The following is a 57,671-nucleotide window of genomic DNA, read 5'->3' on the forward strand; positions in this document are numbered from 1 at the left end:
AGCACCCAGAAAATTATAAAGACCTGGTTGTTCGTGTTGCAGGCTATAGTGCTCAATTTACTGTATTAGCTAAGGAAGTACAAGATGACATTATAAATCGTACTGAACATTCACTTTAAGCTTATTTAAACATAATAAGTAGGCCCAAATTTTATGCCTTATAAGTTTTATTCGAAAAAGTTTCACTTTATAAGGTTAAGGGAGATGTGCATGATGGATACAATTAATTATAGTATGGAAGGAACAGTATTTGATATACAGAGATTTTCTATACATGATGGCCCAGGAATTCGTACAATAGTTTTTTTAAAAGGATGTCCTTTATCATGCTTATGGTGTAGCAATCCTGAATCACAGAAAATTAAACCTGTCATAATGTATCAATCTGCGAATTGTATTCATTGTGGAAGATGTATTTCAGCCTGCAAAATAGGTGCAATTAGTGTTAATAATAAAGGTTTTATAAATAGAGAAATTTGCACAGCATGTGGTGAATGTAGCAATGTTTGTCCAACAAGCTCTTTAGTCTTAAAAGGTAAAAAGATGACTATTGAACAAGTTATAAAAGAACTTAAAAAAGATGCTATAAATTATAGACGATCTGGCGGTGGAATCACTTTATCAGGAGGGGAGCCACTAGTACAGTCAGATTTTTCAAAAGAACTTTTTAAGGCATGTAAAGCACAAGGCTGGCATACAGCCATAGAGACTACAGGTTATGCAAATGCAGAAACTATTGAGAAAGTATTCCCTTATATAGATTTGGTACTTATGGACATCAAGAGTACAAATCCTGAATTACACAAAAAATACACAGGTGTTTCCAATGAAATAATTCTTGAAAATGCAAAGAGAATTTCTGAAATATCTAAAATGGTAATTAGAGTACCGTTAATACCAGAGTTTAATTCTACGAAGCAAGATATTTTAGAAATATGCAAGTTTAGTAAAACGTTAAATAACATTGATACGATTCATTTGTTACCATACCATACTTATGGTGAAAATAAATATGAACTCCTTGGAAGAGATTATCTTATGAAAGACTCACGGTCATTAAAAGAAGATGAGATTGAAGTCTTAAAAAAGATTATTGAGGATCAGGGGATTAAATGTATTATTGGTGGTTAAAGATATAATTTTAGAATGGAGGAGTCAAAATGGATCAACAATTGATTGAAAAGGTAATGAAACAGGTTTCTAGCGAACTTGGAATATCTGTTAAAAATCAAAATAATGATTCTCAAAATATAAGCAAAAATACTAGTGGAGGAATAGGTGTTACTGAATTTGTAGGTACTGCAATAGGCGATACTATTGGACTAGTAATTGCAAGTGTAGATCCACTACTTACAGAAACTATGAAATTAGGAAAGTACCGTTCAATCGGTATCATAGGCGGAAGAACTGGAGCTGGACCTCAAATTATGGCTGTTGATGATGCTGTTAAAGCTACAAATACAGAAGTTATTTCTGTTGAATTACCTAGAGATACTAAAGGCGGAGCAGGTCATGGAAGTTTAATTTATATAGGAGCTGATGATGTTTCAGATGCTAGACGTGCAGTTGAAATTGCACTTTCAAGCCTAGATAAATATTTTGGAGATGTTTATGCAAATGATGCAGGACATTTAGAATTCCAATACACAGCTAGAGCGAGTTATTGTTTAGAAAAAGCTTTTGGAACACCACTAGGCAGAGCATTTGGAATGGTTTGTGCAGGACCAGCTGCAATTGGAACAGTTTTAGCTGATGTTGCTGTAAAAGCCGCTAATGTTGATGTTGTAGGTTACTGTTCACCAGGAAATGGAACAAGTTTCTCAAATGAGGTTATATTAACTTTCAGTGGTGATTCAGGAGCTGTAAGACAAGCTGTAAGAGCATCTATTGAAGTAGGTAAAAAATTACTAGGTGCGTTAGGTGATGAACCTAAATCAACTACAACACCTTATATTTAAGCAGATAAGTGAAAGTCCAAATCTGTGATTTGGTTGCTTAAACTTAGTTAACTCATAGATGAGTTAACCTCATTAAAAATTGATTTTGTGTGAATCGCTTACTCAGCGAACGTATGTGAGTTGAGTTTCCTTAAGAATAAGTGAAAGTCCAAATCTATGATTTGGTTTCTCGAACTTAGCTGATGACGCTAGGAATCAGCTTCCATAGAAAGATCTGAATATTCGAACTTTCTATGCAGGGTGGTATGATTTGATGATGGTCGATTACTCTGTGAGTCGAGTTTCCTTATCAATATAATATATTAAATTCAATATTTTCTATATAAAGTTAAATATAAAAAAACAAAAGTTTACCTAAAATTTAAGGAGGTATTTAATATGAATTCGGATGCATTAGGAATGGTTGAAACTAAAGGTTTAGTTGCTGCAATAGAAGCAGCAGATGCTATGGTTAAAGCGGCAAATGTTAATTTAATAGGATATGAAAAGATAGGTTCAGGTCTAGTAACAGTTATGGTTCGTGGTGATGTTGGTGCTGTAAAAGCAGCAACTGATGCAGGAGCAGCATCAGCTAGATTAGTTGGAGAAGTTGTTTCTATTCACGTTATTCCACGTCCTCATATGGACACTGAAAAGATTCTTCCTAAATTCGTATAACAAGATTTTAAATTATAATTAGATAGTTATGCAAAAAGAAAATATTACAGTAATTCTTTTTAGAGCCTAGGAGGGATAGCGTGGAAATAGATGAGAAAAGACTAAGAGAATTAGTGATTAAAGCTATACAATTGCTTCAATCCGAAAGCTCTATACAGAATTTATTTATTCCCCAAAAGAAATTGTATGTGATATTTACGGAAGAGTGGAATAACAAGTATTTATCTTTATTTCAAGAATTAGATAAGCGAAACGAATATGAAGTTTACGCAGTATTACCAGATGGAATATATAATGATTTTCACCTAAGTAATTTGAAAAAATTTAGTGTATGTAAATCCGTAATAAGTAGAAAGAATGTTGACTTTGATGAATCATCAGAATATCTCACGGTATTTCCAGTAGTTCCTAGAGAAATAATAGTTAAAACAGCATTATGTATTGATGATATTTTTGAAAGTAGATGGATTTTTAAAAGTATGGAAAAGGGTCAAAGAACTATTTTACTCAGTTCAGGACTTGAAAAATTTACTGGCAAAGAGCCACCTGGTTATATTAATAAGATATTAAATTATTACAAGACTTTGCTGGAATTTAATATTGAAATAACAAAGGATATTTTTCAAGTTGAAGAATATGAAAATAAATTTAGTGAAAATAGTTCCATGGTCTATGAAAGTACAGAATATAATGAGGTTCTAAATGAAAAAAGCAGCAAAAAAATAATTACCGCACAGGAAGTAGAATGCTATAAAAATGATATAAAATTATTCTTAAATTCAGGGGATATCATAACTGAGTTAGCTAAGGATAAGGCAAAAGATTTAAACATTCAAATTATTAGAAGAAGTTAGAGTATATTCAAAAGTATAGTTTAATATAATGAAGATTTTCATAGAATGCGAGATTACTCGTATTTTATGAAAATTATAAAAAGATTCACACATTAATAAAGATTAAAGTGAGGTGACAAGATGAAAGAAGCATTAGGTTTAGTTGAAACAATAGGTTTATCAACTGCTATTTTAGCGGCAGATGTTATGGCGAAAACGGCTAATGTTAATATAATTGACCTTGAAAATACTAAGGGATCCGGGTACATGACCATAAAAGTTTCAGGAGATGTTGGAGCTGTAACAGCTGCAGTTACAGCAGGAAGACAAGTTGCTATTGAAAACAACGCATTTGTTTCATCTAAAGTAATTCCAAGACCTTCTAATAATATAGAAAGCGCTTTTTGTCAGCCTAAAAAGGAAGAAGATACTTCTTCTATCACAGAGAATAATATAACTGAGGAAAGTAATGTAAGTGAAGAAAATAATATTATTGAGGGAAATAATACTGTTGAAAACAAAGAAAGTTTAGAAAATCCTGTAGTTGTATTAGAAGAGGTTTTAACTGAGAAAGTTGAAAAGCTAGAAGATAAACAGGAAGAAAACACGTCCCAAAGTGAAAAGGTAGTAGTTGAAAATAATGAAGATATCAATCGAGCTAAAGAAGATGGTATTCAACTTGAGCAATCTGATGCAGAAATTTCTCAATCTCAGTCAGAAGAAAAGAGAACTAGAAAAACTAGCAGTAGAAAAAAAGGAAAATAATAAATAGCACTTTTTAAGCTGCTAAAGGAAAGGACTGTGATTAATATGTATATGGCAAAAGTTGTAGGAAATGTTGTAGCTACGAGAAAAGATGATTCGTTAGTTGGGTATAAATTAATGATTGTAAAGAGAATCGATGTAAAAGAGAATTTCATTGGTAATGAGGAAGTTGCAGCAGATTATGTTGGCGCAGGTATAGGGGATTATGTATTACTCTGTAAGGGGTCAGCAGTACGTGTGGAAAAACAAAAGGTTGCTATTGATATGGCGATTATTGGAATCATAGATTCAATTGATGTCTAATATCATATGTAGTTATTTATTTATTCCATAATCAAGAGAGGAGGTTAACATGGATATAAAATATAAATTTTTCAACAAAGAAGAATTAAAAAGTGGTGTTTTTTCTTCAGTGAACGATGCAGTTTTAGCAGCTGTAGGTGCATACAACCAATATAACAAATTTACTTTAAATGAAAGACAAGAGATTATTGATTGTATTAAGGAAAAGCTTTTATCTAGGGTTGAGGAAATCGCTTATATGACGGTTGAAGAGACTGGAATGGGGAATGTGCCTGACAAAATTGAGAAGCTTATTCTAGCGATTAAAAAGACACCAGGAATAGAAGATTTAATTACTGAAGTGAGAACCGGAGATAATGGGATGACATTATATGAACTATCATCTTATGGTGTTATTTGCGCTATACATCCATGTACTAATCCATGTGCTACATTAATTAGTAATACAATTGGGATGCTGGCAGCAGGAAATGGAGTTGTTCATTGTCCACATCCAAGAGCAATAAAAGTGTCAAAATATGTTACTGAGATAATCAGTATTGCAATAAGAGAAAGATGTGGAATAGATAATTTAGTTGTAACTTTAAATGAAAATTCAATGACGTGCACTAATGAAATTATGACTCATCCAGATATTTCAATGGTGGTTACTACAGGTGGTAATAATGTCTTAAGACAAGCAATGGCATCAGGGAAAAAGGTTATTGGTGCAGGCCCAGGTAATCCTACAACTGTTGTTGATGAAACGGCTGATATTAAAAAAGCCGCAAGAGATATTGTAAGAGGAGCTTCTTTTGATAATAACATAATGTGTATTTCGGAGAAAAGCATAGTAGCTGTTTCAAGTATTGCTGATTTGCTAGTAGAAGAGCTTATTAAAAATGAGGTATATTACGTTGATAAAGATGAAGAGATGCTTAAACTTACAGTAGCTACATTAACAAGTGACATGGCATTAAATAAAACTCTTGAAGGTAAAAGTGCAAATGAGATTTTAAAGGCTGCAGGAATTGTATGCGAAAGAGATATTAAGCTTATTGTAGTTAATACCATAAAGCAGCATCCATTTGCAACAGTTGAAATGCTTATGCCACTTGTACCATTAATAAGAGTAAAGAATTTTGAAATAGCATTGGATACAGCACTTGAAATAGAACAAGGATTCAGGCACACAGCAACAATTCATTCTCAATCAATTGAAAGATTAAATGTAGCAGCAAAAGTAATGCAGACGGCAGTATTTGTTAAAAATGGTGCTTCACTCGTAGGAATTGGATGTAATGGTGAAGGTGATACCAGCTTTACAATTGCTACAATCACAGGAGAAGGTACTACTACAGCAAGGCATTTTGCAAGAAGAAGACGATGTTCCCTAACAAATGGTTTTTCAATTAGGTAGGAAAGGAGATGAAGTTTTGAAAAGTGTGTATATTAAAACAAAAATATATTCAGGAGAAAATTCTCTGAAGCGCCTAGAGAAATTTAAAAATACAGATATCTGTGTGGTATGTGATCAATTTCTTGTGAAAAACGGCAGCGTAAAAGGTCTATTGAGTTTTATTAATGACAGTAATAATGTTTCTGTTTTTGATGAGGTTATTCCAGACCCGCCACTAAATGTAATTGGAAAAGGTGTTGCTCTTATTAAGAAAAATAATCCTAGCATAGTTATTGCGTATGGTGGAGGCTCTGCTATAGATACAGCGAAGGGAATTATTTATTTCGCAAAACAGCAAAACTTTATTGATAAAGTTAATTTTATAGCAATTCCAACTACAAGTGGAACTGGATCTGAGGTAACGTCAGCGACAGTAGTTACTGATACTGAGACAAAAACAAAGCATATTATTTTTGATGATGTGATGCTGCCAGATGAAGCAATCTTAGATGCAAATCTAACAGTTTCTGTTCCAGCAGACATTACTGCAAACACAGGAATAGACGTTTTAACTCACGCAATAGAAGCATATGTTGCAAAAGATGCAAATGTATATTCAGATGCATTAGCTGAAAAAGCTGTTGAATTGGTCATTGAATCTTTAGTACAGTGCTATAAACAAGGTACTGACATCGCAGCAAGGAATAAAATGCATGAAGCATCTAATTTAGCAGGTATGGCTTTTAATATAGCGGGTCTTGGTATAAATCATAGCATTGCTCATCAATTAGGAGGTAGATTTCATATTCCGCATGGACTTGCCAATTCAATATTAGTAAATATTGTAATAGATTATAACTGTGAAGATCATGAGATTTTAAAGAAATACGCTAAATTAGTTTATAAAACTGGTATGGTGGAAAAAGCACAAAGTGATGAATTTGCAGTTGAAGTTTTAAAAACATATATTAAAACACTGACGAAGATTATGAACATGCCTCAAAACTTAAAAGAGTGTGGTGTAGATAAAAATGAATTTGACAATGTAAAATCAATTATAGCTGAAAATGCACTAAAGGATGGATGCACACAAGCAAATAGAAGAGATATTACAAAATTTGGTATGGAAAGACTGATTCAATTAGTGTACTAACCTAATCTTAGTATGATAGAATATATTTAGAAAAATATATTCTTGTGATGTATGAAGGAGTGGGTTAAATGCATGAATTCCATGATAGAACAAAAGGTGAAATCGTTGACAGCAATACGCAGATTGATGAGAATTTAATTAATAAATTTAATATAATCAATTTATTCGGCAAAGAAACATTAGAGGATATTCAAGAAAAGATATCTAGAGCAACAGGCCTTGCATTTGTTACTGTTGATTATAAAGGTGAACCAATTACCAAAATGACTTCTTTCACAGAATTTTGTAGCGAGATTAGAAAAAATAAGAAAGCAGAATGTGTCTGTAAGTCTTCCGATGCTTTTGGTGGAATTCAGGCAGCAGTTACGCAAAAGAATTGTGTATATTTTTGCCCTTGTGGATTACTTGAAATTGCAATACCTATAATCGTTAGAGGCCATTATCTAGGTGGATTTATTGGTGGACAAGTGAGATGCTTAGATGCACCTTCAGGAGTAAGTAAACTTGAAAACGTAATAAAACATTCCCAAAATTATAGGGAAGATAAGCATATGTTAAGTTTGTTTGAGTCTGTTCAATTATATGATTATGAAAAATTTATGAGTGTTGCGGAATTAATTTCTCTTATTATAAATCAATTGGGAGAGAAAGAAGCATATAGATTGATGCAAAAAAACTCATTAAAAAAGGAAGTTGAGGAATTAAATAATTCTAAAAAAGAACTTGAAATAGAAAATGCATTGAAAAAAAATGAACTTATAAATCTCAGAGCTCAATTAAACCCACATTTTTTAATCAATGTTTTGAATTCGATTTCTAATTTAGCAGCTATTGAAGATTCACCTAAGACAAATGAAATGATTGTAATGTTTGCAGATTATTTAAAGCAGAGTTTAGGTAGTCAAAAGAGCTATACAAATTTATCAGATGAATTCGAAAATATTGAAAAATATTTAAAGATTCAGAAAGTTAAGTACGGAGATTTGCTTCAATATTCAATTAACATGAATGAAAAAATGCATTATCAAAGAATCCCAAGCCATATTATTATGCCATTTGTGGAATATGCTGTTTTTTATGGAATTGCAACAAAGAATAATGGTGGAAAAGTAGCGGTAACTTCTTATTATGAAGGTAAGGATGTTGTTATATGTATTTATGACAATGGATCTGGATTTAGTGATGAGGCAATAGCTAAGAAATTCAAGATATATAAAGGTGGTTATGAGGGAGAATCTATTCAGATAAGCATTTCCAATGCAAGAGAAAAGCTCATAACATTATTTGGTGAAAAGTATGATACTTTTATTGAAAATACTGAAGGAGAAGGTACAAGGAGTATTATAAGATTTCCAATAAAATTCGAAGAAAGGAATGTCTAGATATGTATGGAGTATTAATTGCAGATGATGAACCACTAATGAGAGCATCTTTAAAGGTTATGATATCTAAAGTTGAAGGATTTGAGGTCTTATATTCTGTTGGTAGCGGTGAGCAGGCAGTTGAGATATGTAAAAATAATAAAATAGATATTGTTTTTATGGATATCATGATGCCGGGTGAATCAGGGATAGAATCTAGTAAAAAGATATACACCATTAATCCAAGTACCACTATTTTTATTGTATCATCTTATAACAGTTTTGATTTTGCAATTGAAGCCTTAAAAACTAAAGTTAAAGAGTATATATCAAAACCTGTATCCTTTTCTCAAATAGAAAAATTATTGAGCAATTATAAAGATGAGAATCAGAATGTTAAAAGTGAGATAGAAGGGAATAAGTATGACAGTCTACTTTTAATAATTAAAGAAAAAGATTACAAAAAAATGTATTATGAAATTCCTAAGATAATAGATGAGATGTGTTCTTCTAAAAATTCTGATACAAAGTTACTAAGAGAAGAATTTATGCAAATAGGAGAAAATCTTATTAATTCTGTCCAACTGCTAAACAAAAAGCCCAAAAAGCTTAATGAGATATTTCCGATGGAAGAACATTTAGGCAATGAGAAAAGATTTTTCGAATTTTGGTTATTCAAAGTTATGAATTATGTTTTTCAACAAAATAGCATAAAAAAGTATTCAATATTAAATGATGTGTTTAGTTATATTGAAAATAATATTGAAGAAGAGATTGGATTAAATGAGATAATTAATAATTGTTCAGTAAGCCAAGGCTATTTAAGTAGAATTTTTAAAAGGCAGTTTAACATAAGTGTTATGGAATATTTGCATATGAGAAAGATTAATATGGCGAAAAGATATTTTTGTTTTACTGATTTAAGTATTACGGACGTTGCATTTAAACTTGGATATAATGAGAGCAGTTATTTTAGCAAAGTGTTTAAGAAGTATGAAAATACAACGGTCTATAAATATAAAAAAATGTTGTAGAATCAGAAAATCAAGGTAGGTGGTAAAACATGAGCGAATATTTTGTTACATCAGAATCTGTAACTGAAGGACATCCTGATAAAATTTGCGATCAGATATCGGATGGAATCTTAGATGCATATTTAGCACAGGATAATAATTCAAGAGTTGCAGTAGAAACAATGGTCTCAAAGAATACAATTATGATAGCAGGAGAGGTTACTTCAAATGCAAAGGTAAATATTGTTGAGGTTGCAAGAGAGGTTGTAAAAAATATTGGTTATACGAAAGAAGAATATGGTTTTGATTATAAGAACTGCCTAGTGTTTACAAATATCAATAAACAGTCTCCAGATATTGCTTTAGGTGTTGACAAAATAGAAGAAAACAGGAAGATTACTAAAGCAATATTAGGAGCTGGTGATCAAGGAATTATGTACGGGTATGCCTTTAATGAGACTGATAATTATATGCCATTAACGTGTGATTTAGCCAATAAACTTACAATGAGGTTATCTAAACTTAGAAAAAGTGAAGGAATTCCTTGGATTCGTCCTGATGGTAAATCTCAGGTTACAATGAAATATGATAGTAATGGGAATCCAATTAACATTTCAAGCATAGTAATTTCAATTCAACATGATCCGGATATTGACTATGATTATATGAAAAATGTTATTGAATATGAGGTTATTCGTAATGTTATTGATAGCAAGTGGATTAAATATGATACGAAGATACATATTAATCCTACCGGAAGATTTGTTATAGGTGGTCCTGCAGGTGATACGGGTTTAACGGGACGAAAAATTATGGTAGATACTTATGGTGGAATTGGAAGACATGGTGGTGGAGCCTTTTCAGGAAAAGACCCCACAAAAGTAGATAGATCAGCAGCATATATGGCAAGGTATGTGGCAAAAAATATGGTTGCTGCAAAGCTGGCTGATAAGGTTGAATTATCCTTAAGCTATGTAATTGGAGAAGCTGAACCAGAAGCAATAACTATTAATACATTTGGAACTGAGAAAATAGATATTAAAGATATAAGAAAAATAATTAAAGAGACTTTTTCTTTTTCGGTTGCTAATATCTTAGAGCAACTTGATTTAAAGAAACCACAATTTTTTAATACAGCCGCCTATGGTCATTTTGGGCGTGAAAATAAAAATTTTAAATGGGAAAAAACCGATAAAATGGAACTTTTAAGAAAGAAGGCAATGCAATGTGTTTTGGAAAATTTTAAATAGTATTTAAGGAGTTTGATGTTATGAATATCTATGCATTAATAGCAGCATTTGGTGGAGGAGCTTTAGGAGCACTTCTTGGATCAATACCTGCTTTTATTTTAACGGGAATTTTAGCAGTTGTTGGAGGAATTTTAGGATTAGCAGGTATTGCTGAACCAACGGTTGGAAATATTACTTTTGGTTCTTTTTTAGGTCCTCATATTGCATTTGCAGCAGGAGTAGCGGCAGCAGCATTTGCTGGGAATAAAAGAAAAACATTGAGCAATGCAAACGATGTATTAACACCATTATATTCAATTAATGATTATACCGTAATACTCGTTGGAGGTTTATTCGGAGTTATAGGTTTTTTATGTCACTATGTTTATGGTGCAGTATTGAACTTTAAAACAGACCTTCCTGCTATTTCTGTTTTCACCGTTTTGATGATTTCGAGATTAGTATTTGGTAAGACAGGTCCGGTTGGTAAGTATACTGGGGCAGGCAAAAGAGATTGGCTTCCTGATACAAAAACATTAGTTAATCATATTGTGCTTGGATTAACAGTTGGAATTGTTGTAAGCGGCATTGCTATATCAATGGTTAATTCAGGTGTATCACCTAAAGTTATGTCTATGTATCCTATTGTTTGCTTTGGAATTAGTGCAACTTCATTGATTTTCTTGCAGACTGGTTTTGGAGTTCCGGTAACACATCATATCACTTTACCAGCTGCAGCGGCTACAGTTATGACAGGAAATATATTTATAGGTGTTTGCGTAGGAATTGCTTGTGCAATAGCCTGGTTAATTGCAGGAAAAGTTATTAACAGTTATTGTGATACGTATATAGACCCACCAGCCACGGTAATATTTATTTCAATGTTTATTATTAATGCGATGTTCATTTAGATTTATATGTTAAAAAATAAGGAGGAATTTATTATGAATAATGAAGCTTTAGGAATGGTTGAAACAAAAGGCTTAGTTAGTGCAATAGAAGCCGCTGATGCAATGACAAAGGCAGCAAATGTTATGCTGGTTGGATATGAAAAAATTGGATCAGGACTTGTAACTGTAATGGTTCGCGGGGATGTTGGAGCAGTAAAAGCGGCTGTAGATGCTGGAGTTGCAGCTGCAAGAAATGTTGGCGAAGTGATTTCGCAACATGTTATTCCAAGACCACATATTGATACAGAAAAGATATTACCAAAAACTTTATAGAGTTTTTATAGGATATCTAGAGAGTGAGTTGATAAAATGCATAGCGAAGATGTAGTAAAGTTAATTACTAAAATAGTTGTAGATAAAATCAAAGCATTAGAGAATTATAAAATTCCTATTGGCGTATCAAATAGGCATGTGCACCTAAGTCAAAAGGATTTAGATATTCTATATGGTCTAGGATATAGCTTAGCTAAAAAAATTGATTTGAAACAACCAGGACAATTTGCAGCTAATGAAACTGTAACTATTAGAGGTCCTAAAGGTGAATTTGAAAATGTCCGTATTTTAGGCCCTATAAGAAGTGAAAGTCAGGTTGAAGTTTCAATGACAGATAGTTTTAGGTTGGGGGTAAAACCTCCAATTAAAGAATCAGGACAACTAGAAAATACTCCAGGACTTGAAATTATAGGACCTAAAGGGAGTGTGAAAATTCCAAACGGAACAATCATTGCTTTAAGACATATTCATATGACACCTGAATATGCTGAGAAAATGGGAGTGAAAGATAAGGAAATTGTTGAAGTGGAAACTATGGGCGAAAGACATGGTATCTTAGGTAATGTTTTAATAAGGGTTTCTGATAAGTCTTCTCTTGAAATGCATGTGGATGTTGATGAAGCTAATGCTTGTGCTTTAAAAAATGATGACTTTGTTATCCTGCATAGGAAGTAAGCAGTTAGTTACAAATTAATTATGATAGGAGAGATAAGAATGTTAATAAATAGTGACATATTAACAGAATTCTCCAATTTGATTGCTGAAAATAGAAGTAATTCATTTGAAGGAGAGCTTAAAACGGGAGTAGACCTAGGAACGGCCAATATTGTTGTATCAGTTGTAGATTCTAATAATAATCCTATTGCAGGAGCTACTTACCCTTCTACTGTTGTTAAAGATGGAATTGTAGTAGATTTTGTAGGCGCTATAAATATAGTTAAAAGTTTAAAAGCTGAGGTTGAAGAAATAATTGGTAGAGAGCTTCTAACAGCAGCAACTGCTATACCACCAGGAATTATTTCCGGTAATGTAAAGTGTATATCCAATGTTGTAGAAGCAGCAGGATTTGAAGTTATAAATGTTGTGGATGAGCCAACAGCGGCAGCTAGGGTGATAGACATTAAGGACGGTGCAGTTGTTGATGTTGGAGGTGGAACAACAGGAATTAGTATATTGAAGGATGGACAAGTAATTTTTACTGCTGATGAAGCAACTGGGGGTACACATATGACACTTGTACTTGCAGGATATTATGGAATATCAATTAAGGAAGCAGAAGAATTAAAGAAAGATCCTAAGAAAGACAAAGATATATTTCCAATTATTAAACCTGTAGTTGAAAAGATGGCATCAATAGTAAAGAGATATTTAAATGGTTATGATGTATCAGAAATTTATGTTGTTGGAGGGGCTTCATCCTTTGAGGAATTTAACGATGTTTTTGAAAAAGAAATAGGTATTAAAACCATAAAGTTTAATGAACCTTTATTAGTAACGCCTTTAGGCATTGCAATGAACTGTAATAGAGGATGAAAATTTTAAAAAGAGGTGTATATTAATGGATGTAGATGTAGTTTTAGTTGAAAAACTAGTTAGACAAGCAATAGAGGAAGTGAAAAATAAAAACTTATTAAATTTGGATAAATTTGATTCTTTAAAAAATTACGGTATTTTTGAAACTATGGATGCGGCAGTTGAAGCGTCACATATAGCACAAAAACAATTATTAAATTCTTCTATGAACGATAGACAAAAATATGTGAATACTATAAAGGCTGCCATTTTGAAAAAGGAAAATTTAGAATTGATTTCAAGAATGTCTGTTGAAGAAACAGAGATTGGTAAATATGAACATAAATTAATTAAAAATAGAATAGCGGCTGAAAAGACACCAGGTATAGAAGATTTAAATACTGAGGCAATGACAGGAGATAATGGACTTACTTTGGTTGAATATTGTCCATTTGGAGTAATTGGTGCTATTACTCCTACTACAAACCCTACTGAAACTATCATTTGTAATTCTATTTCTATGATTGCGGGCGGGAATACAGTAGTGTTTAGTCCACATCCAAGAGCAAAAAATGTTTCAATAAAATTAGTGACTATGTTAAATAAAGCATTAGAAGTGGCAGGGGCTCCTGATAATCTTATAGCAACAGTTAATGAACCTTCTATTGAAAATACAAATATTATGATGGAACATCCAAAGATCAGAATGCTCGTAGCAACTGGTGGGCCAGCCATTGTTAAAAAGGTTATGTCTACAGGAAAAAAAGCTATTGGAGCGGGGGCAGGAAATCCTCCCGTTGTTGTTGATGAAACTGCTGATATAGAAAAAGCTGCTATTGATATTGTTAATGGATGCAGCTTTGATAATAATGTTCCATGTATAGCTGAAAAAGAAGTCTTTGCGGTTGATCAAATATGTGATTATTTAATACATTACATGAAACTGAATGGAGCTTATGAAATTAAAGATAGAGAATTGATTCAAAAACTTTTAGATTTAGTTACAAATGAAAATGGTGGACCTAAGGTTTCTTTTGTAGGAAAGAGTGCACCACATATTTTAAATAAGCTTGGTATTTCAGTAGATGAGAATATTAAAGTAATCATAATGGAAGTAGATAAAAATCATCATTTCGTTTTGGAAGAAATGATGATGCCTATTCTACCTATTGTAAGAACAAAAGATGTAGATGAGGCTATTGAATGTGCTTACGTTGCTGAGCATGGAAATAGACATACAGCTATAATGCATTCAAAGAATGTTGACAAGCTTACTAAAATGGCAAGACTTTTAGAAACAACTATTTTTGTCAAAAATGCACCATCTTATGCTGGAATAGGCGTTGGTGGGGAAGGAACTACAACATTTACTATTGCAGGCCCTACTGGTGAAGGTTTAACAACAGCAAGGTCTTTCTGCAGAAAACGTAGGTGTGTTATGGTAGATGCATTTAATATAAGATAATGTAGTCAGTATGATAGTATATTTCCCTTTATACTTTGTCACTATGTTTACCTAATAGGGTACTATTGGAAAACATACTTCATTGTTTAATGGGAAATATTTATCATATTATGGAATTAATATTTTCTCTCATATATCTTAAAGAAAAAATTTGCAATAAAGAGAAGATGTGTTTAGGCGGTACTTTTTCAATGAAATAGAATTGGAGTAGAGAAGTTATGGAAAAAAGCTTTATTGATTTAATAAAAGATGCTGGAATAATTGGAGCCGGTGGAGCTGGTTTTCCAACACATGTGAAATTAAATGCAAAAGTCAAAACTGTAATAGTAAATGGTGCAGAATGTGAACCATTGCTAAAGGTAGACCAACAATTGATGGATAAGAAAGCAGATGAAATTCTCTATGCTTTAGACAAGGTTGTTGATGAAACCGAAAGTGAGGTAGGGATAATTGCATTAAAAGGGAAATATAAAGGTGCAATAAGTACATTAAATTCAAAAATTAAGAATTATCCTAAATTACAGCTGTTTATGTTGGAAAATTTTTATCCTGCCGGAGATGAACAAGTTCTTGTATATGAAGTTACAAATAAGATTGTACCAGAGGGTGGAATTCCTTTAAATGTAGGAGTTATAGTAATTAATGTGGAAACCTTATTAAATGTATACAATGCAATTAATGGTATTCCTGTTACTGAAAAATATTTAACTATTACTGGTGAGGTAAGAAATCCAATAACAGTTAAAGTGCCTATAGGAATTTCGATTGAGGAAGCAATTGAAATTGCAGGTGGAAGTTCTATAAAAGATTTTTGCGTTATAGATGGCGGACCAATGATGGGAAAGATAGTAGAAGATACTCAAGGTCCAATCAAAAAAAATACGAAAGGGCTAATAGTGCTCGAAAAGGAACATAAAATAGTGCAATCTAAATTAAAGAGTATACAATCTACCATAAGAGATGCAAGAATAGCGTGCTGTCAGTGTTCTTTATGTACGGAAGTCTGTCCGAGACATTTGCTAGGGCACAAAATTGAACCGTCTAAAATAATGAGAATTGCTAGTTATGGTAAGACTTGTAGTACAGAAATCTCACCTACAAATACTTTTCTTTGCAGCGAATGTGCTCTTTGTGAACAAGCGTGTATTATGGGACTACAACCTTGGAAATTAAATAGATTCTTTAAAGGGGAATTAAGTAAAAATGGTATAAGAAATCCTCATAATAGGAAACCAGAAAAGGCGGATGAATTTAGAAGGTATAGAAAATTTCCTGTTGAGAGATTAAAGCAAAGGCTTGACATAAATAAATATAATTCAGATTCACTTTTAGAAGAGAAAGAATACGATTTTCAAAAAGTCACAATATTAAGATCACAACATATAGGAGTAAAAGCTGAACCTATAGTTAAAGTTGGAGATAAAGTTCAAAAAGGTGATTTGATAGGAAAAATTTCAGATGGGAAGCTAGGAGCTAAGATCCATGCAAGCATAGATGGAATTATAAAAGAAATAACAGATGAAAGTATAGTTATAGTTAAATAATATATGTATTATTAAATCTATGAAAGGGGAAGAGGCAGCAATGAGAAGGTCTATTGGATTACTTGAATATAAAAGCATTGCAAAGGGAATGGAAGCATGTGATGAAATGCTTAAATCTTCAAATGTCGAGTTAGTTTTAGCTTCACCAGTATGTCCTGGGAAATATATAGTGATATTATCTGGAGATGTAGGTGCAGTTGAAAATGCCGTTAAAGTAGGGAAAAATATTGGAGGCAGTTATCTTATAAGTGATTACTTAATAGCAAATGTTCATGAAAATGTATTCCCAGCTATTATAGGAACAATTGACATTGGGAAAATTGATTCGCTAGGAATTGTTGAAACTATATCAGCAGTAGCTTCTGTAATTGCAGGAGATGTAGCATTGAAAGCTGCTAATATAGATCTATTAGAAATAAGAGTTGCAAAAGGACTTTGTGGAAAAGGATACATGTTAATGACTGGAGAAGTGTCCGCTGTAAAATCTGCAGTTGAAGCTTGCGAAAGCAGACTTATGGAAACTGGTGAAATCATAAGTACAGTTACAATACCATCACCAAGTAAAGAATTGATTTCAAGCTTGCTTTAGGAATAGGAGTGAATATAAAGTAAAGAGATATGCTTATCTATTTACAACTTTTTATATAAAGAGATAGTCTGTATTTACTTGGCTTAATAATGCATTGCATAATCTTTATAAAGTTTATTAGACTATCCCCTAAATGGATTTGTAATTTTCCACGATATCTCAATTTATTCGTTAGAAATTTGTTTTACTACCCACAATAAATGCACCTAATTTCTTATCTTTTGAGCTGATTGCTTACATTCTAATGCAATCATCCTCTATATCCACAACTAAATAGTAGTATACAGCTATTAGAGCAACTACTATTCCCTGCTTACCTTTATATTTGTCTATAAGCTTTTCGCCACCACCAGTGATTACTTGATTAACTTTTCTTTCATAGCGTGAATTCCAGTTGCTAAAGGAATCGTCTATAATTCTTCTTGAATAGTTATGCTCATGACTAGAGAAAACTATATCTATATTGCATTTATCTATAATTTTCCAAAAGGCATCTCTATCTGAATCCATTGCTTCATATAGTTAAATAATTTTGGGGAAATATTTTCAGATAGTGGATTAGATGATAAGTATTTATCAAGTTCTATTCCATCAATGTATTCGCGTATTATATAATTTCTACCAAAGGCATAAAGTCTAGGAAAGTGTAAATCCATTTGTTCCATAACTAGAGTTTCTATTTCATCTGAACATATCTGCTTTTTCTTAAAAACCTTTATACATTTTTGTGAATCTATTTTACAAACCTTTCCTTGCGTACCAGATCCTAAAAACTCAAGATTATCTGTATCTAAATTAGAATATTTATTAATAATAATCATCTTATTAATAAATTAGTGTCAATATTAGAATATGATTAAAAGGATATTTTGCTATATTAAAAAATTGTCGGTTTTATGCATTTAAAGATTATATATATATAGTCATAATGCTGAGAAACAATAATAAAATATTATCAGCATGCAATTTATAAGATTTTTTAGAAGGGAGGAATTTTATGATTTATAATATTTTAATTGGGGGCGCCGCAGGGTTAGGAATGGAGACTATTTCCTCCATATTAGAGAAAGTTCTAAAAAGAAAAGGCTTTGAAATTTTTACTATACAAGATTACATGTCCAGAGTAAGAGGTGGCCATAACTTTTTCCAAATACGTTTTGGAAATGAAGAAATAAATTCTCACTGGGATGAACTGGATGGAATAATTGCTTTAGATAAACAAACAATTGATTTGCATATTGATAAGTTGAAGAAGGATGGATTTATTATTTCAGATGAGCAGATTAAGCTTGAGGATAAGAGATTTATTGGGCTTCCACTTAAAAGTATAGCTAAAAATATTGGGAACCCAAAAGTGCATGGAAGTGTTGCACTTGGTGCTGTTGTGAAATTATTCGGCCTTGACTTAAGCGGTGTCAAGGAATTACTATCAGAGAAGTTTAAAGGTGAAATTGTAATTAAAAACTTTTGTGCGTTTGAAGAAGGATTTAAGCTTGTTGATCCTAAATATACAATTCAATCTAAGAATGAAGATAATAGTATTTTATTAGGTGGAAATGATGCTATTGCACTAGGAGCTATTGCGGCAGGTTGTAAATTTTATTCTGCCTATCCAATGACACCATCTACAAGTATAATGAATTATCTTGCATCAAAAATGAATGAAGCAGAAATTGTAGTTGAACAGGCTGAAGATGAAATTGCTTCAATAAATATGGCTATTGGAGCCTCTTATGCAGGTGTTAGAGCAATGACAGGATCGTCTGGAGGAGGATTTGCGCTAATGGTAGAGGCGGTAGGATTATCCGGAATGCTTGAAGTACCGCTTATAATAGCAGAAATTCAAAGACCAGGTCCCACTACAGGCCTTCCAACGAGAACAGAACAAGCTGATTTAAAGTTTGTTATATCTTCAACACCAGGAGAAATTCCTAAAATGGTAATCGCCTTAAGAAATCCAGAAGATGCATTTTACCAAACAGTAAGGGCATTTAATCTAGCAGACAAATATCAAATACCTGTTATTTTATTGGGTGATCAGTTTTTGGCAGACAGCATAAGAACTGTAAAGCCATTCAACTTTGATAGTATTAAAGTTGAAAGATATCTAAAAGATGAGGAATATAAAGATTATAAAGAATATAAGCGTTATGAAGTAACAAAAAGTGGCGTATCACCTCGAATAACACCAGGAAAAATACCTGGATTAACAGTTCTTGTAGATAGCGATGAACATGATGAGTATGGCCATATTACAGAATCCGCAGAAGTACGAAATAAGATGAATGAAAAGCGGCTTAGAAAAATTGAATACTTAAAAGAGGAACTTTTAGAACCAGAATTCATAGGTGAAGAAAATGCAGATACTTTACTTTTAGCTTGGGGATCGTTGTACAGCCCAGTTAAGGAAGCTGTAAAACTTTTAAATGAACGTTCGGGAAAAAATAAATACTGCTCATTAATATTTGGTGATGTATGGCCTCTACCAGATAAAGAGCTCAATAAGTATGCTAAAAAAGTAAAAAGTATAATAAATATAGAACAAAATGCTACTGGTCAATTAGCAGGACTTATAAGAGAATGCACTGGTATTGAATGTAATAGTAGCATATTAAAATATGATGGAAGACCTATTTCTTCTCAAGAAATATACAATAAGCTAGTTAGGGGTGAGCAATAATGAATAATGAAATATTTTTAACATCAGAAACAGCTTGGTGTCCAGGTTGTGGAGACTATAATATTCTTGATGCTCTTAAGCAATCACTTATAACTCTTGGAAAAGCTCCCCATGAAGTACTTATTGTTGGTGGAATAGGTCAAGCTGCGAAAACGCCTCAGTATATAAATACTAATGGATTTTGTGGGCTTCATGGAAGATCATTGCCACCGGCAGTTGCAGCAAAAATTGTAAATAAAAAACTAACTGTAATAGTAAATACAGGAGAAGGGGATTCTTATGGAGAGGGTGGAAATCACTTTATTCATAATATTAGGCGTAATGTAGATATAACACATTTTGTTCACGATAACCAAATATATGGATTAACAAAGGGACAAGCATCACCTACAACTGACATCGGACATGTAACAGATGTTCAGCCAAATGGATCAAATAACATTCCTATGAATCCAGTGGCTCTTGCAATAACTCTCGGCGCTGGTTTTGTTGCTAGAGCATTTAGTGGAGATAAGGAGCATTTAAAGGAAATTATGGTTGAAGCTATTAGTCATAAAGGTTATTCTCTTGTTGATATTTTACAGCCATGTGTATCATTTAACAAAGTTAATACATTTCAATGGTATAATAAAAGAGTCTACAAGCTTGGGAAAGAATATGATTGCAGTAATAAATTAAAAGCTATTGAAAAATCCATGGAGTGGGGAGATAAAATTCCTTTGGGAGTATTATATAAAGAAGATAAGTCTGATTTTCATGATAAAGTGAGCTTTTTAAGAGAGAGTAAGCCGCTTGTAGACAGCGAGATTAATTTAAATAAGGTAAGTGAATTTATGAAAGATTTCTTATAGAAGTCAGTGAATGTAAAAGTCTATTAAAAATCTTAAACAATGGGTAATGATATCTGTTTAAACTATCATAAAATGAATATTCTTTTAATACTTTAAAAGAAAAAGTGAAATGGCTGTTAATTTTTTTAATTAAGGTCTGAATTCAATAACTGTTTGAATCGGACCTTTTTTATATAGATTTAATGTTACTGTTAAAATCAGCCTATTTAAGTGTTACTTCAATAATAGAGTATAAGATATATTTAAAACATAATAAAGCAAGGTATAAATTAAGAAGATATTATATAAACTTTAAATGGAAATACATATATTAGATTATGATATAATTATGGAATAATATTATCTTTGAGAAAAAATGTGGAGGAAAGCAAAATGAATACAGATATATTAAGAAAGTACGCAGAGCTTGTTGTTAAGAAGGGGATCAACTTACAAGATAAGCAACAATTGCTTATAAATTCACCAATAGAATGTGCAGAGTTTGCTAGACTGATAGCAGAAGAAGCTTATGAAGCTGGTGCTATTAATGTTATAGTTGATTACAATGATGAAGAACTCGCCTTGATAAAATACAATAAAGCGCCTATGGAGAGTTTTGAAAGGGAGCCAAAACATGCTGTATTATCAAGAGAACAACTTATAAAGGAGAAAACTGCATTTATAAGTATATCTGCTAGAGATCCAGAGCTATTAAGCGGAGTAGATCCTAATAAGATTTCCACTTTAGCAAAAACTTCAAGCAAGGCTATGAAAGATGTTAGTGCTGCCATGATGAGTAATGAAGTTCAATGGTGTGTTGTATCAATACCTACAAAGGGATGGGCAAGAAAAGTATTCCCTGATTTATCGGAAGCAGATGCAGTAGAGAATCTTTGGGAGTCAATTTTTAGTATAGTAAGAGCTGATAAAGAATCACCTATTGATGCGTGGAATGAACATTTAGAAAAATTAAAAAATAGAAAAAATTATTTAAATGAAAAGAATTTTAAATATCTTTATTATAAATCAGAAGGCACAGACCTAACGGTAGAACTTCCAGAAGGACATCTATGGTTAAGCGGTGAAGAGAATTCTAAAGATGGTATTAACTTTGTTGCTAATATACCGACAGAAGAAGTATTCACCCTTCCAAAGAGAGATGGAGTAAACGGCTATGTTACTAGTAAAAAGCCATTGAACTATGGAGGAAATTTAATTGATAACTTTAAGTTGACATTGAAAGATGGTAAGATAGTTGACTTTACTGCAGAAAAGGGAGAAGAAATATTAAAAGGATTACTAGATACAGATGAAGGTGCTAGATATTTAGGAGAAGTTGCGTTAGTTGCTTATAACTCACCTATATCAAATTCAGGACTAATTTTCTTTAATACATTATTTGATGAAAATGCATCATGTCATTTTGCTTTTGGAAAAGCGTATCCAACTTGCCTAAAAGATGGTGACAATATGTCGGAAGAAGAACTAATAAAAAATGGAGCTAATGATTCGTTAACTCATGTAGATTTTATGGTAGGATCAGAGGAGCTTGAAATAATAGGTGAAACCGCTAATGGAGAAAAGATCCCAGTATTTAAAAATGGTGATTGGGTGATATAATTGTGTTATTTATATAGAGCGCCAAGTAAAAACTTGATGAGAAGTTAATCTATATAAGTGAAGATAGACATTTGTTCAGGTTGTTAAGTATCTAGAATTTGGTTATCTATTGAAAAAATTAAAATTGTTAAATTTGAACTTAATAATTAAGAAGGCTGTTAAATATCAAAAGTTAATAGATATTTAACAGTCTTTTTAGTTGCTAAGTATTTTATATTAATCTATAGAGTTTATTATTTATGTAAATTGGACATAAAAAAATACCATTGACTTTCCATATAGCCGATGATAAAATTAATTATTAAAGGTTTGTTGATATTTATTATATATATATTAATCATAACATACTAAAAAATAAAAGTCAATACTTAAAAATAAAAAAGTTTGGATGGTGTTATTTATGAAAAATTATCTTATGTCTATTTCTGATTCTATAATAAGTAAACAAACTTTTGAAGAGATTCTGCAGTGTAATGAGGAGACATTGGAATATGGATTAAAGCTCAGTGAAGAAAATGTTAAAGAGATAGTTGAGATAAGAAGCGAAGCTTTAAGTAAGAATGGCAGAATTGAATTTGGTGGAGGGATAATAAAGCAAATAATATCAACCTTTTGCGATTCGTCATATATTTCTCAATACAATTACATTGAAACTATAGAGGAGCTTATAGAAACATTTTATTATTATAAAAATGAAACCATGGAAGAAATAGGTGACATTGAATTAATTAATTTAATGAAAAATTATTTTGATAATGAATGCCAGGGATCATTGGAGCTACTTAGATATAAGTATTTGGATACTATAGCTCACAATATTAAATATGGAGTTGGAGATTATCTAAATGTGGATGGAGATGAAGTGTTTTAATGGAAAATTGGATTATTAATAGAGATGATGTTTTTGAAAATTTATTAAGTAAGGAGCACTATTTTCAATCCTTGCTGCAAGTACTTCAGTCAAATGAATTATTAAGTAATAAAGAGATAGAAAATATTGAAATTCAGATATTAAATATTTTAAAAGAAACAGTAGGCTATTATACAAAAGATGAAAGCTGTTCAGTGAGAGTTGAAGTAGCAGAGCAAATAATTCTATCAATTTATTATACTATAGGGATCTTTCTGAAAAGCAAAACATCAATAAAGGAACGTGTCACTTTAATAAAAGAAAACACAATGAAATATTTATTTTCCGAAGGTGAAAAGTTTTTAAAGATTAAAATAAAAGAAAGTAAAGAATTATTAAACATTGTGCAAAAAAATAAATTAAAAACAGCTAATTATGCTTATATAGACACTATAGATTACGGTATTCCATTATTTTTTATGGAATATGATAGTAGATTTGCAGCTCATGAAACTCAGGGATCTATAGATTATCCATTAGCTATAGATGAGATGGATTTAGTAGGAATAGAATATATAAACGAATATTTAAAAAAAATAGACTTTGAAAATCAATTTTGTTCCCATTTTGATAGCTATGAAATTGAAAATTTGCTTAAAAGTTTTGATAAAAATTCAGATTATATATTAATAAATATCTTTGAATTGGTTCTGACTAATTATTTAGGATGCATGTTATTAGGGAAGGGAGGAATAACTCTAGATATAACAGATATTGAAAGACGTTATCTTAAAAATAAATTAGGAAAACTGAAAGAAGAGGAATTTAATGAAGTAATATCTAGGATAGTTGAAGATATTTTCAAGGAGTTTACTATAAATGGTATAAATTTTATTAATTATATAAATAAAACTATTTACAAGATTATGCCAAATATTAAGAAGAATATTGAAATTAATAAATTGGAAAATACATTTATCACATTTAAAAATGCAAATGAAAATTTAATTAGATATGAAGATGGAGAAAGTCTAGAGAACAGCAGATTTAAGGATATAACTGAAGAAATTAGAGATTGTGATAAAGTAGAGAATAAGATACAAATTATAAGGGAGGAAATTCACAGTCTTAGGGATTTAGTAGATGTTCTTGGCTCTGATTGTATATTTGATTATGAATTCATTGAGATATTTAAGGCCTTAGATGATTTTGAAATATCATTGTTACTTAAGAATATTCCAAGCGATTCAGTTATGGATGCGGATTATGGAACTGAAAGTGAGAAGGAGTGGCATGAAAAGCTTAAGGAATATATTGATATGATTAATGAAGAGAAAAAAAGTAAAATAATTACTGAATCCTTTAATATTATATTGTAATACTAGTTTTGGCATATATAGGCAGTGAGCTATGTCGGAGGTTTATATTATGAAATATATCCTGACTAAAAATAAGAGTTACATATAATATGATTATTATTTGGAGCTATTGCTGACAAAAATAATGTGGATTATTATGTTATTATAAATATATTTCTGTTAGATTAAAACATTAAATATAAGGAGTAGAGAAAGATATGAGATTAATAATGAATGCAGATGATTTTGGTATTTCAAAAGCAATTAATTTAGGAATAATAGAAGGATTTAAAAATGGAATAGTAACATCTACCACATTAATGTGTAATATGGAGACAACAGAACATGCAGTTAATTTGGCAAAAGAAAACTCTAAATTAGGTGTAGGAATTCACTTGGTTCTTACCGCAGGCAGACCTTTATCAAAAAACGTGAAAACCTTAGTTAATAATGAAGGGAATTTTTTAAAATATGATAAGATGGTTGAGTCAGCGTGTATTGAAGATATAAGAATAGAATTTAGAAACCAATTTGAAAAGTTTTTATCTTTTGGGATCGTTCCAACACATATAGATACACATCATCATGTACATTCTATTGAGAGTGTTTTTGAGGTAGTTGCTGAGTTAGCAAAGGAGCATAATATACCAGTTAGACATATTAAGGTAATTGGAGAAGAAAAGTATGAAAATATTAAAACAACAACTAAGTTTGTTGATAGTTTCTACAATCTTTCTATGATTGAACCCCAGATGTTAATAAACCTTTTGGATGATAATATGAATATAGATTCTTTAGAAATTATGTGTCATCCAGGATATCTTGATTCTAAGATTCTTAGTAGTAGTTCATATGCATATCCAAGAGTAAAGGAATTAGAAACATTAACTAATAAAGAAGTAATACAGTTTATTAATGAAAAAAACATTGAATTAATAAATTTTAGAGATATATAACTAAAAATTATTGTTATATATAAAGCAAAACATTTAAATGTGCCGATTACTAGGAAATAGTAGTTAAGGCTTTTCGTAAAGACATTGTTAAAATATTGATAAATAGTATGTTACCATTACGGTGCTCTATATTTAATAAAAACACAACTGTACTAGTACAGTTGCGTTTTTATATTATTGAATAGAAGATTATATTGAGTTACGATATAGAAAACAGATCTGTTAGAAATTTATGAAAATAAGAGAAAATACAATTTTTATATAAAGAATAGAAGAGGAAATTTCCTATAAGAGTATCTAAATAAATTGCTTAAAGAATAAAAAATAAGTATACAAATATAAACAAATGCTTAAATTATTAAATCAAAATTTAAAAATGATTATGCTTATATTTTATAATATATAGGAGGATATCTGATGGAAAAAGGAATTAAAATAGTAACAATTGGCGGGGGATCGAGCTATACTCCAGAATTAGTGGAAGGGTTTATAAAAAGGTATAATGAACTTCCGGTAAGGGAATTATGGCTAGTTGATATTGAAAGCGGAAAAGAAAAATTAGATATTGTAGGGAAATTAGCTAAAAGAATGGTTAAAAAAGCTGGCGTACCTATGGAAATTCATTTGACTTTAGACAGAAGAGAAGCATTAAAGGATGCAGATTTTGTAACTACACAATTAAGAGTTGGTCTGTTAGATGCTAGGATTCAGGATGAAAGAATACCATTAAGCCATGGAGTAATAGGACAAGAAACCAATGGTGCAGGAGGTATGTTTAAAGCATTAAGAACAATACCTGTGATTTTAGATATAGATAAAGATATGTCAGAGCTATGTCCAAATGCATGGCTTATAAATTTTACAAATCCTGCAGGAATGGTAACAGAGGCTCTTCTTAGGTATGGAAAAAATAAAAAAGTTATTGGATTATGTAATGTTCCGATTGGCATGGAAAAAGCAGTAGCAGACATGCTCGAAGTAGATCATAACAGAATTACTATGGATTTCATGGGACTAAATCATATGGTATTTGGTAGAGAAATTTATTTAGATGGTGAAAAAATTACTGATAAAGTAATAGACTCACTAGCAGAAGGTAAACTGGGGTCAATCGTAAAAAATATTCAAGATTTAGAGTGGAATCCAGAATTTATTAAAGCTCTTAGAATGATGCCATGCCCATATCACAGGTATTACTTTCAAACAGCAGATATGCTTGAAGAAGAATTAAAAGAATTTTCTAAGGGAGAAACTAGAGCAGAAGTAGTTAAGAGATTAGAAAATGATTTATTTGAACTATACAAAGATGAAAATTTAGATATTAAGCCACCACAATTAGAAAAAAGAGGTGGAGCATATTATTCAGATGCAGCTTGCAGATTAATTAACTCTATTTATAACAACAAGGGAGATATTCAACCAGTTAATACTAAAAACAATGGGGCTATTGAAGGAATAGAGAATGACTCGGCAGTCGAAATTTCATGTATTATAACTAAGGATGGGCCTAAACCTATTGCTATGGGAAAATTACCAGTAAGTGTGAATGGATTGGTTCAAACAATAAAATCATTTGAACGTTTAGTAGTTGAAGCAGCAGTTGAAGGGGATTATCATAAAGCACTTCTTGCATTAACTATTAATCCATTAATTCCATCAGAGAAAATGGCAAAAATATTATTGGATGAATTACTAGAGGCACATAAAGATTATTTACCACAATTTGCTTAATATCATAAAAGATTTAAGGGAGAGAATATAATCCTTAGATCTTTTATTATTGTATTTGTGATAATTTTAATATTTCATCATAAATAATATTTAATGCTAATTTCAAATCAACAGAATTAATTCTAGCAATACTGAGTCTTAGACTATTGTTAAAATTCTCTGTATTATAGTATGATGCTGAATTATGGGCTAGAAAGATATTTTTGCTTTTTAAGTTGTCTAATAATTTATTACAGCTGATATGAGGCGCTAATCTTATAGTAGAATAATAACCAGAACTTCCGCCAAGTATCTTAACTAAATTTGAGTCCCAAGTAGAAGTTATTTTCCTTAATAATTTTAAAGTGTCCTTTAAATTGTTAGAAAGAATAGTTACATGCTTATCATATATAGAGCTTTTTATATATGATTCAAGTGTTGCTTGAGACACCAATGATGGCATGTAATATGAAAAATAATATGAGTATCTCATCCATTCCTTAAAGCCATTAATTAAATCATCAGGAATTATAGCTACACCAATTCTTATATAAGGTATTGTCTTTGAAAAGCTTCTAAGGTATATACAATTCCTAAAATCCGAGTAATAGTAAAGAGGTGAATATCTTGACAAGGTACTTAAATCTGAAAAATAATCATCTTCGATAATATATACATTGTAAGTATGGGCAAGCTTCATTATTGCTTTTCTTTGATTTAATGAATAATAAGTGCCTAAAGGGTTATGATTTCTAGGAATCGTATAAAAGAATTTAATATTTTGGGTTTTAAATATTTCTTCAAGTTCATATAAATTAATTCCATTCTCATCTCTTTTTATAGTTTTAACTTTCATATTCTCATACTTTAAAAAGTTTATATAATAAGTATAAGATGGATCCTCGATAAGTATAGTATCATTGCCGTTTGGAAATTCCATCTTTGAAAAAAGAGTTAATACTTGTAGAATACCTTGAGATAGAATTAAATTTTTGCTTTTAGAATATATATCATCCTTCATAAGTAAATCAGTTAACAGTTCACGTAGAGAAGGAAGTCCTTCTAAATCCATATTTAGAGACATGTTGCCATGGAGCTCTAAGGCTGAGTTTAGACAATGCTGAATATCCTTTATTGGGATATTGCTAACTAAAGAGTTGCCAGTTGATAGGTCATAAATATTAGTTTGATTTGTATTAAATCGTACAAGGTTATCAGCAACGTAAAATCCACTCTGAGGTGAAGAGTAAACTATATGTTCATTGCATAGGTTATCGTAGGCTTTAATCACAGTTCCTTTACTGCATTTGTATTCTTTGCAGAGGGATGTAATTGATGGTAGTTTAGCACCTTGAGGCATTTGATCAAGTATTATTTTTTGTTTTATATCATATGAAATTTGTTCGTATATCTTCAACAATTTAATCCCCCCTAAATTTTTATAAAATTAGTTTAACATATATAAATAATTTTATAAATAATCTCTAAATGACTATTCGAAAGCATAATATATAATTTCTATTTGAAAATATTACATGATAAGTTCACTTAAAAATAATTCTAGTACTATTAGGACGAAAAATAATGTAATGTTGTATTTAATGTTAATAATTATATATATTAATACATTTATTTTTAATAAGTTTAAAAATTCGATATTTTAATGAAAGAATATGTTATAATTTTCTTGTTAAAATGGAGCATATTTAAATAAAATATTGAAGTTGGAAATAATATACCGTAGACAATATATATGGAAAAATAATCAGTAAATTATATATAGTTAATAAGTAGGATGATTTGTTTAAAAATAATTTATTTAATATTAGTATCTTAGGAGAAAACAATGGAGAAGAATTCAGTTAGATATACTAGAGTTATAAAAACGATAAGAAAAAGATATATATTAGCATTGAGCATAATTATTTTTGCATTATCACTAAGTCAGATAATAGTACAATGTAATATAAATAATGAAATGAGTTATTCTAGGATAATCAATATTGCAGGGAGACAAAGAATGCTTAGTCAAAAAATTTCAAAAGATGTATATGCTATTTGTTTATCAGATAATAAAGAAATGAAAGATTTATATATAGATGAATTAGCGTCAGCATTAGAAATATGGAAAAAATCTAATACTGATTTGCAAAGAGGGAATATTGAAGAGGGTATTTCGAAAATAAGCAATAAAAAAATTGAAGATATGTTTTTAATTATAAAAGAGCCGTATGAAGCAATGATTAATAGTTCACTCGAAATTATATATATGGCAAAGAGCAGTAATTACAATAAAAGCGAATTTTTGAGTAAAATGCAAATAATCCAAGATAACGAAAAGGTATTTCTTAAAGGGATGGATGATATAGTTTTTCAATATGACTTAGATGCCAAAGAAAAAATTTTAATGATAAAGAATATTGAAATTATTTTATTAGCTATAACATTGATATTAATATTATTTGAAATTTTATTCATATTTGTTCCTGCAGAAAAGAGCATAATTAAAGCTTTTAAAGATATTAATGAAAGCCGAAAAAATTTTTATAAACTATTTGAAGTAGCGCCTGGGGCTATGTTTCTGGTGGATTATGAAACAGAAGATGTAATTCTTATAAATAAGCAGGGTAAGGATTTTAAAAGCAAGTTATTCGGAAAGGATAAAAAATTAAATATAAGAAATATTATATTTTCTAAAGTTGAAAATAATGATGAATGGATTAAAAAAATAAAATTTAATGAAAGACTTGAAAACCAAGAGATAGTTATTACAACTGAAGCAGAAAAAAGTGTAGCGATGCTTATATCATCTATTAAATTATATTTTGGTAAAAAAAGTACCATATTATTAGCTATTGCTGATATAACAAATCAAAAAAAAGAAAAGGAGAATTTAAAAAAGTTAGCTGATTTTGATGAACTTACTGGGATTTTTAATAGAAGATGTGGATTTAGCATTCTCGAAAATACTTATGCAAAAGCAAAAAGTGAAAATAAGGATTTTTCCATATGCTTTATTGATATTGATGGTCTAAAATTAGTAAATGATAAATTTGGGCATGATGAAGGTGATTGGTACATAAAAACAGTTGCCAATTGTATTAAAGAGAATATAGGAGAAAGCAACTCGGTATTTAGGCATGGAGGGGACGAATTTATTGTTATTTTTTCTGTATCAGATAGTGGACAAGTAAACGAAATTATTGATAAAATACAAAAAGGATTAAAAATAATAGAAGATTCAGAAAGTAAAGCGTATAAGATAAGAATAAGTTTTGGAGTAGCGGCTTATAAATTGAGTGAATCGGACAATTTAGAGGAATTTATAAGGAAAGCTGATTATAAAATGTATGAAAATAAAAGGTCAAAAAAACTTATAGGTAGTTAAATATATGCCTCTTTTAGCTTTGAAAAAAGAGGCATATATTTAATTATCAACCTAGAACACGTGTGCACAGGTGTTTTGATTTTAAGATATTTGTGAAATATAGATCTTATGAGAGATTGAAATTAATTCAGTGAATAAAAGTTTAAACATAATAGGAGAAGGTGAAAATGATGAAATATTTACAATCTAAGACGTTTAAAATGGCATTATCGGCTACAATAGCAATTATTATATCAAATTATATTGGTTTACAATTTGGGGTAACTTCAGGAATCATAGCAATACTGAGTATTCAAGATACAAAGAAAGAATCTTTATTGGTTGCAGGAAGAAGAATAATTGCTTCTGCATTAGCCATTCTTTTGTCGTTTATACTATATTTATTACTTGGAAATAATCCAATCATATTCGGATTATTTTTAGTTATATTTATAAAAACAACAACAATTTTAAAAATAGAAGAAGGAATGGTAGTTGGATCTGTATTATCAACACATTTGCTTACAAGTACAAATATAAATGTTTTGTGGATTATAAATGAAGCGCAATTAACTGTAATAGGAATTGGGGTAGCAATGATGTTTAACTTATATACCGCATCATTGGAAGAACAATTTGAAAAAAACAAAGAAAGAATAGAAGATTATTATAGAGCTATATTATCAGATATGGCAGTAAGCCTTGTTACTCAAGCTGTACCAATTTATGAAAAACAAATATCAGTGAATGTTGAGGAACTAATTAATAAATCTAAATTTATGGCACAGATAATAAATAATAACCATCTATTTAAGAAAAATGATTATTATTTAAGTTATATAGAAATGAGAATAATACAGCTAGATACAATGAAAAGAATGAAAAGGCATTTTTCGAGGTTTTATATAACTTATGACCAAACAAGAATATTATCAGAATTTACAAACCAAGTTGCAATGAATCTTAAGGAAGATAATGATTGTGTAGAACTTATAAATAAACTAAATTTACTTAGGAATGATTATGAAAAAATGGATTTGCCTAAGAATAGAAATGAATTTGAAAATAGAGCTTTATTATTTCAGTTTCTGAATGATTTAGAAGATTTCTTAGTTATTAAGAAAGAATTTAAGGAATCTTTTCAGAATAGATAGAGATTATAAATATAACTTACTAAAATTAGTTTTAATGTCATTAATGGTAAAAAAATCAGTATAAATATTGAAATTTATCAAAAATAAGTGTAAAATTATGCATATCATATGCATTGATAATAGCACACTTGCCGAAAGGTAGGGCCGCAAAGCTATGGGTCTAAAGAAATTTATTTTCAATGATTGCCAGGTTGCCAAAATGTACTTATAAACATTATTTGTTTGTTTATTTTTGGTGCCTATTAATAATTAATAGGCACTTTTTTATTCTCTAGGAATTTATTATTGAGGCAAAGTCTGTGAACAAATTATGAAAAATGCTAATTAAGAGGGTTATGTTTTATAAAGAGAATAAAAAAGAAAATATATTGCATGCATAAAATGTTCTTATATGCAGCATAGCTGCCATTTCTGATGTGCAGATTTTTATCACATACGCTTAAAAAGATAGATGCGTAAAAAATCATTGAAAATTATGTATATGGTAATAGTTTTAAATAAAGAAAGGTTAGGTGTAGTAAATGAAAAAGTATCAATTGTCTTTGGATAAAGCAAAAAAGGAGATTAACATAAGGATATGGGGAATGTTTGAACCAGATGATGCTAATAGTTTTATTGAAGATTTTAGAAAAGAATTATCTCCTATACAAACATCAGAATACGTGTTATGTTTTGATGCAAGGGAGTTAAACGTTTCAAGACAAGAAATGCTACCAATGTTAGAAGGATGCTTTCAAATGTACAAGGCTTGCAAGTTTGCAAAAGTTATAGCGAATGTTGGAAGCAATGTTACCCTAAAGATGCAATTATCAAGAATAAGTAGAAATACTGGATTGGCAATTGAAATAATTTAGAATAACAATATAACTTATATTATTAAATTGGATTACATTAGCTAGGAGATTATTATGGGAATAAGACTAAGTTGTATTGATATTTGTCATGCATCTAAAGTTGTTTCAAATGATGTTTATTTAAAACATTTTGAAAAACAGGATAAGAATGTAGGACATTTATTAGCGGATATAATGGGTAGAGATAAACGATTTATGTTTAATGAAGAAGAAACAACCTTATCTCTAGCAGTAAAAGTAGCAAAATCTGTATTAGATAAAGCAAGCTTAACAGGTAATGATATAGATGTATTAGTTTATTCATCTATATTATCGGAATATGTAGCGCCAGCAACATCCATTCTAATACATAAGGAATTAAATGCAGGAAGAAACGTAATGTGCTTTGATATGAACGCAAATTGTGCGGGTATGACTATCGCACTAGAGCATATATCAAATTATTTAATGTCATCAAAGCGAGCTAAAAGAGCATTGATTATTGGTTGTGATGATGTTGATTCATTAGCTGATTCAAGTAATGAACTTTGCTATGGAAATTATGGACATGCTGCATGCGCAATAATTTTAGAAAAAGTTGAAGAAGAGTGCGGAATAGTTGATGCAGAATATTATATAAACACAGAGGAAAGCCATAATGTAATGTATCCAAGTAAGGGATTCTCTAATTTCTTCAAATCAAAAGATGTAGATGAACTTTACTTGAAATGGTTGCCATTTGATGGAGGGGAATGTGTTTATCCAGCAGCAGAGATTGCTAAAAATATGCTGAAGAAAAATGGTTTAGAAAATAAGGACATTAATATGTTCTGCTTTTCTCAGTTTGCGTTTATAAATATAAAAAATATAAGACAACTTTTAGATATAGGAGAAGATAAGAGTATCTATATAGGAAATAAATATGGATATACTGGTACTACTAGTCCTTTTATAGCATTGTATGAATCAATACAGGAAGGTAGAGTTAAGAGAGGGGACTATGTGATTTTTTGGACTATCGGATCTGGTTCACAGAGTATAGTGATGTTATATAAATATTAGTATTAGAAAATGCTCTTCATAAATATAACCTTCTGTAGTAAAATCTATAGAAGGTTATATTTATGATTTGATGCTATGTTAATTAAAGAATAACAGAGGAGATGGTTTAATAATGTACGATTATCCACTATATAGACCTCCAAGTGAAAGTAATAGTCTTATAATACAAGTAACATTGGGGTGTTCTCATAATAAATGTAATTTTTGTAATATGTATAAATCTAAAAAATTTACAATAAAATCTCTGGAAGAGATTAAAACAGATATAAATTATCTTAGAGAAATTCACTCGCATGTAGAAAAAATATTTTTGGCAGATGGTGATGCGTTAATAATCCCAACGGAAAAGTTAAAAGAAATATTAACGCTTATAAGAAATACATTTCCTGAATGCAGGAGAGTAACTCTTTATGGGTCACCAAAATCAATATTAGGTAAAACTCATCAAGAGTTGAAAGAACTTAAAGATTTAGGTTTATATATGATATATATGGGTGTTGAAAGTGGAAGCGATGAGGTTTTAAACGATATAAATAAAGGAGTAAGTAGTAACGAGATAATTGATGCAGCTAGAATGATTAAAAATGCAGATATATTGTTATCAGTAACAGTTATAGCTGGAGTTGGTGGTATTGAAAAGAGCGATATTCATGCAATTAAAACAGGTGAATTAATAAGCACTATAGATCCAAATTATTTAGGTGTATTAACTCTCATGGTTGAAGAAGAAACAGATTTGTATAATAAAATATTAAGGAAGGAATTTGAACTTCTAAGCGACAAAGAAGTATTAAATGAGATAGGGATATTAATACAGCATATTAATGTTGATGAAGCAGTTATATTCAGATGTAATCATGCATCAAATTATGTGTCTCTAAGAGGAAGTCTACCAGTAGATAAAGAAAAATTGCTTAATCAAATTAACTATTATTTAAAAACTAATCAAATAAAACAAGAAGAATATAGGAGATTGTAAAGAAACAGAGGCATTATATAAAATATAATGCCTCTGTTTCTTTATAGTTTTTATCATTGTGAAAGTATAATTTTCAAAAATATAGTGGATGTATGTTCACTTTTTCATATACTCAAAAGTTATATATATGTGGTACCATTAAAAAATGAAAAATAATTGTTTATAGAATAAATACTAATCATTATTTTTAGTGTGTTCAGTAAAGGGGGGATGAAGCATTAAAGATAGTATATGTGATTTAATAAAAAAAGATTTATCTATAATATATAGGTATTTGATTTCCATAGGAGCATCAAAGGAAGATTCAGAGGATATTATACAAGAAACTTTTATTAAGACTTATGAAAATATTGATATATTAATCGATGGAAATATAAAAGCATGGATGTTTAAAGTATCTATCAATAAATTTTATACATTGTACAAAAAAAGTAAAGTTAACATAAGTTTAACTGATGAATTATTGAGTAATATTGAAAGTGAGTTTAGTGTTACTAATATAGATAGTTCATTAGACGTTAATAGAGTTTTGGCGCTTATGAAAGAGAGCGAAAAGAATTTGTTAGTTTTAAAGTATAGTTCGGGATTATCGTATAAGGAGATAGGAAAGCTGCTTGATATTGAAGAGGGATCAGCTAAGACTTTATGCTATAGAGCAAGAAATAGATTCAAGAAAATATGGGAAGGTGAAGAATTTGAGTAAAGATATTGACGAATTGTTTTCTGATAGAATGGAAGAAGAAATAAAAAAAGAAGTGAAAAAGAAAAGAAACAAATTAAATGTGAAACTTATTGCAATTGGAATTATTTCAACTTTAATTATAATTATCGTTGGAAATCTGGCTTTAAATGTTGTAAGTAATAAATATGTAGAGAGTTCATATTCAAAAGAGAAAATAATAAAGCAGTTAGAATATTCTATAATGTATCCCGATGAGTATATAGGAGAAGAAAGGTGCATTGGAATAGGATATTTTAAGTATGAGACTGTTGATTATATTAGTAAAAGGATAGGAAGCAGGGTTCTTTTTGCTGGGTCAAAAACTAATAATAGAAGTATATTTGATAATAAGTTTGAAAAAGTTGATCAAGGTGGACGGACAATAAGTAACATTCCTTTAAATGATGATATAAATAAAAGGTATAGTACTGCATATGGATTAAGAGAATTACATTTTCTATATCCGTATGTCCATTATGCAAGTAATATATATGAATATGAAACAGATAAAAATAAAGGTACAGAAGATGAAATATCGGCAGGTAAAGAGAACACAATAAATGATTTTCATTTTTTAGATGAAATAGATGATAATAAAATGGTAGAAATGGCTTTGTCTTTTGATAAATACTATACTTATGAAGAAGTAAATAGTATTTTGGATAGTAACCTAATAACATTTTACTGGGTAGATAATAATTCAGATGAGGAAAAGAAACATATTATTGAAGTTAATAATCCAGCATTCGATGTTATTGGAATAAAATCTATTGATGGAGCAGGAGAGTTTAGAAGTGATACAGACGGTAGAATGCAAAACTTTAAGGCAGCGATTAAACAGTTAAAGGATATTGGGAAGACTCAGTATATAAAAAATATCGATGAGAATGATATTAGAATAATTGGAGCTGTAGTGGTTGGAAGTCCAAAAGAACTAAAGGAGATGAAGAACAATCCTATTATAAAACATGCTGTCTTAGGCACTGTGGTTGATAAATATTAATTAAAGGGAAAAATTTAATTTTAGTAGTAATAATGCAATAGTTGATTATGAAAGTAACTTTTGGTTCTAGACTGAAAGTTACTTTTTCTATTCTCTATGAATTTATATTGTAATGAAATCTGTGGGCATTGTGCCCCTTGTGGGTATAAATCATGGAAAATACTGATTCAGAAGGTCATGTTTTAAATGAGAATAAAAAAAGAAAATATATTCGCCTACATAAAATGTTCTTATATGCAGAGATGTATATATTTTTCAAGCTAAGGTTAATATAGTAAATGATTTTATAAGGTTAAAATATTAAGCATATATTACGAGGAGAGTAAAGCATGAGCATGTTTAGAACAAAGTTAATTGATAATATTATAGGGCTTGTTGAAAAATGTTACTACATTATATTAATAGTTATATTGATAGTTGCATCCTTTAATATATTTAACAATTTAGGGGTCATTCCTATTTATAGCTGGGATGAGGCACGACATGGTGTTAGCGCTTATGAGATGATAAAAAATAGTAATTATATAGTAAATACATATGCTTATAAAAACGATTATTGGAACTTAAAACCACCAATAAGCTTTTGGACAATAGCTATTGGATATAAGATTGCAGGATTTAATGCTTTAGGACTAAGATTATTTTCTGCATTTGCAGCCATAATAACTATAGTGCTTGTAGCAATTTTTAGTTTGAATATCTATGGGAGATTGACATCGCTGATTGCGACAACTGTGCTAACAACAACAATCCCATTTATTACAGAGCATTGTGCAAGGACAGGAGATGCAGATGCCATATACGTTTTGTTTTTTACAATATCAGTAATGTCGTTGATTTTGGTGGAAAGGAGTAAAAAATGGATATACGTATTTGGATTATCATTTTCAGCAGCTTTTTTAACTAAAAGTTTTCATGCAGGTAATATCTTTGTTATAGGAATACTATATTTAATATTTAGTAAAAATTTATTTAAATTAACATTAAAGCAAATTTTGACATTAGCATTGAGTGCATCTTTTCCCATTATTATATGGGCAATCTTGAGATATGCCAATGATGGAATAGATTTTTTTAAGACTATGATAGAATTTGATTTGCTAGCAAGAACATCAAGACCTTTAGAAGGGCATATTGGCGGAAAGTGTTACTACATTGAACATTTGCAATGGTCATATTTTTACTGGAATCTTGTATTTGTAGCTGTTAGTATGACATATTTAGCTATAGCGCATAGATATATTACAGACAGGAAGTTAATAAATTGTAATTTGGTAATATGGGTGTCAATGATTATTCCTTTCATATTATATACTCTCTCAAAAACGAAAATTTCATGGTATGTTTTACCGATATATCCTGCCGCAGCAATATGGATAGGATATGCATCAGGTTTTATATTAAAAGAGCGTAATAGAAATTTTGCTACACAAATAGTGTTGGTTGCTATGATTATATTATCCATATATAAAAGTGAAGAAGTTATAGTAACTAGAATTTCAAATCCAAAAGAGGACTTGAGTCAAGAGCTTATTAAGGAAATCGGAAACTTGCCAGAATATCATGGAGAAAAAATGTATGTAAATCATTTTGAGCAAAGCTATTGGCTGGATAGTGAGCTTTATGCAGATTTGACTCCATTAGAAGGTGGTATAGAAGGATTTTTGAAAGATAAGGAAGATAAAACATTATTATTTATTAAAAAAGAAGATTTGGACTCACTTGGAAATGAAAAAGATAATTTAAAAGTTATACTTGAAAATGATGAGGCCTATATTTTTGCAAAATAATATAATTATGGTTTTTTGTTGACGAAATTCATTACGAATTATACAATAGAAAAAGTGTTTTGTTTAATATTATATATATAAAATTTAAAATTGAGTCAGGAGATGACTAGCATGAATGAATCAACGCAAAAGAATAAGGAAACTGTTATTCCTAAAGGTTTAAAAAAAGAAATAGGACTTATTGAAGCTATTACTATAGTTATAGGGGTAGTTATAGGGTCAGGAATTTTCTTTAAGGCGTCATCAGTGTTTAAAAATGCAGGGACACCAACTCTGGGAATAATGGCTTGGGTGATTGGTGGATGTATAACGATAGCTTCAGCTTTAACAGTTGCTGAAATTGCAGTAGCAATTCCTAAGACAGGTGGAGTTTTTGTCTATATTAAAGAGTTATATAGTGAAAAATGGGCATTTTTATTTGGTTGGATGCAGACGTTAATCTATGTACCAGGGGTGGCAGCTGCATTATCAATAGTTTTTGTTACTCAAGCAACTTATTTTATTCCAGATTTAACACCTATGATACAGAAAATATTCGCTATATGCATTCTGTTTTTTGTAATGGCTTTAAATGTTCTATCATCAAGACTTGGTGGGAAGGTTCAAGTAATTTCTACAATTGGTAAGCTTGTTCCAATAATTTTTATTGTTATATTTGGATTAATAAATGGTACAGCTCATGATTTCTCGACAACTGTATTTGCTTCAAATACATCAGGAGCAGCAGGATTCGGAGCTGCAATACTGGGGACTCTATGGGCTTACGACGGATGGATTAGCGTAGGAAATATGGCTGGGGAGCTTAAAAATCCAGAAAAAGATCTCCCAAAGTCAATAATAATGGGATTAATAGCAATAATAATAGTGTATATATTAATTAATGTAGCAATAATAAATATAATGCCAGTTAACGATGTAATACTTTCTTCCAAGCCAGCTTCAGATGCAGCGGTAATATTGTTTGGAAATATGGGAGCGGCTTTAATCGCAGTAGGCATAATGATTTCTATTTTTGGAGCGCTAAATGGATATCTAATGACAGGGGTTAGAATACCTTTTGCTATGGCTCAGGATAATCTTTTCCCTTTTCCCAAATTTTTTGGGAAAATCAATGAAAAATTTGAGACTCCTATAAATACATTTGCTTTTGAAGTATTACTAGCAAGTTTATATGTATTAAGTGGATCTTTTGACAAACTTACAAATTTAGCTGTATTTGTAATGTGGATATTTTTTGTTATGTGCGTATGTGGGATTTTTATATTGAGGCGTAAACATAAAGAATTAAAAACTTCATACAAAGTTCCTTTATATCCAATTGTTCCATTGATTGGAATAGTTGGTGGGCTGTACATATTAATAAGTACTTTTATAACAGATTCATTAAGTGCAATATATGGAATAGGAATAACTTTAATAGGTCTTCCAGTTTATTTTTATATAAGAAAAAAATATAAAAGAGATTAATATTATATAGCAATACAGACTAAGTAATTAAAATCAATTACTTAGTCTGTACTTTTTATCCTTAATTCTGTAAGAAACAACTATGTTTTTATAACTAAGCACCTTTTGTGATATTTTGATTAATAGTATTGGTCCATTTTCCACAGCGATCTCCAAAGCATCCTATTATTATATTATCATCTTCTATTCTTACAACTTCGCACCTATTAGAGCAGCCTTCACACTCAAAGCTAGTGGAAATAAAACTAGAATCAGCAATATCAAAACCTCTAAAGTTAGTACCACCGGTTTTATCAACAGTTTCTTTAGCAATAATTGCGGCACCTATGGCTCCCATAACATTATAATGTTCCGGAATGTATACTTCACAGCCTAAAGCTTTTTCAAAAGATGCCTTCATACCTTTGTTGGCTGCTACACCACCCTGAAAGAATATTTTAGGGCATATTTCTTTTCCTTTCCCAATATCATTGAGATAATTTCTAACAAGGGCTTCGCATAACCCGTTTATAATATCAGACTCATTATAACCAAGCTGTTGTTTGTGTATCATATCAGACTCGGCAAAAACTGCACATCTTCCAGCTATTCTTAGTGGAGTTGTTGATTTTAAAGCATAATCTCCAAACTCTTCTATTGGAATTCCTAATCTTTCAGCTTGCCTATCAAGAAATGATCCAGTTCCAGCTGCACAGACATTGTTCATTGCAAAGTCTATGGCAACTCCATCTTTTAATATTATTATTTTTGAATCCTGTCCCCCTATTTCTAAAATTGTCTTAACATCGTTATCTATAGCAAGTGCAGCACATGCGTGAGCTGTTATCTCATTTTTTACTGCATCTGCTCCAAGGATAGAGGATGCAATTTGCCTTCCACTACCTGTAGTACCAACAGCTTTGATTTGTTCATCCTCATATTTCTCTTTCAAGATTTTAAAACCTTCTTGAATTGCATTTATTGGCTTTCCTTTTGTTCTTAGATATAGTTTATCAACGACATTCAGATTATCATCTAAAAGAACAATGTCAGTACTTACTGAGCCGACATCAACACCTAAATAATACATTTTTGCTTTCTCCTTTCCAATAGATCTAGGAATGCTTCTATTCTTGTAATATATCCTGTTTCACCCGTCATTTCGTCAACCACAAGAGTTAAAATAGGAAAATTCTTATCTTTAGATATGGAAGGAAGCACCGCTTTACAAACAATTTCTGGCATACATCCCATAGGGAATATCTGTATGGCACCATCAAATCCATCATGTGCCGCCATTACTGCTTCTCCAATGCATTCTCGTGCGTGTCCTCCAATATATAATGGAAGATATTCTTTAGAAGCTTTTCGTATATCTAAAGAGTTCATTCCAACAACTGACATAATAGAGTTTTTAGCCCACCAACTTGGTGTAAGTTTTCTTTGGGTTGAAACTCCATATTCCATAAGTTTATCCTCAATAAAAAGGTTTGAAAATGGTTCGATTATTGTATAGATTTCTCCTATTATTGCTACTTTTATTGGATTCCTATCACTACATATCTCCAGGGAATCTAGTCTTTTATCATATTTGTTTAGTATTTTTATCATCTCATTAGGGCTATTACTATTTTCAGCATCAATTTTACATTTGCTTAAGAGCTTTTTACATTCATTTTTATTTTTTTCATATCCTGCTAAGTAATGTGCTTTTGCCTCTATTTTATCTATTAGATTTAAAACTTTAAATCCTATACGTAATGCATTTAGCTTTTGCGGCATATTTTTATTGCTGCTAGATGAGATGGAAGATATCCTATTTAGAAATTCTTTTGGGCCTATTTCTGACGGTTTATCTAATACAATAAAATTTAAATTATGTCCCAATTTTTTTAGAGTGTTTATTTGGAGCTCGCAATATTCTCCATATCTGCAAGGTCCGCAGCTTCCGGTAATTATTATTGTATCTGCGCCTTGTTCGATTCCCTGTATGTAATTTCCCATCATAAGTTTAAATGGGAGGCACATATCATCTGGAGAATACATAGATCCTATTTCTAATGATTTTTTACTGTTGAATTCTGGAATTATATAGTCTATGCCAAGAGTATCAAACACTGCTTTAGTAACCAGATATGTATTTCCCAAATGAGGCATCATAATTTTCATAACATTACTTCCTTTCTAACATGTCGACAAAGGCTTCTATTCTTGTGTCAAATCCAGATTCTCCAGTATGTTCATCAACTTTTAATACTAAGAAAGGAAAATCTTTCACTTTTTGTTTTATAAGATCTATAACAACAGAATCAATACCACAAGCAAACGAAGATATGTATACTATACCGTTAATTTTTTTATTTTCTGCTAAGTATGTAGATGCCCCGTAAGCATTTTTTGCAAATGTCCAGAAAGGTCTTTTAAATAATTCAGTTGTTTTGTCAGCAATAGAGGCTTCGTCTATAAATTCTTCCGTTATAATACCAACACCTAATTTATTTAATTTTTTCACTAAGTTCATATTCACAAATTTATCATAGATATTATAAGGATGGCCAATTAGAGCTATATTTAATTTATAGCCATAGCTTTTAATTCCTATTTCATATTCATCTTGTGCTATTAAAGCTTTATTATAAGCATCCCGAATTCTTTTTTTGTTTGTTGTTATTAATCCTCCAGTTGAAACTATCCATTTATATAATTTTTCTTTTGACGTTGCATAAATAGGAACCATAGTAACTTTTGGCATATTGGGAATGCTATTTATGATCATTTCAGGTAAGCTGCAAAATTTGGGACAGATAAATTCATGTTCACTTAATTGCATAATTCTAGGGATAACCATTAAATCACATTTATCTTTTATTGCATTTACATGGCCATGAAAAATTTTAATAGGCAAACATGCTTCGTTTACACAGTTTTTTACACCTTCATCAAGTATTGTTTTGTTTGTATCTGGTGATCTAACAATATCTGCACCAAGTTCAGAAAAGAACTTCTCAAGGAAAGCAGAATATTTGTAATTTAATAGTCCATTGGGAATTCCAACCTTCATATACATTTCACTCCTATAAAACTCATGCTCATTATTATATTTTTTTCAAAATTGCTAGAATTATTCATAAAAATTGGATTGATTTATATTTTTATTTAAAGTTTTACATTAAATTATTAAAATACCATTTTATCTATATTAAAAATAACAAAGTGTTTTCTGGATATATCTATATAAGTTGTTGTGGATGGTATTCTTTTATAGTATACTTACTTGGAAATTTATATATTTAAGGGATCTATAATAACTTTTGAGTTCTTGACCTCTTAAGTCCATATTTTAAGATCTATGTACAAGGAAGGAAATGACATAAATATGAAAAATAAATCACATGTAATTCCATACTTTACTGCTATAATAACTAATTTTATTTTTGGATTAAGCTTCTTGTTTTCGAAGCAAGCATTAAGTGTAGCTACACCAATGGAATTACTTTCGTTTAGATTCTTAGCAGCTTTGCTAATAATGACAATTTTGATATTTTTAAAAGTAATAAAGGTAAATTATAAAAATAAGCCTATGAAATGGCTTGTTATTTTGGCTTTTATAGAGCCTATAGTTTATTTTATCTTTGAAACTTATGGAATTAAGAACACATCTTCATCCTTAGGTGGACTTATGATTGCTCTTATACCTATAGTTGTAACAGTTCTAGCTGTGTATCTATTAAAAGAAAAACCATCTGTTAAGCAAATCGTAAGCATAATACTTTCGGTATCTGGAGTAATACTGATAATTCTTATGGAAAATTCTAATGATTCAGGAGGGAGCACTCTATTAGGAATTATACTTCTAGGAGGAGCTGTGTTTTCAGCTGCATTATTTAATATAATAGCAAGAAAAATATCACAACAATTTACAGCGATTGAAGTAACATACTTTATGATGCTTGTTGGAGCTATATTTTTTAATATTGTTTCAATTACTAATCACGTAATAAATGGGAACTTATCAGAATATTTTATACCATTAAGAAGTATAAATTTTATAGTATCTATATTATATCTTGGAATATTATCTTCAGTTGTAGCATATTTTTTGGCTAATTATACGCTTTCTAAAATGGAAGCATCTAGATCAGCTGTATTTGCAAATATATCAACTATAGTATCTATAGCAGCTGGTGTACTTGTATTACATGAAAACTTCCAATTATATCATGTGATAGGATCAGTGATGATTCTAGCGGGTGTATGGGGAACCAATTATTATCAAAAAAAGCTTAATTCAGAAGAGTTTACATCAACTGTCGGTTCTTTTGAACAATAAGCTATATGAATGCATTAGTCTTCCTTCTTAATGAATTAAAATTAAAATTTCCAAATTTTTCTTTAATTATGTAAACAATTCTGGTAATATTTACTAGGGAGGGGGATGAGAAAGTTGGATAATTTTAAGGTGAAATTAGTTACTTTCGTACTTGGTTTTGCAATAGTGTCAAGTTTGGCGCCAGCAATACGTGTACAAGCATCAACATTAACACAAAGCACTTTAAGCAACCAGGCAATGACCGCTATAGCTAACCTTGATAAAAAGAAAAAGACAATAGTGGTTGATCCAGGTCATAACTACGGTGGTGATCTAGGAGCTGCATCTACAATTAAAGGCATAACGTATAAAGAAGTAGATTTAAATATGCAGGTTGCATCTAAGTTAAAAACGGAATTAGAGAAAAGAGGATATAATGTTGTAATGACTAGATATCCTAAGGAAGTACAAACGATAGGGACCAATCAGAGTCTTAAAGATAGAATTACAATTGCCAATACAGCAAATGCAAGTTTATTTGTAAGTATACACCACAATGCTGTAAAGGATGCTCCAGACGCAAAAGGGGTAGAAGTTTATTATAGTTCGGCAGAGCAAAGTCAAAATTTTAAAGGTGGGGTATCTCCTAAAAAGTTAACGATAAGTAAGAACGTAGCAACAGTTATTGATAACAATATTGTTAAGAAGTTTAATTTTAATGATAGAGGTGCAAAGGATAGCAGACTATTCATAAAAAGCACAAATATGCCATCAGTAATTGTGGAAGCAGGATTTATAACTAACGAGGAAGAGGCAAAAAGGTGTTCGGATCCAGTGAGTCAGCAAAAATTAGCAGAAAACATTGCTGAATCCATAAAAACTGTTATATAAATATAATAATGAAAATAAAGAACATGTTTTGGTACCAAGTTGATAAATACTTATATGAAACATGTTCTTTTTAATGTGAATATAATGATCTATAGTTTTCAGCTAAATTGTTGTAATTTTATTTTGAATTATAAATGAAGATATTCTATAATTAAGCTTCATTTGCTGAATATAAAAGATCATTCAGCATTTTTTCGGTGAATGTTCCATTACTTAATGTAGTGAATCTTCCTATAGGAATATTTTTAAAGTAATTTATAAGTTTTTCTTGCGCATTTGTATCAGAAGTTATAGATTGAGCGGCAGTGATTAATAAAGGTTCTACAATTGCCTTAGTTTTTGGATTAATGAGAAACTCTTGTGCGAGTGTATCTCTAGTATAATTAGTTTTAGGTAGATATGGTGACTGAACATAAATGTTTTTAGATAAAGGAAGATCTCTAGAAGATTTACCAATTAAAATTTCATAAGGACCGCTTTCAATTACCCAGTTATTTGTGTTTATATCATAGTGAGAAAAATCTTTTGTATCAATCAAAAAACTCACCTCCTTTTCTTCGTCTGGAAAAAGATATACTTTTGTAAAGGCTTTTAATTCTTTTTCAGGTCTTAAAATGTTATTATCAGTATTTTTTATATATAACTGTACAATTTCTTTACCAAAATATTTTCCGGTATTTTTTACTTTAAGTTTAATTTCTAATGTATCATTATCAGTTAATATATCTTTATCAAGAGTTAAGCTGCTATATTTAAAAGTAGTATAGGACAATCCGAATCCAAAAGGAAATTCAACATTCATATTTTTTTTATCATAATATCTATAGCCTACAAAAAGCCCTTCTTTATACTGTAAATTATTTTCAGAATCTATATAATCTAAATATGTTGGAGTGTCTGACAATTGTATAGGGAAAGTAGTTGGTAATTTACCAGATGGATTAGCGATGCCAAATAGGATTTCTGCAAGAGCACCCCCACTTGCTTGTCCTGGAAGCCATGTTTCTAAAATAGAATCAGCATATTTGGCCCAAGATGATATAGTAACTGGAGATCCATTGCTAAGTACTACAATTAAATTTTTCTGGACTTTACCTATTTCCTTAATTAATTTCACTTGATCAGTGGGGAGATCTAGATTTACCTTGTCAGTATATTCTTTATCATAGTATTCTGGAGTTCCTACAAACAATATAACTATATCCGCGGTACGTGCAGTTTTTCTTGCCTCTGCAAGAAGTGTGTTATCATCATCTTCTGAATTTTTAGAAGTATTATAACCTTTTTCATAATATATTTTGACGGAACTTCCGACGAGTTTTACTATTTCATCATAGGCGTTTTCAAACATTATAGGTATGACGTTAGAATTACCATCACCTTGACATCTTGTTTCTTTTGCATATTCTCCAATTATGGCTAATTTCCTATTTTTTAACCTATCTTTTTTTAAAGGTAAAAGATTACGTTTATTTTTCAAAAGGACAATGCTATCTTCAGCAACTTCTCTTGCTAAATCATTATGTTTTTCTTTGTCATAAATATTGCATTCACATTCTTTTACAGGTTTAATAACTTTAGATATAGTATTTAATATATCTTCAATAGCATTATCAAGGATTGATGAATCTAAAGTACCACTAAGTACAGCTTCTATAATTTGTTTTGTATTATTAGGTGAGTTTGGAAATTCTAAGTCTAATCCAGCCTGTAATGAATTTATTATTGAATTTACTGCATATAAGTCTGATAAAACTAATCCGTCAAAATTCCATCTATTTCTTAAAATATCGATTAACAAATAGTCATTTTCGGTACAAGGTATTCCATTTATTTTATTGTAAGCAACCATTACAGCGAAGGGATTAGAATTTTTTATTATCCGCTCAAAGTTTGATAAATAAACTTCATTTAAAGTTTGTTCATCAATTATGTTATTAATATTTTGTCTATGTGATTCCTGGTTATTTCCAATGTAATATTTAACACATGCTCCAATACCCTCACTTTGGATTCCATTTATAAAAGCTGCACCCATTTCACCACTTAGAACTGGATCTTCTGAAAAATATTGAAAATTTCTTCCGCTTAATGGAGAACGTTGAATATTTACAGCAGGACCAAAGAGAATATTAACATTTTCAGCTAAGCATTCTTCACCAATAGCTTTTCCGACAGAATAAGCAAGATTAACATCCCAAGTTGCGGCCAAGGCAGTAGGCGTAGGAAAACATGTAGCTGGAACAGGGTCATAAGAATCACAGTTTATTTTTGATAATCCATAGGGACCATTCGCAAAAGTTATTGAAGGAATTCCGAATCTTTCAATTTCTTTAGTTTCCCAAAGGTTTTTTCCAGAACAGAGAGATGCTTTTTCTTCTAAAGTCATTTCATTAATTAATTTCTTTATATCCACTCAGATACCACCTTATCTTTCTTAATAGTATTAATTTATACATTTGAAATTAAATTGCAACATATTTTAAGGAAAATTTAGCTCTCATTATTATATATTTAAAGTAAATAATATATATTACCTTTTACTTCTTTTGTTATTAATGTATGATATAGTTGTGAATGTAATTGTTTTTTTAGGAGGTAAGAATGGAAAAGAAGGCAGTTTTTTTTGATATAGATGGGACAATATATAATCGCGAAGTTGGTGTGCCAAAGAGTGCAATAGAAGGTATTAGGCAACTAAAGGAGAATGGTCATCTTGCCTTTATATCAACTGGAAGGGCAAGAGCAATGATTTCACAAGATCTAATTGATATTGGGTTTGATGGAATACTCGCATCTTGTGGTTGTTATGTAGAATATGATGGAAACGTAGTTTATAACATAGATTTGGAAAAGCAAATAGCTGACAATGCAATAAGTGTGTTAAAAAATAATAAAGTATTTTGCATTCTAGAAGGACAGGATTATTTATATATGGATGAAGAGGAATTTATCGATGATAAGAGATCTTCAATAATGATGTTTAAAAATAAATATAGGGAAAAAATAAAGCCAATAACAGGAGTTGAACATAGTTTCAATAAAATAACATGTAGAACATATCAGGATAGTAATTTTAAAGAAGCATATTCAATTATAGAAAAGGATTTTGACTGCATATGTCATAGTTCAGAATTTATTGAATTAGTACCAAAAGGATTTTCTAAGGTAAAGGGAATAGAAGCGATTATAAAGCGTTTAGAAATTGATATTGAAAATACATATGCATTTGGTGATAGTTTAAATGATATAGATATGTTGAAATATGTTAAATATGGAGTTGCAATGGGAAACAGTAGTCCTGAGATTCTTGATGTCGTAAAATATAAAACAGATAATATTGAAAATGATGGTATCTATAAAGGATTAAAACAGTTTAAATTAATATAGATTAATGCTTAATAATTGAGTAATATAAGATATTGAAATCGCGTCACCACCAGCGATATTAGTAATATTAATTGTTATAATTTAAATGTAAGATTAACCGAAAGTACATATTTTTTATTTTATATAAATTTATGTAGAATCAGAATATAAATAAATTCAGTTTAGAGTCATAAATGAAATATGAACAACTATCCGATTAGAGAGTGATTGGATAGTTGTTTTATTATTTATACTAGTTGATCTCATATGTTATGTTTTAATTTGTTGAAAAGTAATATTGTGTTAAATAATTATTATAAATATGAAACGCAAGTATAGTAATAATATACAAATATATTTAATTTTTAGAACAAATAGACAGAATAATACAAGCATTGACTTTTAAAGATAAATCATTTAAATTATAATTATATAGCTGTTTACATAATACAACCAATTTGTGCAAGTATTTCAGTTATAAACGTTTGCAAATAAAATGCATTTATAGCTATTTTTAATCTAATTTACAAAATTGGTTATCTACGTTTAAATAGATTGGGAAGATTATGTTAGTAATATAGAGTGAAATTTAATTTTTTTAATAAAGTTATAATAAACAGGAGGGTATTATTTATGAAAAGGATACTTGTAGTCGATGATGCTGCATTTATGAGGCTAACTTTAAAAACAATGCTTGAAAAAAATGGTTATGAGGTTGTTGGGGAAGCAGAAAATGGTCGTAAAGCTGTTGAAATGTATAAAATGCTAACCCCTGAAATTGTAACAATGGATATTACGATGCCTGATATGGATGGAATTGAGGCATTAACTGAAATAATGGAATTTGATTCCAAGGCTAAGGTAATTATGTTAAGTGCTATGGGGCAAGAAACCAAAATTAGGGAAGCTGTAATTCAAGGTGCTAAAGGTTTCGTAGTAAAACCATTTAAAGAAGATTATCTTGTTAAAGCACTAAGCAAGTTTTAGAAGTGTTTACTAAGGAGGACAAGCATGGATACTAGGGAACCGATGCTAGAAATGTTTATATTCGAAACATTTGATATGATAGAACAACTTCAGCAACTCATTATTGATAGTGAAAAGAATAAGAGACTAGAAACAGAAGCTATAAACGAAATATTTAGAATAATGCACACAATTAAAGGTTCTTCTGGGATGATGATGTTTGATAACATTTCGAATCTTTCTCACACTATAGAAGATTTATTCTATTTTATTAGAGAATCAAAGCCCGAGAAAATAGATTATTCAGATCTTACAGATTTAGTTTTAGAAGGAAGCGATTTGATAAAAGTAGAAACAGAAAAAATAAATAATGATAAAGAAGCAGATGGAGATTTTACTTTATTTATAGAAAAAGTTAAGGGGTTTTTAAAACTCCTTAAAACATGCGACGAAAATTCAGAAGATTCAGGAAATAGCGGATTTGATGAATTAGTAGGTGACAAGGGTGTAGAACCCAAATATTATTTAAGTACTGATAGGGTGAATTCAAATCTTAATCTATTTAGTGCCACACTGTTTTTTGATGAAGAATGTGATATGGAGAATATAAGATGCTTCACTGTTGTTCATCAGCTTAAAGAAGTCTCGGAAGTTTCATATTATTATCCTGAGGATATTATTGAGAATAATGATACGTGTGAAATCATAAAGAAGCAGGGATTTAAAATATTTTTCAAGACAAATCAAAGTATTGAGGATACTAAAGGACTTTTGATGGAAACTGCCTTTTTGAATAATGTTGATATAAACAAATTTTATAATGAAATTGAATTTAATGAGCAATTTAGTAAGAAGAATGAAAAACCACAAGAAGATATTATCAAGTCAATTAATAATATGGTTAATAACACAAGTGACAGTGAGAAAGTGGCCTCTAAAAACTTCTCGTATAAACAAAGTTTAATTAGCGTAGATGTAAAGAAATTAGATAAATTAATGGATTTAGTAGGAGAATTAGTTATTTCAGAAGCGATGGTAACTAAGAATCCAGAAATATCTGAATTGCAATTGGATAGCTTTAACAAAGCCGCGAGGCAGCATAGAAAAAGACTGTCTGATCTTCAAGACGTTGTTATGTCAATAAGAATGGTATCACTTGCCCCGACATTAACAAAAATGAATAGAATAGTTAGGGACATGTGTAAAAAATTGAATAAGGAAGTAGAGCTTGAAATAATAGGACAAGAGACGGAAGTAGATAAAAATATAATTGAGCATATAGGTGATCCATTAATGCATATAGTAAGAAATTCAATGGATCATGGCATAGAAACCCAAGAAGAGAGACTAGCAAATGGGAAACCTTCAATTGGAAAAATAACTATTGAGGCTAAAAATACTGGTGGAGAAGTTTGGATTATTATAAAAGATAATGGTAAAGGCCTTAATAAAGATAAGATATTAAAAAAGGCAAAAGACAATGGACTATTAAAAGTAAAGGAAAACTATTTGAGCGATAGAGAAATATATTCAATGATTTTTCTACCTGGGTTTTCAACTAAGGAAAACGTTACAGAATTTTCAGGACGTGGGGTTGGTATGGATGTGGTTACAAAGGAGATTGAAAAAATTAGGGGTATTGTAACAGTTGATAGCATACCTGGTAAAGAAACAACAATTTCTATAAAAATTCCGTTAACTCTTGCAATTATTGATGGTATGACAATAAAGGTAGGAAAATCAGTTTTTACTATTCCTGTTACTTCAATAAGGCAATCATTTATTATAAAAAAGGAAGATATTATAAGAGATATAGATAATAATGAAATGATATTAATAAGAGGAGAATGCTATTCTATACTAAAGCTTCATGAGTTCTATAATATAAAAACTAATGTAGTAAATATAGAAGATGGTATTGTAATTATGGTTGAAGATCAAGGTAAAGCAAAATGTATTTTCGCAGATGAACTTATTGGTGAGCAACAAGTTGTTATTAAGGCACTTCCAGAATATATAAAAAAGGTAAAAGCAATAAGCGGTTGTTCATTACTAGGAGATGCAACCATAAGCTTAATATTAGATATATCTGAAATTGTTAACTTATAAAATTGCGTTATGGGAGGATTAAAATGTCAGATTCACTAGATGTAATGATTGAAAATAAAGAAGATACTCAAAAGGATAAATATCTAATATTTTCGATTGGCCAAGAGTGTTATGGAATTGATATTAAATATGTAATAGAAATAATAGGAGTTGAGCCAATAACAGAGATACCGGAAGTACCTAAATATATTAGGGGTGTGATAAATTTAAGAGGAAAAATAATACCAGTAATGGATGTTAGAGTTAAATTAAAAAAAGAGGAAAAGGAATATGATGATAGGACATGTATTATAGTAGTTCAAATAGAAAATATAGATATTGGTTTAATAATAGATAAGGTTATAGAAGTAGCAAATATTGATGAAAAGAATATTTCTCCACCACCAAAGGTAAATTTGGAAAGGTGCAATTCAAATAGTTATATAAAGGGTATTGCGAAAATTCAGAACGAAGTAAGGCTTCTTATAGATTGTAATAGGCTTTTAAAAGATGATGAAATAGAAGAATTAAAGAATGGAGAAGTTTGATTCGAATTGTAAAAAAATTATAAGAGCGTGTTAAAAGTTTAAATGAAATTATGTTCAGATAAAATTTAAAGAAGATGAGGGATAGAGAATATGAAGTGGTTTTTGGATTTAAAAATAAGGGGTAAAATTTTAACGGTATTTTTAGGTATTACCATACTAATGGGGATTGTAGGATCGGTGGGAATTTTTAATTTACAAAAAATTAGTAAATTAGATAATGATCTATATGAAGATAACACAAAAGCCATTAGTTTTGCCAGCACTATACAAGTAAATTTACAAAAAAACAAGGTATTATGTAGAACTTTGTTAATTGAAAATGATACATATAAAAATAATGAAGGTAAGAATATAATACTTAAAAATGATGAAGAAATAGATAAAGCTATGGAAGCACTTAAGCTTACACTCAAAGACCAAGAACTAATTAATGAATATAATAACTTAAAAGTAAATATGGATAAATATAGGCCGCTTAGGGATAAATTTATTGATTTGGCATTGCAAAATAAGGATGCCGAGGCTGTTGGCATCATGAATGGTGATGCTGGTATATTCTCTAGTAATATTGACAATTCAGCTACAAAACTTATTGAGTTAAAAGAGGTAGAAGGTAAAGTGAAAGCCGATACTAATTCAAAAGCTGCGAGTAGTGCAATTATCATAATGCTTGTAGTAATTTCTATGGGAATAGTTATTGCCGTAGTATTTGGAATTATAATATCAGGATTAATTAGTAAGCCAATAAATAGAGTGCTAACTATTCTCGAGGAAATGAGTAAAGGTCATCTTGGTGAAAGGGTAGACATAAAAACTAACGATGAAATAGGTAAAATGGCTAAAGTTATGGATTCATTTTCTAACACATTACAGAACGATGTTATAGGTGCTATGAATAAAATAGCGAAAGGTAACATGGATATTAATATAGTTGCAAAAGATGAAAAAGATGAAATAGCGCCTGCATTAAATAAAGTGGTGGAAAATGTAAAGTCGCTAGTGACAGATGTAAATATGTTATCTAATGCAGCAATAGAAGGAAAATTTGAAACAAGAGCTAATGCAGAAAAACATGAAGGAGATTTCAAAAAAGTAATAGATGGAGTAAATGGAACTTTAGATACTGTAGTAGATAAGGCTGTTTGGTATGAGGCTATTATAGATGCAATACCGTTCCCAATTCATGTTACAGACAATGATATGAATTGGACGTATATGAATAAGTCATTTGAAAATTTAATGATTAATCAAGGTGTAATTAGAGATCGAAAATCTGGTTACGGGTTAGCATGTAATCATGCGGGAGCTAATATATGCAATACTGAAAAATGTGGTATAAAGCAACTTCATAAGGGAAAATCAGAAAGTTTCTTTGAATGGTGCGGGATGAGTAATAAGCAAGATACATCTTATTTAAAGAATAAGAATGGTGAAAATGTAGGATATGTAGAAGTTGTAACTGATTTGACACCTATTATTAGAGTAAGCGATTATACAAAGAGCGAAGTTAAAAGACTTGAAGGAAATCTAAAGATTCTAGCATGTGGAAATACTAACTTTGATTTAAAAATTAAAGAGTCAGATCAATTTACGGCTGAAGTTGGTAAGCAATTTGAAGGAATATCTAATAGCTTAAAAGATGTTAAGAGTGCTATAGATAATCTTATATTTGATGCTAAAATTCTATCAAATGCAGCTATAGAAGGCAAATTAGATATAAGAGCAGATGAAACGAAACACAGTGGAGATTTTAGACAGGTAGTAGAGGGTGTAAACCAATTAATTGGAGCTATGGTAGAGCCAATTAAGGAAGTTACGAGCGTCATGAGTGAAATATCCAAAGGAAACTTAGATGTTCCGGTAAGTGAAAATTATAAAGGTGAGTTCGGGATTTTAGCGAGGGCTGTTAATACAACTGAAGACGGATTGAAACGTGTCGTTGGAGAAATCTCTGATATAATCGGGCAAATTTCACAAGGTAATCTAAATATTGAAAATGCAAAAGAGTTCCATGGTAATTTTAATAGCATATCAGTTTCTCTAAATACAATAATAGATTCATTAAATTCAGTTCTTAGTGAAATAAATAATGTGTCAGAACAAGTCTATACAGGTGCGACTCAGGTTTCAGATGGTAGCCAGTTATTATCACAGGGAGCTACAGAGCAAGCAAGTGCTATAGAACAATTGACATCTTCAATAACTGAAATTGCAGCACAAACTAAGGAAAATGCTTTTAATGCTAATCAGGCTAAGGAACTGGCTCTTGAAGTAAAAGAAAATGCTGAACAAGGAAGTAGGCATATGAATGAAATGCTTAAATCTATGAGTGAAATAAATGAATCTTCGGCGAATATTTCAAAGATTATAAAAGTAATAGATGAAATAGCATTCCAGACGAATATACTTGCACTAAATGCAGCAGTTGAAGCTGCAAGGGCAGGACAACATGGCAAGGGGTTTGCTGTAGTTGCTGAAGAAGTTAGGAATCTAGCGGCTAGGAGCGCAAATGCAGCGAAAGAAACAACAGCACTTATTGAAGGTTCTATAAAGAAATCTGAAAATGGAACTGAAATTGCTAATAACACAGCAAAAGCTTTATACGAAATAGTTGATGGGGTGTCTAAGGCCGCGACTCTTGTATCAGAAATAGCAGCCTCTTCAGATGAACAGGCGACTGGAATATCACAAGTAAATTTAGGGATAGAGCAAGTATCACAAGTTGTTCAAACAAACTCAGCAACAGCTGAAGAAAGTGCAGCGGCTAGTGAGGAACTTTCAAGCCAATCAGAACTGCTTAAAGATTTGGTTTCTAGTTTCAAACTTAAAAATGATAGTTTGAGAGGAAGAGTAGGCAAAAATAATAAAAACTATGCATTGAAACAATCATATGATATGGGAGATAATCTGCTAAATAAAGAAGTGGCAGTTACTTCAAATAAAAAAAGAATAAAACTAAGTGATAGTGAATTTGGCAAATACTAATCTACAAAAATAAAGGTAGGAAGAGAAAATTAAAAGAAATTTTTGTTTTACTTCCTACCTTTTATATAGTATGAGATAAGATAAACAATTTATTCCTCTAAGTAAGATAGGGTGATATTAACAAGAGTTAATACATATCAAGAGAAAAGTTGGGAGGGATATAATGGGGAATGAAAGAAAAAATATGTATAAATTAGATGGATCATTGACAAGAGAAGAACTTTTTAAACTTAAGGAAGCAGCAGAGGCAGCTAATAGAGCTAAAAGTGAGTTCTTAGCAAATATGAGTCACGAAATAAGAACTCCATTGAATGGAATAATAGGCATGACAGATTTAACACTTTCAACTAATCTTACAGAAGAACAGAAAGAAAATCTGGGTATTGTGAAAAGTTGTGCTCATTCGTTGCTATCATTAATAAATAATATTTTAGATTTATCAAAAATTGAAGCAGAGAAAGTCATTATTGAGAATGTTAATTTCAATATACAAGTCCTAATTAAAAATGTTATATATACTAACCTACCAAAGGCTAACGAAAAGTATATCCAACTTCATTATACCATCGACCAGAATATTTCTCCAATTTTAGTTGGAGATGTCTATAGGCTTGAACAAGTATTAAATAACTTAATTTCAAATGCTGTAAAATTCACAGAATCGGGATTTGTGATTTTAAAAGTAAATAAGATAAGCAGTAGTGAAAGAAATTATGAAGTTAAGTTTGTAGTTGAAGATGTCGGCATTGGAATTAGCAAGGATGAAATGCAACACCTTTTTAAAAGCTTCAGTCAGGTTGATGGATCTATAACAAGAAAATATGGAGGAACAGGTCTAGGTCTTTCTATTTCCCAAAAGCTTGTAAATTTAATGGGTGGGAATATAGAAGTGGAGAGTGAGAAAGGCGTTGGAAGTAAATTTTATTTTACTATCAAATTAGAAAAGGCAATGAACGATCTTGGAGAATTAGATCATCATAAAATAGATGATGAAAATTTGAAGAGTGAAAGTATTCTTGTAGTAGAAGACGATGAGATTAATAAAATAGTGATTAAAAGAATGTTGAAAGAACTGGGGTATAGTAAGATAAAAACTGCATCAAATGGAATTGAAGCTTTAAAATTGATTGAAAATTATAGATTTGATTTAATTCTAATGGATATACAATTACCTGAACTAGATGGAAGTGAAACTGTAAGAGTAATTAGAAAAAATGAACTAAAATCGGAGGAACATATTCCTATTGTTGCAATGACTGCTTGTGCTTTAAAGGGAGACAGGGAAAGATTTTTATCTCAAGGTATGGATGACTATATATCAAAACCAATAGATATAAATAAGCTTAAGAAAGTTTTAGAAAGAATTTGGGAGAGTATTTACTTAGAGGAAAAAAGTACTATCCAGCTATTCCTAAGAAAAAATACATATAATAATAATTTAATTAAAATTGATAAAGAGATTAAAGAAAAGTTGTTAGAATGGTTAGATAACATAAAGCTATATCTAATTGAAGAAAAAATAGCAGAAAGTTACATTAAGATTGAAAATATAGCTCATAAAATAAAGCAATATTGTGAAGAAAATGGTTTGAACAATATGAAAATTTTAGCATTTAAAATTGAACTTGCAGCAAGAAAGAAAGATGAATTTGGAATTAAAAGTAACTATGAGAAAATTATAAGTATTTTATAAATTTTATATCATAGGTGTATAAGGGGGAGTAATAGTGAAAATTTTGATAGTGGAAGATGATCTTTCAAGTAGGAAACTTTTATTTAAATTTATGTCTAAGTATGGTGAATGCGATATTACACTTGATGGAATGGAAGGACTAGATGCTTACTTAATTGCATTGGATGAAGGGGAACCTTATGATTTGGTATGCTTAGATATAATGATGCCAAAAGTAGACGGAGTGAAAGTTCTAAAGACTATTCGAGAAATAGAAAAACAAAAGAATATTGATAATAATAGAAGAGTTAAAGTAATAATGACAACAGCTTTAAATGATGCAGATTTAGTCAAAAGCATTTTTAATAGTGGATGCGAAGTATATGCAACAAAGCCGATCGATATAAAAAAATTGGATATTGTAATGGAGAAATTGAATTTTAAAAAGATAGAGTAAGGATTTTAAGTATATTATTCAATGGGTAGTATAAAATATATCATAAACAGCTAATTAATAAGATATTGAAGAATAATTGTATTTTGAGAAGAAAAATTCTTTATTTTTTTTGCAGAAAGATATATAATGTTATTAGTTAATAATTATTATTTATAAGTAAAAATTATCAAAAGGTTTCAGGAGGATATGATATGAAGGTTATTGTAATTGGATGCACACATGCAGGAACAGCTGCTATTGTTAATTTAAAGGAATTATACCCAGATAGTGATGTCGTAGTTTATGAAAGAAACGATAATATATCATTTCTATCTTGTGGAATTGCGTTAAGTATAGGCGGAATAGTTACTGAGACAGAAAAATTATTTTATAATTCGCCAGATAATTTGAGCTCTTTAGGAGTTAAAACAAAGATGAAACACGATGTTTTAGACATCGACTTTGATAATAAAACCGTTAAAGTTAAGAATTTAGAAAACGGTGAAATATTTGAAGATAGTTATGAAAAGTTAGTTTTAACATTAGGTTCTTGGCCAATAATACCTAAGTTTGAAGGTGGAAATTTACAAAATATTTTATTATGCAAAAATTATAATCATGCAAAAGAAATTGAAGAAAGACGCAGTGATGCAAAAAATGTAGTTGTAATCGGCGGTGGATATATTGGTGTAGAACTTGCAGAAGCCTTCAAGATTCAGAATAAAAATGTTACATTAATAGATGCTGAAGATAGAATAATGTCTAAGTATTTAGATAAAGAGTTTACTGATATTGCAGAAAAGGAATTTAGAGATCATGGAATAAATTTAGTTTTAGGGGAAAAAGTTAAATTATTCAAAGGAGAAAATGATAAAGTTTCGCACGTCGTAACTGATAATAATGAATATGAAGCAGACTTAGTTATATTATGTATTGGGTTTGCACCAAGCACTGCTCTTGTAAAAGGTAAATTGGAGACACTTCAAAATGGTGCAATTATGATTGATGAATATATGCAAACAAGTAGAAAAGATGTATTCGCAGCAGGAGATTGCTGTGTTGTTA

At 30.2% G+C, this 57,671-nt stretch carries 52 protein-coding genes and 1 riboswitch (2 of these 53 running past the window's edge); of the genes, 45 read left to right on the forward strand and 7 right to left on the reverse strand.

Annotated elements, in window-relative coordinates; genetic code table 11:
* The 19 genes from T483_RS0120575 to T483_RS0120665 all read left to right on the forward strand — a co-directional run.
* Nucleotides 1-119 carry the end of a glycyl radical protein gene (locus tag T483_RS0120575; protein WP_026888526.1) on the forward strand. The gene continues 2,416 nt to the left of window position 1, outside the view, so 119 of the gene's 2,535 nt are visible here — the last part of the coding sequence; the start codon falls outside the window, past its left edge; the stop codon is at nt 117-119.
* Between the two features lie 91 nt (nt 120-210).
* Complete coding sequence (locus tag T483_RS0120580) at nt 211-1,131, forward strand: glycyl-radical enzyme activating protein (RefSeq protein ID WP_035790407.1); 921 nt, start codon at nt 211-213, stop codon at nt 1,129-1,131.
* A 29-nt stretch (nt 1,132-1,160) separates the two neighbouring features.
* A complete protein-coding gene (gene pduB, locus T483_RS0120585) occupies nt 1,161-1,958 on the forward strand; it encodes a propanediol utilization microcompartment protein PduB (RefSeq protein ID WP_012060216.1) in 798 nt (265 codons plus the stop codon).
* A gap of 378 nt (nt 1,959-2,336) precedes the next feature.
* On the forward strand, nt 2,337-2,615 hold the full coding sequence (gene pduA / locus T483_RS0120590; RefSeq protein ID WP_012060215.1) for a propanediol utilization microcompartment protein PduA: 279 nt from the start codon (nt 2,337-2,339) through the stop codon (nt 2,613-2,615).
* An 80-nt stretch (nt 2,616-2,695) separates the two neighbouring features.
* The gene (locus T483_RS0120595) at nt 2,696-3,469 is read left to right on the forward strand and encodes a hypothetical protein (protein WP_026888528.1); all 774 of its coding nucleotides are present in this window, start codon (nt 2,696-2,698) and stop codon (nt 3,467-3,469) included.
* Nucleotides 3,470-3,589: 120 nt separating this feature from the next.
* On the forward strand, nt 3,590-4,213 hold the full coding sequence (locus T483_RS0120600) for a BMC domain-containing protein (RefSeq protein WP_026888529.1): 624 nt from the start codon (nt 3,590-3,592) through the stop codon (nt 4,211-4,213).
* A gap of 45 nt (nt 4,214-4,258) precedes the next feature.
* Nucleotides 4,259-4,516, forward strand: coding sequence for a EutN/CcmL family microcompartment protein (locus T483_RS0120605; RefSeq protein ID WP_026888530.1), 258 nt, complete (start codon nt 4,259-4,261; stop codon nt 4,514-4,516).
* A 49-nt stretch (nt 4,517-4,565) separates the two neighbouring features.
* Nucleotides 4,566-5,915: an aldehyde dehydrogenase family protein gene (locus T483_RS0120610; protein ID WP_035790408.1), complete on the forward strand. Its 1,350-nt coding sequence runs from the start codon at nt 4,566-4,568 to the stop codon at nt 5,913-5,915.
* A 25-nt stretch (nt 5,916-5,940) separates the two neighbouring features.
* Nucleotides 5,941-7,047, forward strand: coding sequence for a 1-propanol dehydrogenase PduQ (locus T483_RS0120615; protein ID WP_242841903.1), 1,107 nt, complete (start codon nt 5,941-5,943; stop codon nt 7,045-7,047).
* Nucleotides 7,048-7,115: 68 nt separating this feature from the next.
* Nucleotides 7,116-8,429, forward strand: a complete 1,314-nt coding sequence (locus T483_RS0120620; protein WP_026888533.1) for a sensor histidine kinase — start codon at nt 7,116-7,118, stop codon at nt 8,427-8,429.
* A gap of 2 nt (nt 8,430-8,431) precedes the next feature.
* Nucleotides 8,432-9,442 carry a response regulator gene (locus tag T483_RS0120625; protein WP_026888534.1) on the forward strand — a complete coding sequence of 337 codons (1,011 nt, stop codon included), beginning with the start codon at nt 8,432-8,434 and terminating at the stop codon, nt 9,440-9,442.
* Nucleotides 9,443-9,471: 29 nt separating this feature from the next.
* Nucleotides 9,472-10,671, forward strand: coding sequence for a methionine adenosyltransferase (gene metK / locus T483_RS0120630; RefSeq protein ID WP_026888535.1), 1,200 nt, complete (start codon nt 9,472-9,474; stop codon nt 10,669-10,671).
* Between the two features lie 20 nt (nt 10,672-10,691).
* Nucleotides 10,692-11,561, forward strand: a complete 870-nt coding sequence (locus T483_RS0120635; protein WP_012060206.1) for a hypothetical protein — start codon at nt 10,692-10,694, stop codon at nt 11,559-11,561.
* Between the two features lie 33 nt (nt 11,562-11,594).
* Nucleotides 11,595-11,873, forward strand: a complete 279-nt coding sequence (pduA, locus tag T483_RS0120640; protein WP_012060205.1) for a propanediol utilization microcompartment protein PduA — start codon at nt 11,595-11,597, stop codon at nt 11,871-11,873.
* 36 nt (nt 11,874-11,909) lie between these two features.
* On the forward strand, nt 11,910-12,548 hold the full coding sequence (locus T483_RS0120645; protein WP_026888536.1) for a phosphate propanoyltransferase: 639 nt from the start codon (nt 11,910-11,912) through the stop codon (nt 12,546-12,548).
* 39 nt (nt 12,549-12,587) lie between these two features.
* Nucleotides 12,588-13,406: an ethanolamine utilization protein EutJ gene (eutJ, locus tag T483_RS0120650; protein WP_026888537.1), complete on the forward strand. Its 819-nt coding sequence runs from the start codon at nt 12,588-12,590 to the stop codon at nt 13,404-13,406.
* A 25-nt stretch (nt 13,407-13,431) separates the two neighbouring features.
* The gene (locus T483_RS0120655) at nt 13,432-14,850 is read left to right on the forward strand and encodes an aldehyde dehydrogenase family protein (protein WP_026888538.1); all 1,419 of its coding nucleotides are present in this window, start codon (nt 13,432-13,434) and stop codon (nt 14,848-14,850) included.
* Between the two features lie 218 nt (nt 14,851-15,068).
* Entirely contained in the window at nt 15,069-16,394 is a 1,326-nt protein-coding gene (locus T483_RS0120660; protein WP_026888539.1) for a 4Fe-4S dicluster domain-containing protein, read from the forward strand.
* Between the two features lie 40 nt (nt 16,395-16,434).
* The gene (locus T483_RS0120665) at nt 16,435-16,983 is read left to right on the forward strand and encodes a BMC domain-containing protein (protein WP_026888540.1); all 549 of its coding nucleotides are present in this window, start codon (nt 16,435-16,437) and stop codon (nt 16,981-16,983) included.
* Nucleotides 16,984-17,217: 234 nt separating this feature from the next.
* On the opposite strand, the gene T483_RS29575 is transcribed toward T483_RS0120665, so the two are convergent.
* Together T483_RS29575 and T483_RS29580 are read right to left on the reverse strand one after the other, a co-directional pair.
* On the reverse strand, nt 17,218-17,493 hold the full coding sequence (locus tag T483_RS29575; protein WP_026888541.1) for a hypothetical protein: 276 nt from the start codon (nt 17,491-17,493) through the stop codon (nt 17,218-17,220).
* On the reverse strand, nt 17,457-17,804 hold the full coding sequence (locus tag T483_RS29580) for a hypothetical protein (protein WP_051560480.1): 348 nt from the start codon (nt 17,802-17,804) through the stop codon (nt 17,457-17,459). Before T483_RS29580 ends, T483_RS29575 begins: the two co-directional genes overlap by 37 nt.
* A 176-nt stretch (nt 17,805-17,980) precedes the next feature.
* Between T483_RS29580 and T483_RS0120680 the strand changes: the two genes are divergently transcribed.
* The 7 genes from T483_RS0120680 (at nt 17,981) to T483_RS0120710 (ending at nt 27,008) form a co-directional block, all read left to right on the forward strand.
* Nucleotides 17,981-19,663, forward strand: a complete 1,683-nt coding sequence (locus T483_RS0120680; RefSeq protein ID WP_026888542.1) for a 2-oxoacid:acceptor oxidoreductase subunit alpha — start codon at nt 17,981-17,983, stop codon at nt 19,661-19,663.
* Nucleotides 19,663-20,514 carry a thiamine pyrophosphate-dependent enzyme gene (locus T483_RS0120685; protein ID WP_026888543.1) on the forward strand — a complete coding sequence of 284 codons (852 nt, stop codon included), beginning with the start codon at nt 19,663-19,665 and terminating at the stop codon, nt 20,512-20,514. Before T483_RS0120680 ends, T483_RS0120685 begins: the two co-directional genes overlap by 1 nt.
* Nucleotides 20,515-20,886: 372 nt before the next feature.
* Nucleotides 20,887-22,113, forward strand: a complete 1,227-nt coding sequence (locus tag T483_RS0120690; RefSeq protein WP_026888544.1) for an aminopeptidase — start codon at nt 20,887-20,889, stop codon at nt 22,111-22,113.
* Nucleotides 22,114-22,513: 400 nt separating this feature from the next.
* Complete coding sequence (locus tag T483_RS0120695) at nt 22,514-22,984, forward strand: DUF6323 family protein (RefSeq protein WP_026888545.1); 471 nt, start codon at nt 22,514-22,516, stop codon at nt 22,982-22,984.
* A complete protein-coding gene (locus T483_RS0120700) occupies nt 22,984-24,342 on the forward strand; it encodes a DUF6179 domain-containing protein (RefSeq protein ID WP_026888546.1) in 1,359 nt (452 codons plus the stop codon). The genes T483_RS0120695 and T483_RS0120700 overlap by 1 nt, the downstream gene beginning before the upstream one ends.
* 197 nt (nt 24,343-24,539) lie before the next feature.
* The gene (gene chbG / locus T483_RS0120705; protein WP_026888547.1) at nt 24,540-25,277 is read left to right on the forward strand and encodes a chitin disaccharide deacetylase; all 738 of its coding nucleotides are present in this window, start codon (nt 24,540-24,542) and stop codon (nt 25,275-25,277) included.
* A gap of 417 nt (nt 25,278-25,694) precedes the next feature.
* Complete coding sequence (locus T483_RS0120710) at nt 25,695-27,008, forward strand: 6-phospho-beta-glucosidase (protein ID WP_026888548.1); 1,314 nt, start codon at nt 25,695-25,697, stop codon at nt 27,006-27,008.
* A gap of 46 nt (nt 27,009-27,054) precedes the next feature.
* Here T483_RS0120710 and T483_RS0120715 read toward each other — a convergent pair whose 3' ends face one another.
* Nucleotides 27,055-28,407, reverse strand: a complete 1,353-nt coding sequence (locus T483_RS0120715; RefSeq protein WP_035790409.1) for a PLP-dependent aminotransferase family protein — start codon at nt 28,405-28,407, stop codon at nt 27,055-27,057.
* 426 nt (nt 28,408-28,833) lie between these two features.
* On the opposite strand from T483_RS0120715, the gene T483_RS0120720 reads away from it, so the two are divergent.
* The 9 genes from T483_RS0120720 (at nt 28,834) to T483_RS0120760 (ending at nt 39,363) form a co-directional block, all read left to right on the forward strand.
* Entirely contained in the window at nt 28,834-30,375 is a 1,542-nt protein-coding gene (locus T483_RS0120720; RefSeq protein WP_026888550.1) for a GGDEF domain-containing protein, read from the forward strand.
* A gap of 167 nt (nt 30,376-30,542) precedes the next feature.
* Nucleotides 30,543-31,508, forward strand: coding sequence for an aromatic acid exporter family protein (locus T483_RS0120725; RefSeq protein WP_026888551.1), 966 nt, complete (start codon nt 30,543-30,545; stop codon nt 31,506-31,508).
* Between the two features lie 111 nt (nt 31,509-31,619).
* A riboswitch (cyclic di-GMP riboswitch) is annotated at nt 31,620-31,707 on the forward strand.
* 322 nt (nt 31,708-32,029) lie between these two features.
* Complete coding sequence (locus tag T483_RS0120730) at nt 32,030-32,362, forward strand: hypothetical protein (protein ID WP_026888552.1); 333 nt, start codon at nt 32,030-32,032, stop codon at nt 32,360-32,362.
* Between the two features lie 54 nt (nt 32,363-32,416).
* Nucleotides 32,417-33,403, forward strand: a complete 987-nt coding sequence (locus T483_RS0120735) for a 3-oxoacyl-[acyl-carrier-protein] synthase III C-terminal domain-containing protein (RefSeq protein WP_026888553.1) — start codon at nt 32,417-32,419, stop codon at nt 33,401-33,403.
* 112 nt (nt 33,404-33,515) lie between these two features.
* A complete protein-coding gene (locus tag T483_RS0120740) occupies nt 33,516-34,382 on the forward strand; it encodes a radical SAM protein (RefSeq protein ID WP_035790410.1) in 867 nt (288 codons plus the stop codon).
* Between the two features lie 241 nt (nt 34,383-34,623).
* Complete coding sequence (locus tag T483_RS0120745; RefSeq protein WP_051560483.1) at nt 34,624-35,085, forward strand: RNA polymerase sigma factor; 462 nt, start codon at nt 34,624-34,626, stop codon at nt 35,083-35,085.
* The gene (locus T483_RS0120750) at nt 35,069-36,106 is read left to right on the forward strand and encodes an anti sigma factor C-terminal domain-containing protein (protein WP_242841899.1); all 1,038 of its coding nucleotides are present in this window, start codon (nt 35,069-35,071) and stop codon (nt 36,104-36,106) included. The genes T483_RS0120745 and T483_RS0120750 overlap by 17 nt, the downstream gene beginning before the upstream one ends.
* Before the next feature lie 329 nt (nt 36,107-36,435).
* Nucleotides 36,436-37,896: an ArnT family glycosyltransferase gene (locus T483_RS0120755; RefSeq protein WP_026888557.1), complete on the forward strand. Its 1,461-nt coding sequence runs from the start codon at nt 36,436-36,438 to the stop codon at nt 37,894-37,896.
* A gap of 111 nt (nt 37,897-38,007) precedes the next feature.
* Nucleotides 38,008-39,363, forward strand: coding sequence for an APC family permease (locus T483_RS0120760; RefSeq protein WP_026888558.1), 1,356 nt, complete (start codon nt 38,008-38,010; stop codon nt 39,361-39,363).
* A gap of 94 nt (nt 39,364-39,457) precedes the next feature.
* Here T483_RS0120760 and T483_RS0120765 read toward each other — a convergent pair whose 3' ends face one another.
* From T483_RS0120765 to T483_RS0120775, 3 genes are read right to left on the reverse strand one after another with little or no spacing between them, the layout of a single operon-like run.
* Nucleotides 39,458-40,432: an acyl-CoA dehydratase activase gene (locus T483_RS0120765; RefSeq protein WP_026888559.1), complete on the reverse strand. Its 975-nt coding sequence runs from the start codon at nt 40,430-40,432 to the stop codon at nt 39,458-39,460.
* On the reverse strand, nt 40,420-41,511 hold the full coding sequence (locus T483_RS0120770; RefSeq protein ID WP_026888560.1) for a 2-hydroxyglutaryl-CoA dehydratase: 1,092 nt from the start codon (nt 41,509-41,511) through the stop codon (nt 40,420-40,422). Before T483_RS0120770 ends, T483_RS0120765 begins: the two co-directional genes overlap by 13 nt.
* 4 nt (nt 41,512-41,515) lie before the next feature.
* Nucleotides 41,516-42,403 carry an acyl-CoA dehydratase activase-related protein gene (locus tag T483_RS0120775; RefSeq protein ID WP_026888561.1) on the reverse strand — a complete coding sequence of 296 codons (888 nt, stop codon included), beginning with the start codon at nt 42,401-42,403 and terminating at the stop codon, nt 41,516-41,518.
* 315 nt (nt 42,404-42,718) lie between these two features.
* On the opposite strand from T483_RS0120775, the gene T483_RS0120780 reads away from it, so the two are divergent.
* A complete protein-coding gene (locus tag T483_RS0120780; RefSeq protein WP_026888562.1) occupies nt 42,719-43,672 on the forward strand; it encodes a DMT family transporter in 954 nt (317 codons plus the stop codon).
* Between the two features lie 105 nt (nt 43,673-43,777).
* Nucleotides 43,778-44,542, forward strand: a complete 765-nt coding sequence (locus tag T483_RS0120785) for an N-acetylmuramoyl-L-alanine amidase family protein (RefSeq protein ID WP_026888563.1) — start codon at nt 43,778-43,780, stop codon at nt 44,540-44,542.
* A gap of 151 nt (nt 44,543-44,693) precedes the next feature.
* On the opposite strand, the gene T483_RS0120790 is transcribed toward T483_RS0120785, so the two are convergent.
* Entirely contained in the window at nt 44,694-46,958 is a 2,265-nt protein-coding gene (locus tag T483_RS0120790) for a glycoside hydrolase family 3 C-terminal domain-containing protein (RefSeq protein WP_026888564.1), read from the reverse strand.
* Between the two features lie 188 nt (nt 46,959-47,146).
* On the opposite strand from T483_RS0120790, the gene T483_RS0120795 reads away from it, so the two are divergent.
* From T483_RS0120795 to T483_RS0120830, 8 genes are all read left to right on the forward strand, one after another.
* Nucleotides 47,147-47,932 (forward strand): Cof-type HAD-IIB family hydrolase, encoded by a 786-nt coding sequence (locus T483_RS0120795; RefSeq protein ID WP_026888565.1) that lies wholly within the window; start codon nt 47,147-47,149, stop codon nt 47,930-47,932.
* A gap of 612 nt (nt 47,933-48,544) precedes the next feature.
* Nucleotides 48,545-48,898, forward strand: coding sequence for a response regulator (locus T483_RS0120800; protein ID WP_026888566.1), 354 nt, complete (start codon nt 48,545-48,547; stop codon nt 48,896-48,898).
* 24 nt (nt 48,899-48,922) lie between these two features.
* Nucleotides 48,923-50,986 carry a chemotaxis protein CheA gene (locus T483_RS0120805; RefSeq protein WP_026888567.1) on the forward strand — a complete coding sequence of 688 codons (2,064 nt, stop codon included), beginning with the start codon at nt 48,923-48,925 and terminating at the stop codon, nt 50,984-50,986.
* Nucleotides 50,987-51,009: 23 nt separating this feature from the next.
* Nucleotides 51,010-51,513: a chemotaxis protein CheW gene (locus T483_RS0120810; RefSeq protein ID WP_026888568.1), complete on the forward strand. Its 504-nt coding sequence runs from the start codon at nt 51,010-51,012 to the stop codon at nt 51,511-51,513.
* 90 nt (nt 51,514-51,603) lie between these two features.
* Entirely contained in the window at nt 51,604-54,498 is a 2,895-nt protein-coding gene (locus T483_RS0120815; protein WP_026888569.1) for a methyl-accepting chemotaxis protein, read from the forward strand.
* 163 nt (nt 54,499-54,661) lie between these two features.
* Complete coding sequence (locus T483_RS29585) at nt 54,662-56,191, forward strand: ATP-binding protein (protein ID WP_035790412.1); 1,530 nt, start codon at nt 54,662-54,664, stop codon at nt 56,189-56,191.
* Nucleotides 56,192-56,225: 34 nt separating this feature from the next.
* The gene (locus T483_RS0120825) at nt 56,226-56,627 is read left to right on the forward strand and encodes a response regulator transcription factor (RefSeq protein WP_026888570.1); all 402 of its coding nucleotides are present in this window, start codon (nt 56,226-56,228) and stop codon (nt 56,625-56,627) included.
* A 191-nt stretch (nt 56,628-56,818) separates the two neighbouring features.
* Nucleotides 56,819-57,671 carry the 5' portion of an FAD-dependent oxidoreductase gene (locus T483_RS0120830; RefSeq protein WP_026888571.1) on the forward strand. 488 nt of this gene lie beyond the right edge of the window, so only the first 853 of its 1,341 coding nucleotides appear in the window; its start codon is at nt 56,819-56,821; its stop codon lies beyond the right edge, outside the window.

It is taken from the genome of Clostridium beijerinckii HUN142, assembly GCF_000621745.1.
GTDB classification, from domain to species: domain Bacteria; phylum Bacillota; class Clostridia; order Clostridiales; family Clostridiaceae; genus Clostridium; species Clostridium beijerinckii_A.

Bases quoted from the DNA above. Each gene is read 5' to 3' on its own strand.
- T483_RS0120580 (WP_035790407.1), top strand. From the start codon at position 211: ATGATGGATACAATTAATTATAGTATGGAAGGAACAGTATTTGATATA.
- pduB (WP_012060216.1), top strand. From the start codon at position 1,161: ATGGATCAACAATTGATTGAAAAGGTAATGAAACAGGTTTCTAGCGAA.
- pduA (WP_012060215.1), top strand. From the start codon at position 2,337: ATGAATTCGGATGCATTAGGAATGGTTGAAACTAAAGGTTTAGTTGCT.
- T483_RS0120600 (WP_026888529.1), top strand. From the start codon at position 3,590: ATGAAAGAAGCATTAGGTTTAGTTGAAACAATAGGTTTATCAACTGCT.
- T483_RS0120605 (WP_026888530.1), top strand. From the start codon at position 4,259: ATGTATATGGCAAAAGTTGTAGGAAATGTTGTAGCTACGAGAAAAGAT.
- T483_RS0120610 (WP_035790408.1), top strand. From the start codon at position 4,566: ATGGATATAAAATATAAATTTTTCAACAAAGAAGAATTAAAAAGTGGT.
- T483_RS0120620 (WP_026888533.1), top strand. From the start codon at position 7,116: ATGCATGAATTCCATGATAGAACAAAAGGTGAAATCGTTGACAGCAAT.
- T483_RS0120625 (WP_026888534.1), top strand. From the start codon at position 8,432: ATGTATGGAGTATTAATTGCAGATGATGAACCACTAATGAGAGCATCT.
- metK (WP_026888535.1), top strand. From the start codon at position 9,472: ATGAGCGAATATTTTGTTACATCAGAATCTGTAACTGAAGGACATCCT.
- T483_RS0120635 (WP_012060206.1), top strand. From the start codon at position 10,692: ATGAATATCTATGCATTAATAGCAGCATTTGGTGGAGGAGCTTTAGGA.
- pduA (WP_012060205.1), top strand. From the start codon at position 11,595: ATGAATAATGAAGCTTTAGGAATGGTTGAAACAAAAGGCTTAGTTAGT.
- T483_RS0120645 (WP_026888536.1), top strand. From the start codon at position 11,910: ATGCATAGCGAAGATGTAGTAAAGTTAATTACTAAAATAGTTGTAGAT.
- eutJ (WP_026888537.1), top strand. From the start codon at position 12,588: ATGTTAATAAATAGTGACATATTAACAGAATTCTCCAATTTGATTGCT.
- T483_RS0120655 (WP_026888538.1), top strand. From the start codon at position 13,432: ATGGATGTAGATGTAGTTTTAGTTGAAAAACTAGTTAGACAAGCAATA.
- T483_RS0120660 (WP_026888539.1), top strand. From the start codon at position 15,069: ATGGAAAAAAGCTTTATTGATTTAATAAAAGATGCTGGAATAATTGGA.
- T483_RS0120665 (WP_026888540.1), top strand. From the start codon at position 16,435: ATGAGAAGGTCTATTGGATTACTTGAATATAAAAGCATTGCAAAGGGA.
- T483_RS29575 (WP_026888541.1), bottom strand. From the start codon at position 17,493: ATGGATTCAGATAGAGATGCCTTTTGGAAAATTATAGATAAATGCAAT.
- T483_RS29580 (WP_051560480.1), bottom strand. From the start codon at position 17,804: ATGATTATTATTAATAAATATTCTAATTTAGATACAGATAATCTTGAG.
- T483_RS0120680 (WP_026888542.1), top strand. From the start codon at position 17,981: ATGATTTATAATATTTTAATTGGGGGCGCCGCAGGGTTAGGAATGGAG.
- T483_RS0120685 (WP_026888543.1), top strand. From the start codon at position 19,663: ATGAATAATGAAATATTTTTAACATCAGAAACAGCTTGGTGTCCAGGT.
- T483_RS0120690 (WP_026888544.1), top strand. From the start codon at position 20,887: ATGAATACAGATATATTAAGAAAGTACGCAGAGCTTGTTGTTAAGAAG.
- T483_RS0120695 (WP_026888545.1), top strand. From the start codon at position 22,514: ATGAAAAATTATCTTATGTCTATTTCTGATTCTATAATAAGTAAACAA.
- T483_RS0120700 (WP_026888546.1), top strand. From the start codon at position 22,984: ATGGAAAATTGGATTATTAATAGAGATGATGTTTTTGAAAATTTATTA.
- chbG (WP_026888547.1), top strand. From the start codon at position 24,540: ATGAGATTAATAATGAATGCAGATGATTTTGGTATTTCAAAAGCAATT.
- T483_RS0120710 (WP_026888548.1), top strand. From the start codon at position 25,695: ATGGAAAAAGGAATTAAAATAGTAACAATTGGCGGGGGATCGAGCTAT.
- T483_RS0120720 (WP_026888550.1), top strand. From the start codon at position 28,834: ATGGAGAAGAATTCAGTTAGATATACTAGAGTTATAAAAACGATAAGA.
- T483_RS0120725 (WP_026888551.1), top strand. From the start codon at position 30,543: ATGATGAAATATTTACAATCTAAGACGTTTAAAATGGCATTATCGGCT.
- T483_RS0120730 (WP_026888552.1), top strand. From the start codon at position 32,030: ATGAAAAAGTATCAATTGTCTTTGGATAAAGCAAAAAAGGAGATTAAC.
- T483_RS0120735 (WP_026888553.1), top strand. From the start codon at position 32,417: ATGGGAATAAGACTAAGTTGTATTGATATTTGTCATGCATCTAAAGTT.
- T483_RS0120740 (WP_035790410.1), top strand. From the start codon at position 33,516: ATGTACGATTATCCACTATATAGACCTCCAAGTGAAAGTAATAGTCTT.
- T483_RS0120755 (WP_026888557.1), top strand. From the start codon at position 36,436: ATGAGCATGTTTAGAACAAAGTTAATTGATAATATTATAGGGCTTGTT.
- T483_RS0120760 (WP_026888558.1), top strand. From the start codon at position 38,008: ATGAATGAATCAACGCAAAAGAATAAGGAAACTGTTATTCCTAAAGGT.
- T483_RS0120765 (WP_026888559.1), bottom strand. From the start codon at position 40,432: ATGTATTATTTAGGTGTTGATGTCGGCTCAGTAAGTACTGACATTGTT.
- T483_RS0120770 (WP_026888560.1), bottom strand. From the start codon at position 41,511: ATGAAAATTATGATGCCTCATTTGGGAAATACATATCTGGTTACTAAA.
- T483_RS0120775 (WP_026888561.1), bottom strand. From the start codon at position 42,403: ATGAAGGTTGGAATTCCCAATGGACTATTAAATTACAAATATTCTGCT.
- T483_RS0120780 (WP_026888562.1), top strand. From the start codon at position 42,719: ATGAAAAATAAATCACATGTAATTCCATACTTTACTGCTATAATAACT.
- T483_RS0120785 (WP_026888563.1), top strand. From the start codon at position 43,778: ATGAGAAAGTTGGATAATTTTAAGGTGAAATTAGTTACTTTCGTACTT.
- T483_RS0120795 (WP_026888565.1), top strand. From the start codon at position 47,147: ATGGAAAAGAAGGCAGTTTTTTTTGATATAGATGGGACAATATATAAT.
- T483_RS0120800 (WP_026888566.1), top strand. From the start codon at position 48,545: ATGAAAAGGATACTTGTAGTCGATGATGCTGCATTTATGAGGCTAACT.
- T483_RS0120805 (WP_026888567.1), top strand. From the start codon at position 48,923: ATGGATACTAGGGAACCGATGCTAGAAATGTTTATATTCGAAACATTT.
- T483_RS0120810 (WP_026888568.1), top strand. From the start codon at position 51,010: ATGTCAGATTCACTAGATGTAATGATTGAAAATAAAGAAGATACTCAA.
- T483_RS0120815 (WP_026888569.1), top strand. From the start codon at position 51,604: ATGAAGTGGTTTTTGGATTTAAAAATAAGGGGTAAAATTTTAACGGTA.
- T483_RS29585 (WP_035790412.1), top strand. From the start codon at position 54,662: ATGGGGAATGAAAGAAAAAATATGTATAAATTAGATGGATCATTGACA.